General features: G+C 40.3%; 54 protein-coding genes, 1 tRNA gene and 1 other annotated feature (1 of these 56 only partly in view). Of the genes, 27 read left to right on the top strand and 28 right to left on the bottom strand.

What is annotated here, in order from left to right; translation table 11 throughout:
• Window positions 1-542: 542 nt before the first annotated feature.
• The 9 genes from ABJV04_RS17985 to ABJV04_RS17945 all read left to right on the top strand — a co-directional run bounded on the left by ABJV04_RS17985 (window position 543) and on the right by ABJV04_RS17945 (window position 9,670).
• On the top strand, window positions 543-665 hold the full coding sequence (locus tag ABJV04_RS17985) for a hypothetical protein (protein ID WP_348492986.1): 123 nt from the start codon (window positions 543-545) through the stop codon (window positions 663-665).
• A gap of 35 nt (window positions 666-700) precedes the next feature.
• Entirely contained in the window at window positions 701-1,237 is a 537-nt protein-coding gene (gene apt, locus ABJV04_RS17980) for an adenine phosphoribosyltransferase (protein ID WP_348492985.1), read from the top strand.
• Between the two features lie 6 nt (window positions 1,238-1,243).
• The gene (gene dnaX, locus ABJV04_RS17975) at window positions 1,244-3,898 is read left to right on the top strand and encodes a DNA polymerase III subunit gamma/tau (RefSeq protein ID WP_348492984.1); all 2,655 of its coding nucleotides are present in this window, start codon (window positions 1,244-1,246) and stop codon (window positions 3,896-3,898) included.
• Window positions 3,899-3,926: 28 nt separating this feature from the next.
• Window positions 3,927-4,253, top strand: coding sequence for a YbaB/EbfC family nucleoid-associated protein (locus tag ABJV04_RS17970; RefSeq protein WP_216047343.1), 327 nt, complete (start codon window positions 3,927-3,929; stop codon window positions 4,251-4,253).
• Window positions 4,254-4,263: 10 nt separating this feature from the next.
• Window positions 4,264-4,863 (top strand): recombination mediator RecR, encoded by a 600-nt coding sequence (recR, locus tag ABJV04_RS17965; protein WP_348492983.1) that lies wholly within the window; start codon window positions 4,264-4,266, stop codon window positions 4,861-4,863.
• Window positions 4,864-5,062: 199 nt separating this feature from the next.
• Window positions 5,063-6,985, top strand: coding sequence for a molecular chaperone HtpG (gene htpG, locus ABJV04_RS17960; protein WP_348492982.1), 1,923 nt, complete (start codon window positions 5,063-5,065; stop codon window positions 6,983-6,985).
• A 255-nt stretch (window positions 6,986-7,240) separates the two neighbouring features.
• On the top strand, window positions 7,241-8,395 hold the full coding sequence (locus ABJV04_RS17955) for an AI-2E family transporter (protein ID WP_348492989.1): 1,155 nt from the start codon (window positions 7,241-7,243) through the stop codon (window positions 8,393-8,395).
• A gap of 166 nt (window positions 8,396-8,561) precedes the next feature.
• Window positions 8,562-9,206: an adenylate kinase gene (adk, locus tag ABJV04_RS17950; RefSeq protein ID WP_348492981.1), complete on the top strand. Its 645-nt coding sequence runs from the start codon at window positions 8,562-8,564 to the stop codon at window positions 9,204-9,206.
• Window positions 9,207-9,283: 77 nt separating this feature from the next.
• The gene (locus tag ABJV04_RS17945; RefSeq protein ID WP_348492980.1) at window positions 9,284-9,670 is read left to right on the top strand and encodes an MAPEG family protein; all 387 of its coding nucleotides are present in this window, start codon (window positions 9,284-9,286) and stop codon (window positions 9,668-9,670) included.
• A gap of 90 nt (window positions 9,671-9,760) precedes the next feature.
• Here the strand turns inward: ABJV04_RS17945 and ABJV04_RS17940 are convergent, their stop codons facing one another.
• The 12 genes from ABJV04_RS17940 to hisG all read right to left on the bottom strand — a co-directional run bounded on the left by ABJV04_RS17940 (window position 9,761) and on the right by hisG (window position 19,981).
• Window positions 9,761-10,213: an Hsp20 family protein gene (locus tag ABJV04_RS17940; RefSeq protein WP_348492979.1), complete on the bottom strand. Its 453-nt coding sequence runs from the start codon at window positions 10,211-10,213 to the stop codon at window positions 9,761-9,763.
• Between the two features lie 179 nt (window positions 10,214-10,392).
• A complete protein-coding gene (lepB, locus tag ABJV04_RS17935) occupies window positions 10,393-11,043 on the bottom strand; it encodes a signal peptidase I (protein ID WP_348492978.1) in 651 nt (216 codons plus the stop codon).
• Window positions 11,044-11,197: 154 nt separating this feature from the next.
• Window positions 11,198-11,893 (bottom strand): aspartate/glutamate racemase family protein, encoded by a 696-nt coding sequence (locus ABJV04_RS17930; protein ID WP_348492977.1) that lies wholly within the window; start codon window positions 11,891-11,893, stop codon window positions 11,198-11,200.
• A gap of 31 nt (window positions 11,894-11,924) precedes the next feature.
• A complete protein-coding gene (locus tag ABJV04_RS17925) occupies window positions 11,925-12,638 on the bottom strand; it encodes an SIMPL domain-containing protein (RefSeq protein WP_348492976.1) in 714 nt (237 codons plus the stop codon).
• A 173-nt stretch (window positions 12,639-12,811) separates the two neighbouring features.
• Window positions 12,812-13,435, bottom strand: coding sequence for a bifunctional phosphoribosyl-AMP cyclohydrolase/phosphoribosyl-ATP diphosphatase HisIE (gene hisIE, locus ABJV04_RS17920; RefSeq protein WP_348492975.1), 624 nt, complete (start codon window positions 13,433-13,435; stop codon window positions 12,812-12,814).
• 28 nt (window positions 13,436-13,463) lie between these two features.
• Complete coding sequence (hisF, locus tag ABJV04_RS17915) at window positions 13,464-14,258, bottom strand: imidazole glycerol phosphate synthase subunit HisF (protein ID WP_348492974.1); 795 nt, start codon at window positions 14,256-14,258, stop codon at window positions 13,464-13,466.
• Window positions 14,240-14,977, bottom strand: coding sequence for a 1-(5-phosphoribosyl)-5-[(5-phosphoribosylamino)methylideneamino]imidazole-4-carboxamide isomerase (hisA, locus tag ABJV04_RS17910; protein WP_348492973.1), 738 nt, complete (start codon window positions 14,975-14,977; stop codon window positions 14,240-14,242). The genes hisF and hisA overlap by 19 nt, the downstream gene beginning before the upstream one ends.
• Window positions 14,974-15,603 carry an imidazole glycerol phosphate synthase subunit HisH gene (gene hisH, locus ABJV04_RS17905; RefSeq protein ID WP_348492972.1) on the bottom strand — a complete coding sequence of 210 codons (630 nt, stop codon included), beginning with the start codon at window positions 15,601-15,603 and terminating at the stop codon, window positions 14,974-14,976. Before hisH ends, hisA begins: the two co-directional genes overlap by 4 nt.
• Before the next feature lie 2 nt (window positions 15,604-15,605).
• Window positions 15,606-16,676: a bifunctional histidinol-phosphatase/imidazoleglycerol-phosphate dehydratase HisB gene (gene hisB, locus ABJV04_RS17900; RefSeq protein WP_348492971.1), complete on the bottom strand. Its 1,071-nt coding sequence runs from the start codon at window positions 16,674-16,676 to the stop codon at window positions 15,606-15,608.
• Window positions 16,673-17,773: a histidinol-phosphate transaminase gene (gene hisC / locus ABJV04_RS17895; RefSeq protein WP_348492970.1), complete on the bottom strand. Its 1,101-nt coding sequence runs from the start codon at window positions 17,771-17,773 to the stop codon at window positions 16,673-16,675. The genes hisB and hisC overlap by 4 nt, the downstream gene beginning before the upstream one ends.
• On the bottom strand, window positions 17,770-19,065 hold the full coding sequence (gene hisD / locus ABJV04_RS17890) for a histidinol dehydrogenase (protein ID WP_348492988.1): 1,296 nt from the start codon (window positions 19,063-19,065) through the stop codon (window positions 17,770-17,772). Before hisD ends, hisC begins: the two co-directional genes overlap by 4 nt.
• Before the next feature lie 16 nt (window positions 19,066-19,081).
• Window positions 19,082-19,981: an ATP phosphoribosyltransferase gene (hisG, locus tag ABJV04_RS17885; protein WP_348492969.1), complete on the bottom strand. Its 900-nt coding sequence runs from the start codon at window positions 19,979-19,981 to the stop codon at window positions 19,082-19,084.
• A 48-nt stretch (window positions 19,982-20,029) separates the two neighbouring features.
• Window positions 20,030-20,143, bottom strand: a sequence feature (His leader region).
• Window positions 20,144-20,459: 316 nt separating this feature from the next.
• On the opposite strand from hisG, the gene ABJV04_RS17880 reads away from it, so the two are divergent.
• Entirely contained in the window at window positions 20,460-20,783 is a 324-nt protein-coding gene (locus ABJV04_RS17880; protein WP_348492968.1) for a hypothetical protein, read from the top strand.
• Between the two features lie 43 nt (window positions 20,784-20,826).
• Here the strand turns inward: ABJV04_RS17880 and ABJV04_RS17875 are convergent, their stop codons facing one another.
• Window positions 20,827-21,141, bottom strand: a complete 315-nt coding sequence (locus tag ABJV04_RS17875) for a hypothetical protein (protein WP_348492967.1) — start codon at window positions 21,139-21,141, stop codon at window positions 20,827-20,829.
• Window positions 21,142-21,266: 125 nt separating this feature from the next.
• Here ABJV04_RS17875 and ABJV04_RS17870 point away from each other — a divergent pair, with 125 nt between their 5' ends.
• The 3 genes from ABJV04_RS17870 to ABJV04_RS17860 all read left to right on the top strand — a co-directional run bounded on the left by ABJV04_RS17870 (window position 21,267) and on the right by ABJV04_RS17860 (window position 24,514).
• Entirely contained in the window at window positions 21,267-22,181 is a 915-nt protein-coding gene (locus ABJV04_RS17870) for a LysR substrate-binding domain-containing protein (protein WP_348492966.1), read from the top strand.
• Window positions 22,182-22,324: 143 nt separating this feature from the next.
• A complete protein-coding gene (locus ABJV04_RS17865; protein WP_348492965.1) occupies window positions 22,325-23,425 on the top strand; it encodes a DUF2855 family protein in 1,101 nt (366 codons plus the stop codon).
• Window positions 23,426-23,605: 180 nt separating this feature from the next.
• Complete coding sequence (locus ABJV04_RS17860; protein WP_348492964.1) at window positions 23,606-24,514, top strand: hypothetical protein; 909 nt, start codon at window positions 23,606-23,608, stop codon at window positions 24,512-24,514.
• A 47-nt stretch (window positions 24,515-24,561) separates the two neighbouring features.
• Here ABJV04_RS17860 and ABJV04_RS17855 read toward each other — a convergent pair whose 3' ends face one another.
• The 7 genes from ABJV04_RS17855 to ABJV04_RS17825 all read right to left on the bottom strand — a co-directional run bounded on the left by ABJV04_RS17855 (window position 24,562) and on the right by ABJV04_RS17825 (window position 28,749).
• A complete protein-coding gene (locus ABJV04_RS17855; RefSeq protein WP_348492963.1) occupies window positions 24,562-25,389 on the bottom strand; it encodes a formyl transferase in 828 nt (275 codons plus the stop codon).
• A 15-nt stretch (window positions 25,390-25,404) separates the two neighbouring features.
• The gene (locus ABJV04_RS17850; protein WP_348492962.1) at window positions 25,405-25,596 is read right to left on the bottom strand and encodes a DUF2897 family protein; all 192 of its coding nucleotides are present in this window, start codon (window positions 25,594-25,596) and stop codon (window positions 25,405-25,407) included.
• Window positions 25,593-26,300, bottom strand: a complete 708-nt coding sequence (locus ABJV04_RS17845; RefSeq protein ID WP_348492961.1) for a M15 family metallopeptidase — start codon at window positions 26,298-26,300, stop codon at window positions 25,593-25,595. Before ABJV04_RS17845 ends, ABJV04_RS17850 begins: the two co-directional genes overlap by 4 nt.
• A complete protein-coding gene (gene dapE / locus ABJV04_RS17840; protein ID WP_348492960.1) occupies window positions 26,282-27,409 on the bottom strand; it encodes a succinyl-diaminopimelate desuccinylase in 1,128 nt (375 codons plus the stop codon). Before dapE ends, ABJV04_RS17845 begins: the two co-directional genes overlap by 19 nt.
• On the bottom strand, window positions 27,406-27,753 hold the full coding sequence (locus ABJV04_RS17835; RefSeq protein WP_348492959.1) for an ArsC family reductase: 348 nt from the start codon (window positions 27,751-27,753) through the stop codon (window positions 27,406-27,408). The genes dapE and ABJV04_RS17835 overlap by 4 nt, the downstream gene beginning before the upstream one ends.
• A gap of 106 nt (window positions 27,754-27,859) precedes the next feature.
• The gene (locus ABJV04_RS17830) at window positions 27,860-28,366 is read right to left on the bottom strand and encodes a PTS glucose transporter subunit IIA (protein ID WP_348492958.1); all 507 of its coding nucleotides are present in this window, start codon (window positions 28,364-28,366) and stop codon (window positions 27,860-27,862) included.
• Entirely contained in the window at window positions 28,366-28,749 is a 384-nt protein-coding gene (locus ABJV04_RS17825; protein ID WP_348492957.1) for an ACT domain-containing protein, read from the bottom strand. Before ABJV04_RS17825 ends, ABJV04_RS17830 begins: the two co-directional genes overlap by 1 nt.
• A 234-nt stretch (window positions 28,750-28,983) precedes the next feature.
• Here ABJV04_RS17825 and ABJV04_RS17820 point away from each other — a divergent pair, with 234 nt between their 5' ends.
• The 6 genes from ABJV04_RS17820 (at window position 28,984) to ABJV04_RS17795 (ending at window position 33,576) form a co-directional block, all read left to right on the top strand.
• Window positions 28,984-29,367 (top strand): VOC family protein, encoded by a 384-nt coding sequence (locus tag ABJV04_RS17820; RefSeq protein WP_348492956.1) that lies wholly within the window; start codon window positions 28,984-28,986, stop codon window positions 29,365-29,367.
• A gap of 106 nt (window positions 29,368-29,473) precedes the next feature.
• A complete protein-coding gene (locus tag ABJV04_RS17815; protein ID WP_348492955.1) occupies window positions 29,474-30,538 on the top strand; it encodes a patatin-like phospholipase family protein in 1,065 nt (354 codons plus the stop codon).
• Between the two features lie 121 nt (window positions 30,539-30,659).
• Window positions 30,660-30,736, top strand: a tRNA-Val gene (locus ABJV04_RS17810).
• Between the two features lie 553 nt (window positions 30,737-31,289).
• Complete coding sequence (locus ABJV04_RS17805) at window positions 31,290-31,694, top strand: hypothetical protein (RefSeq protein WP_348492954.1); 405 nt, start codon at window positions 31,290-31,292, stop codon at window positions 31,692-31,694.
• 22 nt (window positions 31,695-31,716) lie between these two features.
• Window positions 31,717-32,172: a hypothetical protein gene (locus ABJV04_RS17800; RefSeq protein WP_348492953.1), complete on the top strand. Its 456-nt coding sequence runs from the start codon at window positions 31,717-31,719 to the stop codon at window positions 32,170-32,172.
• A 294-nt stretch (window positions 32,173-32,466) separates the two neighbouring features.
• Window positions 32,467-33,576 carry a putative zinc-binding metallopeptidase gene (locus tag ABJV04_RS17795; protein WP_348492952.1) on the top strand — a complete coding sequence of 370 codons (1,110 nt, stop codon included), beginning with the start codon at window positions 32,467-32,469 and terminating at the stop codon, window positions 33,574-33,576.
• A gap of 134 nt (window positions 33,577-33,710) precedes the next feature.
• Here ABJV04_RS17795 and ABJV04_RS17790 read toward each other — a convergent pair whose 3' ends face one another.
• Window positions 33,711-34,445: a peptidase gene (locus ABJV04_RS17790; protein ID WP_348492951.1), complete on the bottom strand. Its 735-nt coding sequence runs from the start codon at window positions 34,443-34,445 to the stop codon at window positions 33,711-33,713.
• Window positions 34,446-34,635: 190 nt separating this feature from the next.
• Between ABJV04_RS17790 and ABJV04_RS17785 the strand changes: the two genes are divergently transcribed.
• The gene (locus ABJV04_RS17785; RefSeq protein ID WP_348492950.1) at window positions 34,636-36,090 is read left to right on the top strand and encodes a circularly permuted type 2 ATP-grasp protein; all 1,455 of its coding nucleotides are present in this window, start codon (window positions 34,636-34,638) and stop codon (window positions 36,088-36,090) included.
• 1 nt (window position 36,091) lies between these two features.
• Complete coding sequence (locus ABJV04_RS17780) at window positions 36,092-37,012, top strand: alpha-E domain-containing protein (protein WP_348492949.1); 921 nt, start codon at window positions 36,092-36,094, stop codon at window positions 37,010-37,012.
• A 58-nt stretch (window positions 37,013-37,070) separates the two neighbouring features.
• Here the strand turns inward: ABJV04_RS17780 and ABJV04_RS17775 are convergent, their stop codons facing one another.
• The 7 genes from ABJV04_RS17775 to ABJV04_RS17745 all read right to left on the bottom strand — a co-directional run bounded on the left by ABJV04_RS17775 (window position 37,071) and on the right by ABJV04_RS17745 (window position 41,507).
• Window positions 37,071-37,220: an entericidin A/B family lipoprotein gene (locus ABJV04_RS17775; RefSeq protein ID WP_348492948.1), complete on the bottom strand. Its 150-nt coding sequence runs from the start codon at window positions 37,218-37,220 to the stop codon at window positions 37,071-37,073.
• Between the two features lie 211 nt (window positions 37,221-37,431).
• Window positions 37,432-37,677 carry a hypothetical protein gene (locus ABJV04_RS17770; RefSeq protein ID WP_348492947.1) on the bottom strand — a complete coding sequence of 82 codons (246 nt, stop codon included), beginning with the start codon at window positions 37,675-37,677 and terminating at the stop codon, window positions 37,432-37,434.
• Between the two features lie 41 nt (window positions 37,678-37,718).
• A complete protein-coding gene (locus tag ABJV04_RS17765) occupies window positions 37,719-38,714 on the bottom strand; it encodes a DUF3080 family protein (RefSeq protein WP_348492946.1) in 996 nt (331 codons plus the stop codon).
• Window positions 38,715-38,814: 100 nt separating this feature from the next.
• Window positions 38,815-39,027, bottom strand: coding sequence for a CPXCG motif-containing cysteine-rich protein (locus ABJV04_RS17760; protein ID WP_348492945.1), 213 nt, complete (start codon window positions 39,025-39,027; stop codon window positions 38,815-38,817).
• Window positions 39,028-39,035: 8 nt separating this feature from the next.
• Complete coding sequence (locus tag ABJV04_RS17755; RefSeq protein WP_348492944.1) at window positions 39,036-39,779, bottom strand: pteridine reductase; 744 nt, start codon at window positions 39,777-39,779, stop codon at window positions 39,036-39,038.
• A 95-nt stretch (window positions 39,780-39,874) separates the two neighbouring features.
• Window positions 39,875-40,735, bottom strand: a complete 861-nt coding sequence (locus ABJV04_RS17750; protein ID WP_348492943.1) for a fructosamine kinase family protein — start codon at window positions 40,733-40,735, stop codon at window positions 39,875-39,877.
• A 103-nt stretch (window positions 40,736-40,838) separates the two neighbouring features.
• The gene (locus ABJV04_RS17745) at window positions 40,839-41,507 is read right to left on the bottom strand and encodes an START domain-containing protein (protein ID WP_348492942.1); all 669 of its coding nucleotides are present in this window, start codon (window positions 41,505-41,507) and stop codon (window positions 40,839-40,841) included.
• A 180-nt stretch (window positions 41,508-41,687) separates the two neighbouring features.
• Between ABJV04_RS17745 and thrS the strand changes: the two genes are divergently transcribed.
• The 6 genes from thrS to ABJV04_RS17715 form a co-directional block, all read left to right on the top strand.
• On the top strand, window positions 41,688-43,604 hold the full coding sequence (gene thrS / locus ABJV04_RS17740; RefSeq protein WP_348492941.1) for a threonine--tRNA ligase: 1,917 nt from the start codon (window positions 41,688-41,690) through the stop codon (window positions 43,602-43,604).
• Between the two features lie 4 nt (window positions 43,605-43,608).
• Window positions 43,609-44,163: a translation initiation factor IF-3 gene (gene infC / locus ABJV04_RS17735; protein WP_303473613.1), complete on the top strand. Its 555-nt coding sequence runs from the start codon at window positions 43,609-43,611 to the stop codon at window positions 44,161-44,163.
• Between the two features lie 141 nt (window positions 44,164-44,304).
• Window positions 44,305-44,502 (top strand): 50S ribosomal protein L35, encoded by a 198-nt coding sequence (gene rpmI, locus ABJV04_RS17730; RefSeq protein WP_348492940.1) that lies wholly within the window; start codon window positions 44,305-44,307, stop codon window positions 44,500-44,502.
• A gap of 18 nt (window positions 44,503-44,520) precedes the next feature.
• Entirely contained in the window at window positions 44,521-44,877 is a 357-nt protein-coding gene (gene rplT / locus ABJV04_RS17725) for a 50S ribosomal protein L20 (RefSeq protein ID WP_216047298.1), read from the top strand.
• Between the two features lie 191 nt (window positions 44,878-45,068).
• The gene (locus ABJV04_RS17720; RefSeq protein ID WP_348492939.1) at window positions 45,069-45,338 is read left to right on the top strand and encodes a FeoA family protein; all 270 of its coding nucleotides are present in this window, start codon (window positions 45,069-45,071) and stop codon (window positions 45,336-45,338) included.
• A gap of 70 nt (window positions 45,339-45,408) precedes the next feature.
• On the top strand, window positions 45,409-45,815 hold the start of the coding sequence (locus ABJV04_RS17715) for a ferrous iron transporter B (RefSeq protein ID WP_348492938.1). It continues 1,441 nt past the right edge of the window; only the first 407 of its 1,848 coding nucleotides appear in the window; it begins with the start codon at window positions 45,409-45,411; its stop codon lies beyond the right edge, outside the window.

The following is a 45,815-nucleotide window of genomic DNA, read 5'->3' as shown; positions in this document are numbered from 1 at the left end:
TAGCACATCGCCAGACTCCCATTAGAAGAAAGGCTACCTAGTTAGGTAGCCTTTTTTTATGCCTGCGATTTGTCTAACGAAGCACCTTTTTCATCACCAGACTAGATAGCCTTCCTTCTAAGCGCTGTCGCGCAACAACACTCCAAGGGAAACCATACCCATCTAATGTCATGCAATGCCTGTTGATGTAATAAAAGGCTAGGTGTCACACATCCCTGTGGCTACCTCCAGCCCGACATCCATGTCGGTCGTGCGCTCGGGCGGAACTGCGTTCCTAAAACATCCTCGCTTACCCCCATGTGAGAGCAAAAAGATCCTCTACCCTGTAGCACGGGCTTTAGCCCGTGGTTAAAGAAAAGCTTAAAATTAAACCTGTTAGCTTGTAGGTGGACTTATCCTATATTCGGTTGGTAATAGTGAGATACAGTTAAACCCTGATCAAAACTTAACAATTGTCGATCAACGCCGATTAGCCCTATTAATTTTGCCTTGTTTGCATTACTATTTAGCGCTTCTAAATTAGGATTAATTGGAGTTTATAAATGCAAGATCAGAGTTTTGAGAAAGACCCATTTAGCTGGACATATTTATTGGTAGCGCTTGTTGTTTTATTAGCACTTCCTCTTTTACCTGCTATTGCTGGTTGGCTTACTTTTTATCTATAAATCCAATAATTAAGCGAGCCACTAAGAGGAAGTTTGTGTCAGCTGAATATATAAAATCAATCGTAAAAACCGTCCCTGATTACCCAAAACCAGGAATTCTGTTTCGTGATGTAACTTCAGTATTAGAAGATCACACTGCATTTTCTAGCAGTATTGCTTTATTACTGGAAAAATTTGCACCACTACAGTTTGACAAAATTGCAGGAACTGAAGCTAGAGGCTTTTTGTTTGGGGCTCCATTAGCCATTGAAATGGGAATTGGTTTTATTCCTGTCCGTAAACCAAATAAATTACCTCGCGAAACCATATCAGAGTCTTACGAACTTGAGTATGGAATGGATATGTTGGAGATTCATTCTGATTCGATTAAGCCTGGTGAAAAAGTGTTAATGATCGATGATCTGCTTGCTACTGGCGGAACTATGATAGCTACAGCAAATTTGATTCGTAAACTTGGTGGTATAGTGGAACATGCGGGTTTTATCATTTCTCTTCCTGATTTGGGTGGCGAAGAAAAACTCAACCAGCATGGTGTTCAATGCCATTCTTTGTGTGACTTCGATGGTGAATAACAACTAATGGCTTATCAAGTTCTTGCTCGTAAATGGCGTCCTAACCGGTTTTCAGAATTAGTGGGGCAGGAACATGTTGTCACTGCAATATCCAATGCTTTAGATAATAACCGCCTTCACCACGCCTACCTTTTTACAGGTACGCGAGGAGTTGGCAAAACCACCATAGCGCGTATATTTTCAAAAAGTTTAAATTGCGAAACGGGTTTAAGTGCAAACCCTTGTGGTCAATGCCATACCTGTTTGGATATTGAAAATGGTAGCTACGTTGATTTGCTAGAAATTGATGCCGCATCAAGAACCAAAGTAGAAGATACCCGAGAGTTACTCGATAACGTACAGTATAAACCGACGCGGGGGCAGTTTAAGGTTTACTTAATAGATGAAGTGCATATGTTGTCTAAACATAGTTTCAATGCACTTTTAAAAACCCTTGAAGAACCGCCTCCACATGTGAAGTTTTTACTGGCAACAACAGACCCGCAAAAACTACCCGTGACCATATTGTCACGTTGTTTGCAGTTTAATTTGAAGGCGTTATCACGGGATCAAATTAGCCAGCAATTAAGTTATATCCTGTCAGAAGAAAAGATTGTTAGCGAACCACAAGCATTATCCCAGTTAGCTAGAGCTGCACAGGGAAGTATGCGAGATGCGTTAAGTTTAACTGACCAAGCTATCGCTCAAGGCGACGGTAAGGTAACAAATGACATCGTGACGGATATGCTGGGCCTCATGGATAAAGGCCAGATAGTTAAGCTGCTACATACGGTTTTTAATAACGAACCAGCTCAAGTTATGGCACAAGTTGAAACAATGTCTCAGCAGTCTGTTAATTATGAACAGGTGTTAGCAGAGCTAATGAGCTTGTTACACCAAGTTGCGTTAACACAGTTTGTGCCCGAAGCCTGTAAGTTAGAAACTGTATCCGCTCGAGCTATTTATCAATTAGCAAAAATGTTGCCGCCTGAGCAAGTTCAGCTAGCTTATCAGATTGCTTTGCAAGGTAAAAAAGACATCATTCATGCCGCAGATGCACGCATTGGTTTAGAGATGACCTTGTTACGGATGTTAGCATTTAATCCATCGCCAATATCATTGTCGATTGACGAAACTAACAGTTTAACTAAACAAACGAACTTGGCATCCTTACCCGTTAACAATGGCAATGTAGAAAAAAAAACTGTTGAAAACGTCGAGCTTAATGAAGACGAAATAGAGCAAGATTTGACAGCACAACAAAATGATATTATTTCTCAAGCCAGTAGTTTAGGCGCAACACAATCTGAGGTTTCACAAGGTTCTGATTATGCTCAAAATAATCAACAACAGCCACCATCTCAAAAGCTTCATAGCAAAGTTTTGGATGACAGCGCTAGTCAAAGTGGTGCAGAGCAAGAGTTAGCTGATGCTAATGTTAGTAATGAGAGTCCTATTGAGGTTGAGAGCCAACCCAGTTTTGACAACCCGGATGTTTATCATCAAGAGTATTTTGAAGATCAGAATAATCTAGCAGATTTTTATGCAGACAATAGCGCTCATAGCTTAAATGAAAATGAAGGGGGGAATTTACCCCAAGTTGAGCCTGTTACGTCATCATCAGAAAAAAACACTTCTCACCCATCTGAGTTGGCCAGTTCTTTATCTGCAACAGAAAATCTAATCGCTTTAAAAGACAAACTTTCTAAATTAGAAGTGGCTTCTGAGGAGCAATACAAAAAGGAAGAACAACCCAAAGGGGATTTTCTACCTTCGCGATTTAAGCCTAAAGCGGAACAAGTAAACGACAATACTCAAGAAGTCGAAGATAAACAAGAGACTGCTAAGCCGCAAAGCATCGATGTAATTCAGCCTAATAGCCAGGCCACAGACATAACAAACACAGAATCACAAGAAAGTGTACATGTTGTACCTAATTCAATTGAAACTGATTCATATAGCGAATTTGGCGCGCCGGAGAGTAATAGCGACGAGCAAAGTGTCGATAATACAGCCCCTTCTAGCTATGTTCCCAATCCCAATCCCAATCCCAATAACAATTTCATTGAAAATGAAATTACAGTAGATAGTGTTTCTAAAGATGCGCAACATCAAGATACACCACCTTGGTCCCAGGATAATGCTGAGGCGCAACTAAGCGGGACTAATAGTGAACAAAGTCAGCAAAACTACCAAGAATTAGAAGATGAATTCGACCCTATGGCTCACCTTAACGAGCCAATAGAAGTGAATGTGGACTTTGATGTTCCGGCATTTCTTGAAAATGGGGAAAAGGTAATACATTCGAAGCAGCTGGATACATGGAGTCAACTAATTGAGCAAATGCAAATTACCGCATTAACGAAACAATTAGCGCTACATTCGTCTTACGAAAAAAATGATAACCGTGTGACCTTGAAGTTATTAGATTCGAAGCCACATCTAGATACTGAAACCGCTAGAAGTCAGTTACAACAGGCTTTAAGTGAACTTTTTCAGGAACAGATTGAGTTGCATATTGAGCATAGTCAGCCAATAAGTACGCCATTTGCAGTGCAGCAAACCATTAATCAGGTAAGAATGCGGCATGCGATAAATGTTGCTGAAACAAACCCAGAAATAAATCGGGTAAAAAATACATTTTCTGCGCAGGTGATAGAGTCTAGTATTAAACCTCGCTAATTTAATTTACCAAACAAGAGAGAATATTATGTTTAAAGGTGGTATGGGAAATATCATGAAGCAAGCGCAGCAAATGCAAGAGCGCATGCAAAAGTCACAAGAAGAATTAGCGACAATCGAAGTTACAGGTGAATCTGGCGCCGGTTTGGTTAAGGTTACTATGACCTGTAATCACAATGTAAGACGAGTCGATATCGATCCCTCTTTAATGGAAGATGACAAAGAAATGATCGAAGATCTTGTTGCTGCAGCCATTAATGATGCTGTTCGTCGTGTGCAAGAAACCACCAAAGAAAAAATGGGTGATGTAACCGGTGGAATGCCGTTACCTCCTGGCTTTAAGATGCCGTTTTAAGAAGAAGTAGATGCAATACAGCCCACTTATTACCGAACTTATTGCCGCTTTGACTCACCTTCCAGGTGTGGGTAAAAAAAGCGCTCAACGTATGGCGTTTCACTTGTTAGAACGCAATCGTGAGGGGGCACTTGAATTGAGTAATGTGCTTCATAATGCAATGGAGCATGTGCAGCATTGTCAATCGTGTCGTACCTTTACCGAAGCAAGCTTGTGCGATATTTGTAGCAATCCAATTCGTGAAGAAGTCGGGCAATTATGTATTGTTGAATCACCACAAGATGTGATTGCGGTGGAGCAAACATCCGAATTCAAAGGGCGTTATTTTGTTTTGATGGGGCATTTGTCGCCGATCGACGGAATAGGGCCCAATGAAATTGGTTTGAATGAGCTGGAAGTGTTGCTTAAATCTGGCAAGTTTAAAGAAGTTATTCTGGCCACTAACCCCACCGTTGAAGGTGAAGCTACTGCCCATTTTATTGCACAAATGTGCAAAACCTTCGACATATCAGCCACTCGTTTAGCCCATGGTATGCCAGTGGGTGGTGAGCTTGAGTATGTGGATGGGAACACCTTAATGCATGCGTTTACTGGTAGGCGTGTTATTTAATTTTTTCCACCCCTGATATCTTTAGCAGCTTGCTATTCTTGATAGCTGCTATAGTTGCTTGAAAAGTACCCGCTTTTTTAACTGCCATAAAATTTTTACATTTTTCTTGATAATAAATAGGGTTGTTTGCTTGAAAAGAAAGTAAACGACCTTATCTCCTAAGCCTAGAAGCAAAACGGTTTATAGGAGAAATTTGTTTATGGCTGAAACAGCTCACCAAGAAACTCATGGTTTTCAAACTGAAGTAAAGCAATTACTTCAATTGATGATTCATTCACTTTATTCCAACAAAGAAATATTCCTTCGTGAATTAGTTTCAAATGCTGCTGATGCTGCAGATAAATTGAGATTTAAAGTACTTTCAGATTCATCACTTTATGAAAATGACAGTGATCTTTGCGTTAAACTCAGTGCAGATAAAGAAGCCGGTACCATTACTATTTCAGATAATGGGATTGGAATGAATAAAGAAGATGTTATTGAACATCTTGGTACCATCGCTAAATCAGGTACCAAAGAATTCTTTAATAACTTGTCTGGCGACCAGTCAAAAGATTCACAATTAATCGGTCAATTCGGTGTAGGCTTCTACTCAGCCTTTATCGTTGCTGATAACGTTATCGTGCGCAGCCGCGCCGCTGGTGAAAGTGCAGATAAAGGTGTTGAATGGCAATCTGCCGGTGAAGGTGAATTCACGGTTAAAGATATTGAAAAAGCTGACCGTGGTACTGAAATCGTTCTGCATTTACGTGAAGACGAAAAAGAATTCGCAGACGATTGGCGACTTCGTTCAATTGTCACTAAGTACTCTGAACATATCGGTATTCCCGTTAAAATGTGGAAAGAAGAAGTTGCTGAGTCAGAAGGTCCTGATGGTGAAAAAATTCCTGCTCAACCTGGAGAATGGGAAGCCGTCAACAAAGCGAGCGCTCTTTGGACGCGAGATAAGTCAGAAATAAGCGACGAAGAATATAACGAGTTTTATAAACACGTTTCTCACGATTTTACCGATCCGTTGTTACACTCCCACAATAAAGTGGAAGGTAAAACAGAATATACAAGCCTACTTTATATTCCATCAAAAGCGCCTTTTGATATGTGGAATCGTGATCAAAGCCATGGTCTGAAGCTTTACGTTCAGCGCGTCTTTATTATGGATGACGCAGAACAGTTTATGCCAGTTTACCTGCGTTTTGTAAAAGGTCTATTAGACTCCAACGATCTACCTTTGAATGTTTCCCGTGAAATTCTTCAAGATAACAAAATCACTCAGGCCATCCGCCAAGGGTGTACTAAACGAGTTCTGCAAATGTTGGAGCGTTTAGCTAAAAATGATGCTGACAAGTACCAGTTATTCTGGGAAGAATTTGGCAGTGTGCTTAAAGAAGGTCCTGCAGAAGATCATGCTAACAAAGAAAAAATTGCTGGTTTATTGCGTTTTGCATCCACTCATAATGACAGCGATGCACAAACTGTATCTTTAGAAGATTATATTGGCCGAATGAAAGAAGGTCAGGATAAAATCTACTTTATTACAGCCGATAGTTATCAAGCCGCTAAATCTAGTCCGCACTTAGAAATCTTCCGCAAAAAAGGTATTGAAGTGTTGTTAATGGGTGACCGTATTGACGAATGGTTGATGTCGCACTTAACTGAATTCAATGAAAAATCATTCCAGTCTGTTGCCCGTGGTGCATTAGATCTTGGTGATTTGGAAGATGAAGAGAGCAAAAAAGAACAAGAGCAAGCAGAGAAAGAAGTTGAAGGCGTATTAGAGCGCGTAAAAACGACTTTAGGCGATAAAGTGGTTGATGTTAAGTTTACCCATCGACTAACTGATTCACCAGCTTGTATCGTAACTGATGAGCAGGGCATGTCTACGCAAATGATTAAGTTGATGCAAGCTGCAGGTCAGCCTGTACCAGAAGCAAAATATCATTTTGAATTGAACCCTGAGCATCAGTTGGTCAAGTTACTCGCTGATTTGCAAGATGAAGGTCAGTTTGGGCAATGGGTTGAAGTGCTTTACGATCAAGCCGCATTGTCAGAACAGGGCAGTCTTAAAGATCCAGCAAGCTTCGTTCAAAACTTGAATAAACTGTTGATTGATTTGGCAAAGTAGTATTTAGGTAACGTGTAAGCAGATGTAATTGATTACACGAATCTAAAGAAGATAGCGTTTTAAAAATCCGGTGAGTCATGCTTACCGGATTTTTTGTGTTTAACGGGTTCAATAAGCTGCAATACTACATGAGCAGTCTAGGGAATTGGTGGTACAATTTTGATATCCGTACCATTTTATATGTAGTTAAAATTACTTAGTGCTTAAAAAGCGCTAAGTGTATGTATCCATAATTAAGGTTGGCCTGTGACAGATATGACCAGTAATAATCAACAAGCGTTAGATGATGGCACTAATCTAAAAACGCCCACAGCAATGAAATCGTTACAGTGGTTGTTAATTTTAGCCATTTTTTACACCTTATACTTTGCCCAGTCTTTAATGATCCCCCTAGTTTTTACAGTGCTTACGGCTTTATTACTGAGTCCTTTGGTAAACTTTTTTAAAAAGCTCCTTATTCCTCGTCCTATTTCAGCCGTGGTGTTACTGGTGATGTTGGTAGCCCCCTTTAGTTTTTTAGGTACACAACTGGCTGAACCTGCGCAAAAATGGGCACAGTTAGTGCCAAAACTCTCAGTACAGCTAAGCGAACAAATCGACAGTATGAGTGATGCATTTTCTAAACATGAAGCTTTGGCTAAAAAACAGGCTGATGAAGGTAAGGAAAAATCGGGTTTTAGTTTTTTTAACTGGTTTAAAAGTGATCCGCCAGAACAAAAAACAGAACTTGAACAAAATGTGGTTAAAGAACATATCAAACAGGGCGGCATAGAAATGTTATTGTCGGTTTTAGGAGCAACGCCAACGTTTATAGGTCAGCTATTGGCGAGCCTAATTTTGATCTTATTCCTGCTTATTTTTGGTCCATCCTTATTTTCTGTTTTTATTAATGACTTTCCGATTGTAAAGAACAAAAAGCGGACGCTGTTCCTCGTTACTAAAATTCAGCAAACCTTATCTAGGTACATTGTTACCATTAGTATTATTAATTCTGCATTAGGACTTTCTACTGCAGCTATTCTATACTTTTTAGGCGTGCAAGACGCGCTCTTATGGGGGGCATTGGTAGCTCTCCTTAATTTTGTTCCTTACGTAGGGTCTGTTTTTAGTCTAATTATATTGTGTCTGGCTGGCACCGTTCAGTTTGGTTTTGAATTAATTGCATTGATGCCAAGTGGTGTGTTTCTTATTTTAAATATTCTTGAATCACAATTCATTACGCCCGCTATTTTGGGGCGCAATATGCAAGTTAACCCCTTAGTTATAATTTTATGGTTACTCTTGTTAGGGTGGTTATGGGGAATATTAGGGGTGTTATTAGCAGTTCCTATTCTCGTGTGTATTAAATTAACCATTGCACAAATCGGTATTTTGCCTCACTGGTTAAAATTAATCGAAGCAAAAGGTTAAAATTCAACCGTTTACCCTAAATGAAGCTGCTCAGTTAAAAATCTTACATACTTATTTCTAATTTTTCTAAGACTTTAGGGGGAGTCTGCTTTGATATTCTTGTATAGCAGCAAATGAATGTGTAGAGTTGCGGTTGGATTGAATTTTAACTATGAGAGGACACGGCATGCGCATTATTCTTCTAGGCGCGCCTGGTGCAGGTAAAGGCACACAAGCCCAATTTTTAATGGGTAAGTATGGGATTCCACAGATCTCTACAGGCGATATGCTCAGAGCAGCTATAAAAGCAGGTACCGAGCTCGGTCTTGCTGCAAAGAAAGTTATGGATGAAGGTAAATTAGTTTCTGATGAACTAATTATTGGCTTAGTAAAAGAGCGTATTACCCAACCTGATTGCGAACGCGGTTTTCTATTAGACGGTTTTCCTCGCACGATTCCACAAGCTGATGCTATGAAACAGGCTGGTATTAAAGTCGATTTCTGTATTGAGTTTGATGTAGCTGATGATGTAATAGTGGAAAGAATGGCAGGACGACGTGTGCATCCTGGCTCAGGCCGTGTTTATCATGTCTCATATAATCCGCCTAAAACTGAAGGCAAAGACGACGTGACAGGTGAAGATCTGGTTATTAGACCTGATGATGAAGAGCAAACCGTACGTAAGCGTTTGACTGTTTATCATGAACAGACTAAGCCATTGGTTGATTACTATTCTGCTGAAGCTCAGTCAGGAAACTGTGAATACATCAAAATTGATGGAACTCAGGCCGTTGAAACCGTGCGCGAACAGTTGGCTGAAAAGTTAGGGTAACCCCGTACTGGAAACTGTAGCCAAATAGTTTAGACTAAAGCCCACAATATTGTGGGCTTTTTAATTTAGGATAGGATATGAGTACACCGATAACCGCTTTTTATGCTGGTCTTTTAGGGATAAGTTTCTTTTACCTTTCTGCTTTGGTGATACAACAGAGACGTAGTCTGAAAGTTAGTCTAGGTGACGGCGGCGATAGTCACTTTCTAGGCGTGATTCGCGCCCATGCTAACTTTGCAGAATATGTACCCCTGATCCTTGTTTTGTTGTTAGTTGCAGAGCTTAATCAAGGAAACCACCTTATTTTGCACGCAATAGGTTCGTTATTATTGTTAGGGCGATTGATCCATGCCTACGGCTTACGTCATCATTCTGGCGTGAGTTGGCAGCGTTTATGGGGAATGTTGATGACCTTTGCTGCGCTGATTGGCGCTTCAGTATTGAATATCCTAACCTTGTATTAATCTATTTTAAATCAAGTTTTTAGGGTAGTGATACGCATAAAAAAACGGCGTCTATAGACGCCGTTTTTAATTTGTTAATTTGAAAAATAACTATTCAGATTTATTTTCGATATAGCTATTTCCATTGCTGCCTATTTCAATTTTTCTAGGCTTTTTGGCTTCCGGAATTACGCGTTCAAGTTCAATATGCAGTAAACCATTTTGCATATCTGCAGTTAAGACTTTCACGTGGTCGCCAAGTTGGAATTTTCTTTCGAAATTTCGCTCGGAAATACCTTTGTGAAGGAACTTACGATCGCTTTGTTTTCCAGGAAGTGTACCTGAGACTTTTAAGGTATTTTCCTGAGTCTCAATGGTAATGTTTTCTTGGGAAAATCCTGCCACAGCCATAGTGATTCGATACTTGTCTTCTTCTAACAACTCGATATTGTATGGAGGGTAGGTTGTTTGTTTTTCACTTTGTGAAGCGGCATCTATCATAGATGCTAAGTGATCAAAACCAATAAAAGAACGATAAAGTGGTGATAAGTCGATGTTACGCATAGTCATATCCTCGCTATTAAGCAATATGTTAAATTTTTAAATTGTGCCCCGAGTCTTCGGCGGCGTTATTATTTGTCGACCCTTTCGGCGCCGACAATATAAATATGTGGCGGAGCAATAAATTTTCAATAGATAAAAATTAAAAAAATTGAAAATAATTTATAACCTATTGATTTATATTAATTTAAATCTATTAAATTTCTATTGGTTTTAGGTAGGTAATAATTGTTTTTATCTAAAGAGGTGATCACTTTGGTGGCTTTACCTTGTAATTCCCGTTTACTTACCAGGCCAATATAACGTGAGTCGATGCTATTATTGCGGTTGTCGCCCATCACAAAATAATAGCCTGCTGGAATTTCTATATTGGTAAAACTGTCTTTAGGATGAGGTACGTCGATAAACTGCACTAAGTGGTCTTTACCCAAAAGATCTTCTTGATAAAAATCACTTTGTTGTTTTGTATATCCTACTAATTGACCGTTAATAATGAGTTGGTTGTTGATCATTGAAATATGATCTCCTGGTATTCCAACAATGCGTTTTACCAGCCTTTCTTGAGCAGCTTTGGAATTCAACGTCACTATATCGCCACGTTCTGGTGAGCCTGTTTGTAACAAAGCAATATCCGTAAAGGGCAATTCTAAGCGATAGGCCAATTTGTTAACCAAAATGCGATCACCTACTTCTATGGTGGGTAACATGGACCCCGAAGGAACGTGATACCAATCCGCTAAACTACTTCGTGATGCAAACATGAGAAGAATAAATAATAAGAATCCCCAATTCTGTTTACACAAACCCACTAATTTTTGTTTTATTAACATCATAATTGTCCTTGCTGATTTTCCGTTGTCGCGCTATTGACTAGATTATTAGATAACCTTGGTTTGTATAGTTCAAACTTAGACTGTAAGTAATTATGTCGTAATGGTGATGGGGTAAAAATGATGAGTTAATATTGGCTAAGTAGAGGGAAGAATGTTAAATATTTAAGGCAAAGTCCACGGCAGCTAAAGCATGAATGTCGGTGGTATTGTAGAGGGGAATATCAGTATCATTCTGACTCACTAAAAGTGCGATTTCAGTGCAACCCAAAATGATGGCTTGGGCACCATTATCCACCAGGTTTTGCATGATCGTTAAATAAGCTTCTCGTGAACAAGGATTTATTTTGCCTAAACACAGTTCGTCGTAAATGACGTTATGCACCAAATCTCGCTCTGTTTGGTTAGGGATGACTACTTCGATTGCGAACTTATCTTGTAATCTTTGTTTATAAAAGTCTTGCTCCATGGTGAATCGTGTACCGAGCAATCCAACTTTTTGGATTTGGTTTTTGATTAACGCTTTTGCCGTGGCATCGGCGATATGTATTAGCGGCAGTTTTGTTGCTTGTTCAACCATATCGGCGACTTTATGCATGGTATTAGTACATATCAGCACACATTCCGCGCCAGCTCGCTCCAGTCCACGGGCGGCATCAGCTAGAATATCACCTAATTCTTGCCATTTCCCCTGGTGTTGTAACTGTTCAATTTGAGCGAAATCGACACTATGTAAGATGATTTTGGCAGAGTGAAAACCACCCAATAGCGTTTTAACTTGCTGATTAATCACTTGGTAGTAACTCACTGTCGACTCCCAACTCATACCGCCAATCAATCCAATTGTGCCCATTAATAAATCCTCACTTTAACTCACTAAAACATCAGTCGATTAAATAATATTCAATGGTGGAAACGACACGCACTTGTTTAATATAAGGTGTATTGCTGTCTCTATCTGAGATACTAAATTGGCCCTGTCTGGCCTGTTTTATTTTTCCTAACTGACTGTTACTGTCGGCTGCAAATTTTTCAGCGACTTCACGGGCTTTTTGGGTGGCATCCTCAATCATTTTCGGTTTTATCTGATTTAACCCTGAATATAAAAACTGCGTCCGGTTTTCATAACTATTGCCATTAAGCACTAAGCCTCGTTTCCCTAATTCTAATAATCGAGTTTGAGCTTGCAGTACAGCATCAATTTTTTCACTGTAGACAGTGAATGTTTGGGTTGCGGTAAAACGAATGTCATTGGCATTGTAGTTACCGTAATTTTGCGCTTTTTTATCATTAATCGTTGGGGTTGATGCGCTTATCTCATCTTCGCTAAAGTTATTCTCTAATAGAAACTGTTCTACGACTTGTTGTTGGGTTTCCAATTGTTGATATAAACCGCCTAGATCATCGCTGATCACACTGTACTGAATAGGCCAAATTGCCGTATCGGCGGGGACTTCATGCTCCGATAAACCTTTCACAGTGATAGTGCGCTCAAAGGAGCGAAAACGTTCAACGGACTGTTGTAAAAAGTAGCCTAAAATTGCGGTGCTTATGATTAATGCAGCGCCAATGACTAAACTAGATCGGGAAGATTGCATGTTGTAAGCGTCCTTTCAGTTAACCAAAATTGACAGGAATAAGATTATCATTCTAGCAAGAAGTAAATGAAATAACCTAAACTTTAGGATGCAGTTTTGCAGACAGAAATACGAGCAATAGAGGGACTAATTAAATTTGGCTTAGCCGTATACTGCTAAGCCAAATTGTTTGCTTAGTTTTTATTATGACGAGACTTTAATATATCGACCACATCACTTAGGGAAAGATCTGAAGCGTGTAATAGAACTATTAAATGGTAAAGTAAGTCGGCAGATTCATTTTTCAACTCTTCCAAGTCTTTGACCGTTGCTGCTAATGCGGTTTCAACGCCTTCTTCACCAACTTTTTGGGCAATGCGTTTAATGCCTTTGTTGTACAAACTAGCAGTGTAGCTAGATTCAGGATCTGCGCTTTTTCTGGCCGCTAAGATAGTTTCTAGTTCGGCGATAAAAGTAAAGTCTGCATCTTCACTAGATGCCCAACAAGACTCAGTTCCTAAATGGCAGGTAGGGCCGTTGGGTTTTACCAAGGCTAAGATTGAATCTTTATCACAATCAGCCGTTAGTTCTACTAGATCAAGGGTATGACCAGACGTTTCGCCTTTAGTCCACAAACGCTGCTTTGAGCGACTAAAAAAGGTTACATGACCACTGTCTAAGGTGGTTTCGATGGCCGATTTATCCATATAACCTTGCATTAATACTTTGCCACTTATCGCGTTTTGCACGATACACGGGATCAACCCCTGCATTTTATCCCAACTTAGCTGGTCTATTGTTTGTTGATTGATAATCATGAAATTCTCTGTTTTATCCGTTTCACTGTTAGGATGTGGTGTGCACAAAATCGTCTCGAATGACCACGCCTTGTGCTCGTAAAAAATCTTTTAACTCTGGAATTGGAATAATGCCTTTATGGAAAACGGAGGCAGCTAAGGCACCGTCCACATCGGCCTGTTTGAATACATCGTAAAAGTGATGTTTTTCACCCGCGCCACCAGAGGCAATTAACGGCACAATACAGGCTTCACGCACTATACTGAGTTGGGCAATATCATAACCTTGACGCACGCCGTCTTGGTTCATACAGTTGAGTACTATCTCGCCTGCGCCCCGTTGTTGTACTTCTTTAACCCAGTCAACGGTGAGTCGTCCAGTATTCTGTGTACGTTTTTCGTCTCCGGTAAACTGATACACTTCGTATTGCTGGCTGTGTTCATTGAAATAACTATCAATTCCGATAACCACACATTGTTGTCCGTAGGTATCGTGTAATCGCGTGATCAATTCTGGGTCGGCGAGAGCAGGCGAGTTGACGGATATTTTGTCAGCTCCCATTTCTAAGATACGGCCTGCATCTTCTACAGACTTAATGCCTCCAGCCACGCAAAACGGGATATCAATAACTTGCGCTATTCGGCTAACCCAGCTTTTGTCGACCACACGTTGATCACTGGATGCGGTAATATCATAAAATACTAACTCATCTGCACCTTGTTGGGCATATTGTTCGGCTAACGGGACTATGTCACCGATTATTTCGTGATTACGAAATTTAACCCCTTTGACTACTTTGCCATCGCGGACATCCAAACAGGGAATTATTCTCCTTGCCAACATTGGATTGCCTCCTCAAGGGTAAACTTACCTTCTAACAGGGCTCGTCCTAAGATTACACCATCAACATGGCTAGGTTTTAATGCTTCAATATCTGCCAAAGAGCCAATTCCCCCAGATGCTTGCCATACAACATCAGGAAAACGTTGTTTCATTTCTGTGTATAGCTGGTGGTTAGCCCCTTGTAGCGTGCCGTCGCGACTGATATCCGTACATAAAACGTGTTTTGCCCCGACACTTAAAAAGTCATCTAATAGGCCTTCAAGTGCTACGCCGGAACTTTCCTGCCATCCATGGGTGGCAATAAACTTGTTGCCGTTTTCGTCAATATTGACATCTAAGGCCAGAACTATGGCTTCAGGACCGTATTTAGTGACCCACTGTTTAACAGTTTCTGGCTGTTTTACGGCCAATGAGCCAATCACAATACGTTTCACACCGATTTCTAATAGTTGCGCTACGTCGGCTTCTGAACGAATACCACCGCCGGCTTGAAACTGCATGCGTTGGGTATCAACCATACGTTTAATCAACTCTAACTGGCGTTTATTGGTATCCTTAGCGCCGGTTAAGTCTACTATATGCAACCATTTTGCCCCCTGATCCGCGTAACTATCTACCACGTCCACAGGGTCAAGTTTGTATTGGGTTTTTTGGTCGTAATCGCCTTGATATAAACGCACAACCGCACCATCAATTAAATCTATCGCTGGAATAATCATAAGTTTAAAAAGTTCTCCAGTAGAGTTGCTCCGGCATCACCTGAACGTTCTGGGTGAAATTGCACGCCATAAAAATTGTTTCTGTGGATGGCGGCAGAAAAGGGCATTTCATATTGGCTGGCAGCCAACGTATGGGAATACACTTCTACCGCGAAGCTATGCACAAAATAGAAATAGGTGCCTTGGGGGATGCCTTTAAATATTGAATTTTGTTCAACAGCTTCAACTGTGTTCCAGCCCATGTGGGGTAAGCGTAAATCGCCCACTTGCATACGCTTCACCTGACCTGGAATTAAATTCAAACAGGGAGTATTACCCAGATCACTCTGGTGGGCTTTTTCTTGGGAGTCGGTGACCATCAATTGCATGCCCAAACAGACCCCTAAAACAGGTTGGGTAAGAGTTTGAATACAACTTGTGAGTTGTTTTTTCTCAATACTTTCCATTGCCGCATTAGCACTGCCTACGCCCGGTAAGATAAGTTTGTCGGCGGCACTGATAACCTTGGGATCATCAGACACAGTTACATTTTGCGTCAACCTTTGTAGGGCAAATTTCACTGAAGAAATATTTGCACAGCCAGTATTAATAATCACGGTTTTTTGCGTAGAACTTGCCACTGACATATTTACAATGCTCCCTTACTGCTGGGTAAGGTATCCCCTTGTTTAGTAATGGCTTGACGTAACGCTCGTCCGAACACTTTAAACAGGCTTTCTACCTGGTGATGAGCATTACCTTCGGTCGTGGATAGGTGCAGTGATAACCCCATAGCTTGGGCTATGGAATAGAAAAAGTGCGGAACCATTTCTGTGGCCATTTCACCTACCGTATCACGGCTAAATTCAGCCTCAAACTTCAGATGCGGTCGATTCGATATATCCATGATGCATTCGGCACGGCATTCATCCATAGGTAGTGCAAAGCCGAATCGACCAATACCGCGTTTATCACCTAAGGCTTTTTTAATAGCTTCACCTAACGCTAGGGCTGTGTCTTCAACACTATGGTGATCATCAATGTGCAAATCACCGTCTACAGATAAGCGCAATTCAAAACCACCGTGAGTGGATATTTGATCGAGCATATGATCAAAAAAGCCTATGCCGGTGTGGATTGTTGATTTTGCCGTGCTATCTAAATCTACAAATACGTTAATTTGTGTTTCCGAGGTGTTGCGCGAAACCGTCGCAGTTCTACTTGAGCTCAGAATACTTTTTTCAATGGCCAACCAATCATTGCTTTCACGATTATACAGCTGGGATTTTAATCCCATGTTATCTGCTAAGCCGATATCGGTTTGGCGATCGCCAATCACTAAAGAGCGACTAAAATCGACTTTACCCTGTTGTAAATACTCTTTCACTAAGCCGAGTTTAGGTTTGCGACAGCTGCATTGTTGCTCATCGAAATGGGGACAAATTAACACATCGTCAAATTTCACCCCTTGTGAGGCAAAAATATCCATCATCATATTATGGGGTGCATCGAAGTCGGCTTGAGGAAATGACTCGGTTCCTAATCCATCTTGGTTAGACACCATAACTAAATGGTAACCAGCTTGTTGCAGTTTCAAAAGCACGGGAATGACATTAGGTTCAAAGACTAATTTGTCTAGACGGTCGAGTTGCTTATCAATAGGAGGTTCTTCTACTAACGTGCCGTCTCTGTCTATAAATAAAATCGGTAAGGCGCTCATTGTGCCGAATCCTGTAGTTTAAAAAATGAAAAGATTAAATCCATTAGCTGTTGATTTTGCTCAGCCGTGCCTACGGTAATACGCAGACAATTTTGTAGATTTATTTGCTTAGATTGGTCACGGATCAAAAAGTGATTATCCACTAAATACTGCATAAGTTGCTGCTTTTGTTCACAACGGAACAAAATGAAATTGGCTTTATCATCACCCACTAATTCAACATGTGGAATAGTCATTAATTGTTGTTTGAGTTTAGCTCTTTGGGCATTTAAATCACTAACCTGATCTTGCATTCGCAGGATACCTGAAGCGCTTAACGCTTGACTCGCTATTTGCGCTACCGGTTCTGGAATCGGGTAGGGGGCAATCACTTTTAACAATGCTTGTATTACCGCTGGAGCGGCTAAAGTAAAACCACATCTTATTCCGGCTAAGGCAAAGGCTTTTGACAGCGTGCGTAAAACGACCAAATTTGGATAAGTTGCTAACTTGTTTGCCCAACTGCTTTGCCAATCAAACTCAATGTAAGCTTCATCGACAACCACTAAGGCTGAATCGGCAAAATGCTCAACTACCTGTCGTAATTGCTGTGCATCAACCTTAGTGCCGGTGGGGTTGTTCGGTGAGCAGATGAACACTAACTTCACTTTGTCTTTGTACGCACAAATACTGGGCACATCTAGACTAAAATCTTCGTTCAGAGGCGCTTTGTGTACATCAACATTAAATGTTTCAGCACTGATAGCGTACATGCCATAGGTAGGAGGGCAAATTAAAACGGCGTCTTGTGCCGGATTGCAGAATGCTCTGATAAGCAGTTCAATGCCTTCATCTGCGCCTCGACTGACTAAGGTGTTTTCTGGAGCAACACCTGAGTATGCTGCGTAAGAGTTGATCACCGAGGTTGGTTGGCAGTCGGGATAACGATTAAAGCGCTCGCTGTCGACGTCGTAAGCATTCGCAAAGGGCGATTCGTTAGCATTCAACCAAGTCTGCTGAATTTCTCCAGTCCCTGCGGCAAATAATCTACGGGCAGATTCATAAGGCTTTAAGTTTTTAACGTTGTCGCACAATAATTTATCGACTAAGTTACTCATGCATCATCTCCTTGCAAACGAATGGAGACAGCTCGTTTGTGTGCATCTAAGCCTTCAGCTTCGGCAAGATCCATAATGGCATTACCAATATTGGAAAGCCCTTGGTAGCTTAGCTCTTGAACTGTGAAACGACGCATAAAATCTGCTAGTCCTAAACTAGAATAATTTCTTGAATATCCGTAGGTGGGTAACACATGATTGGTGCCACTGGCGTAATCTCCGGCTGACTCTGGCGACCACTTACCAACAAAGATCGAACCTGCATACTTCAGCTTTGGCAATAAATCCCGAGGTTTTTCCACCTGTACTATTAAATGTTCAGGAGCATACTGATTACTCACTAATACCGATTGGTCAACATCTGTGGTCAATATATAACGACCGTGTTGCATGGCTTTTTCCGCAATATCCTTGCGGCTTAACTGCTGCAATTGTTGCTCTACTGCCAATTGCACCGCTTCTATTAGGGATTGACTGTTGCTCACTAATACGGCTTGAGAGTCTGCTCCATGTTCAGCTTGAGAAAGTAAATCTGAGGCAACAAAGCTCGGTTCAGCGGCCTCATCAGCAATCACTAAAACTTCTGAAGGGCCCGCAGGCATATCAATGGCTGCGCCATCCGCCTGAGTACTCACTTGTTGTTTCGCTTCGGTGACAAAACTATTGCCAGGTCCAAATATCTTATCTACTTTAGCGATTGAAGCAGTACCATATGCCATCGCTGCAATAGCTTGGGCGCCACCGATTAAGTAGACTTCATCGATACCACACAATTGTGCAGCATAGCGGATCTCTGCCGCAATATTGCCACTGGCATCAGGGGGAGTGCATAAAATTTTACGACTGCAACCAGCAACTTGAGCTGTAGCCCCGAGCATAAGCACCGTTGATGGTAATGGCGCGCTGCCACCTGGAATATATAAACCAACGGAATCTATGGCAGCATGTTTAAGCTCACATAACACCCCAGGTTGGGTTTCTATTTTCACATCCGAAGGATATTGTGCCTGATGAAACGCTTTAATATTTGCATAAGCCAAATCGATAGCACTGCGCACTTTGTCAGTGATTTCTTTGCTTGCATTAATTAAGCTTTGGTTATCTAACCGCAGTGTAACCAACCGAATACCGTCAAACTGTTCGGTTAATTCTTTGACTGCGTCATCACCGTGCTCTTTTACCCGTTGTAAAATATCACTCACAATTTTACGCAATTTATCATTGTCAGCTTGCGCTGGGCGACTCAAAATTTGTTGTTTTTGAGAGTCTGACAAAATTGCCCAGTCTTGAATCTGCGTGGTCATGGTTTTAGCCCATCATTTTTTCGATTGGCATAACTAATATTGAGCTACAACCCAATGATTTTAGTTTTTCCATTGTTTCCCAGAATAATGTCTCTGTGCTAACCACGTGAATGGCAACGGTTTCTTCATTATTGGCTAACGGCAAAACGGTTGGGTTTTCAGCACCAGGTAACAAGCTTTTTACTTGCTCTAAATAAGCCTTAGGGGCGTGCAACATAATGTATTTACTTTCTTTAGCCTGCATCACACCATCAACACGGGGTAGTAAACGGTTGATTAACGCTTGTTTCTCATCGCTTAACTGGCCAGCACGTTGAATTAAGACGGCTTTAGATTTGAAAATTACTGCCTCTTCACGTAATCCATTGGCTTCCAGCGTTGCCCCTGTGGAAACTAAATCACAAATGGCATCAGCAACACCTGCTCTAGGCGCAACTTCCACTGAACCGGTTAACATAACCGATTGTGCATCAATGTTATTATTTTTAAAGAATCGCTCTAAAAGAAATGGATAAGTGGTAGCCACTTTTAAACCATTAATGGATTCTAAACCTTGATAATCAAATTCGGTGGGAACGGCAATGGATAACTGGCAACCGCCGTAATCTAATCGACGTAGGGTTTTAAATTCATGGGGCTTACCTGATTGCTGACGTTCTAGCATCTTTTCTTCAAGCTCATTTTCGCCGATGAAACCCATATCGACCACGCCATCCATCACCAAACCCGGAATATCGTCATCACGGACCAACAATAGATCAATGGGTTGGTTAGTGGAATGAGCGATTAGAAGGCGATCACGTATTTGTAATTTAATGCCGATAGCCTTGAGTAATCCAATGCTTTCATCACTCAACCGTCCTTTCTTTTGAACCGCTATGCGTAGTCGTTTGCTCTCGCTCATGTTGTTGCCTCAATATAAAGTTAAATTTCAAATCGTTGCCATTACAACGAAAAACCCCCAGAAGTTTCCTTCCGGGGGTTTAGAAAAATTCTGTACCGCTGGAAGGACAATTAACCTTCCAGCACGAACCTGAAAGGTTATGCTATATGATGATGCCAGTTTAGGTCGCTTTTCATGGTAAAAATAATCATATGCTTTTCTTGCTCGTTTTGGTTTATCGCGTTGATGCGCAGAACATTATCCAAACAGCAAAGATAATGCAAGTACAAACACCTAAAAGTGATGATTTAAGATTGTATTAGTTAAAACTAAAAGGCATTAGCATCAAGGAATACCGTTATCTAGCTCAAAAATTGAACGAAAAGTGTTAAAGTAAGTCAAAATCAATACGATAGCTAATTAATGACACAATTTTACTGGCCTATTGTTATAAGGCAGTATAATTGATTAATCAGAATAAACTAAGTGAGTGAATCCCATGACCAGTGATTTGATATTTTCAGTTTTACCCCGTGAAGGTAAAGTTGCCATTGCCAAAGATGAGCTCAAAGTAAAACAAGTTGAAAAAGAGGCGAAACTTCGAGAGTTAAATGACGAAGAAAAAGCCTTAAATACCGAAGAAAGGGATGCACGGGAAAAGTATCATAAAAAGTCGTCTGAGGATGAAAAAGACAAAGAATCTAATAAAGACGCTAAACAAGAACAATCGGCAGACAAACAACAAGATGGCAAACAGCCAGTAGATCCTGAATTGCCGTCTGTGGATGAAAAAGGTAGAAAGCACCTAGACATTTACATCTAGGTGCGTTGTCTTTTCTATTACTACTTTCCATTAGCCCTTTCCATTACTCAAACGTATCTTTCAACCAAGCTTTTGCTTGATGCCTTGGTAAGCAGCTCACCAATGGCTGATTATTAAAGTCTAATTTCTTTACATCTGAATAAGAAGTCTTGTGGATTATATTCCCTTGCTCAAATTGCACCGCACAGTTAACTCTATCCTGCTTTTCAGTAAATAAAATCTTTATTGAATCTGAACGAGCAATTAGCATTTTATAAGGGTAGCCTTTATAGGAGTACTTGGTCTCCACCTGTTCGTTGGTTTTAGCGTTTAAAGTTAAACTCAATAATATCAATGTTAATGTAGTTAAGTATTTCATGGTTGTTCCTCGTTTGTTGATAGTTCAACGTTAGATTAGTGTTGAATTGCAACTTGAACAAACGATTAAAAATTAACTATACTTAAGAAAAACTTAATTGAATCTACTCTGTAGGCAGGCATGTTATGGGACAACAACTCCCTCCTCTTAAATCTTTGCACTTCTTTATGGTGGCGGCAGAGTTATCAAGTTTTAAATTAGCTGCTGAGAAACTCTTTGTCACTCAAGCTGCGGTAAGTCAGCAGATCAAGTTACTTGAAAGCTTCTTAGAGCAAAAACTGTTTGCGCGTTCAAACCGACAAACTCAGTTGACTCATGCTGGTGAATTATTACTGCCCTTTATCCAACAAGGGTTTAGCCAGTTTAAATCGGGTGTAAACGCCATATCGGGTGATGGTAATCCGAGTATATTAAGAATCTCTACCATCCATTCGTTTACCTCTTTGTGGTTAATGCCCCGATTACCGCAGTTTCAAAAATTACACCCTGAACTGATGGTGCAACTGGCACCTAGTAATGAGTTGGTGGATTTTAACCGTGGTGAGATTGATCTAGCGATTCGAATGGGCCAAGGCGAATATTCAGGATTAGCAGAAAAGAAGCTAGTTAATGATCAACTCATTTTAGTGGCTAGCCCTGATATTATTGCCCCACAGCAAAGCAATGATCCTTCCGTTGTTTTTCAGTTACCTTGGATTGAAGATACCAGTAAGGATATCGCGCCAGTTTTTAACACCCTGTGCCAAAATTATGAAATAGATATACGCACCTTAACTCCCTCAATTCGCGCAAGTAATTCTGTTTTGTTAATTGAAAATGCATTGGCGGGTCGAGGGTTTACAATAGTGAACAAAAGTTTGGTTGCAGATCATTTGCAAAATGGTTCGCTACTGGCTTTGTTAGAGTTTAGTTGTCCTAGTCCGTATTCATTGTATTTGGTCGCCCCTGCACAGAATTTTGAATGGCAAAAGGTGAAATTATTTGAAAGTTGGTTCTTACCGCTTTTACATCAATCTTTTGACAACCTAGAGGCTTGGTAAAGGAATATCATCGACAGTTGAAGTATTTTGGGCTGTTATTTTTGTCTATTCAAAAGGATGATAAATTAGCGGCTCCCTTAGCGTTAGTATAACTAACATTGAAATTAACATTAATTTAACTTTAAACGTTAAGGGAATTGTAAATGCCTGTCTTCACTCGTCAACAGATTCAAACTAATAAAACCGAACTCAGCAAGCTTGCCGTTGTTAAGGACTCTATTAACACCGATTCATTAGGCAATGATGAAGTACTGCTAAAAGTCGAATCTTTTGGCTTTTCAGCAAACAATATTACCTATGCCTTGTTTGGCGATAAAATGGGATATTGGGGCTTTTTTCCTGCGCAAGACGGTTTTGGCATTATGCCCATTTGGGGTTTTGCTACCGTTGAATATTCAAATAGCCCGGATCTGGTTGTAGGTGAAAAAGTATTTGGTTATCTGCCATTTGCCACTCACTTGGTGATTACTGCAGGAAAAATAACGGCCAATGATTTTTACGATGTTAGTCCTGTACGCAAGAGTATCTCCAGTGTGTACGATCAGTATGTTCGTTGCAGTGCTGATCCAGCCTACGATCCTAACAAAGAAGATTGGCAACTCAATTTTCGCCCGTTGTTTATGACTTCTTTTGTGTTAGATGATTTTGTCGGCGAAATTGCAAACCCAGACACGGTCAATATAGTGTTAACCAGTGCATCGAGTAAAACCGCTTATGGGGCGGCTTACCTATTGAAGCAGCACTGTAAAGAACGAGGCTTAAACTACAACGTCGTTGGCCTGACATCGGCGAGCAACAAAGCTTTTACTGAAAAGACCGCTTGTTATGATCAGGTATTAGATTATCAAGACTTTGCCACACTGGATAAAAATGCAAACACCATAGTACTGGACTTCTCTGGCAATAAACCTTTGTTATTAGATCTTCAAGAACACTTAAATACGAGTATGCAAAAGATGATTTATATTGGTGTGACTGATGTTGAATCCCAAGCAAAATCTTATGCTGGCGAACTGCATGGCGAATTCTTTTTTGCGCCCACACAAGTTAATAAACGCATGAAAGAGTGGGGTGGAAAAGGATTTATGCAGCGCTATGCTGTAGATTGGGGAGGGTTTTCCAAACATATGGAACCTTTATTGAGCACCACTAATATTGCTGGGGTTGAGGCTATTCAAAAAATATATTTAGACGGATTAGCGGGCAAGTTTGATACAAGCCAAATGTACGTACTGAAATTTTAATCGGCTTCGAGCTTTCATCCCTTATTTTTGGTTTGCCATTGGGTCCAGGGTTACAACTGGACTTATTTTCATGCAAGCAGCTATATTAGATTGATGCTAGTGTTTTTATTGCTATATGCTAAAGCAATATAAAAACAGCACGAAAAACAGCACTAAGCAAGCTTATCAATAGGGTGCCAAATGATGCCAAATAAACGAAAATCTTTAGCCAGTCTTGCAGTAAACCAGCCTAAGTTCTCAATAAGTTTGAAGGGCGTTCGGCATGTGGTTTTAATCAGTTTTTTGACGATATTTTGCTCGCTATCGAGCAACGCACAAACGGCAACGGATTGGATACTGATTGATAATTTCGAAACTGATAACAGTTTAGCTAAATGGACGAAAGCAGATACCAAAAATGACACCTCGCCAAAGGTGCACTCTCCCCAAATTACTGAGCGCCAAAAAGACGTAACCGCGCACTCTGAAAATGTTTATTTAATCAAAAAACCGGCAGCTGAGGGCATTGTTGGTAATCGCAAAGCGTTAACTTATGCGGCGCTTCCCCAAAGAGTCGAAGTGGGGGAAACCTATACATTTTATACCCGTATAAATGTGGAGTCTTTTCCCAATAATCACGCTTTTGGTATTAGCAATATGAGCCCCAGTGATATTGAGTTACATGATTACAATGCGTTTGAAGCTACCTTGCGAGTAACCGATAAAGCAGAGTCAAATGGTCACAAAAATACCGGTGCCTTGATGGTTAAGACCCAGCAAGGTTACGCTAACATTGTAAATAACCGCACCGGAAAAGATGCCAAACCGTTAGTACCGGGCCTGTGGTATGAAATATGGTATGTGGTAAATAACCGTATAAAGAGCGATGGCGGTCAAACCTACGATGTGTATTTTAAAGGCGGGAATGAATTCCCCGAACAGCAAAAAGTGTATAGCAACGCAAGCTTCCGCATGCAACGTGAGTTGCCTCTTACGCATTTTCTAATGAACTGCAATACCGGACCTAAAAAACAACCCTATGGCAATGGTGGTTTAAAGTACGATGATTTGTATATGACTAAAGGTCACAATTTACAGTCACCGCTGTAATATTGCTTGAGTCTTCGCTGATCCACTGCTTTATCAATAGGGTGAGGTTAACGGTATTTTGCCACTAACTCTGGAATTTCATCATAGTCGAAAAGCCGTTTCCCTTGTTCAGCAAATTGACTCAGTGTGACTTCGTTTGGGAAACTAAAGTACTGACCCGATGACAAATCCATATTTTGGGTTTTTACTTCTTCACCACAGTTCAATTTGTTGACGGCAGCGACAATAGTCTTGACACCTTCTGGGTATAAACTCAATACGTTGTGTAAATAAGAGCGATGATAATCCACTCTGCGCTGGGTGCTAGAGATGATTTTTCCGGCATCAATTTTATTTGAATCGATAAAATGTAAGCTTGTACCGATATTCTCATTGTTGTTTAACATTGCCCAAAATGTTGCCATTACGCCTCTATAATCCGGTAACTTACCTGAATGCAGGTTTATGACGCCCATTTTAGGTAATCTAATAATGGCTTCTTGTAAAATTTGGCCAAATCGAATGGAAATGATCAGCTCGGGGTTTTGCGCTGCAAGGGTTTGATAGCTCGAGGGACTATTAATGTTCTGAATATCACTAATCGGAATGCCTGAATCCAGTATTTGTTGAAAGCTTTTTAATGGCAATGAGGTGTTCGCTGGTGGATTGCCCATATTGGTTGTGTATTGCTGGGTTTCAATCAGTGGATAAACAATTTGGTTAAACAGTGTTTGCTCCATAAAAGCTAAGCTTTTGAGGGGCTCAGGCAGATTCTCTGACTTTCCTACTTTTGCCGATAGAAAAATAGCATACCGATGTTCAGGCAGTTGTTGAAGCAATAGGTTGATTGCCATGTTGCTCGCTAGATCACGATTGGCAAGAATAGTTATCCGCACCCGTTATTACTCCAACTATGGTTTATCGTTGTCGTCTTGTTGTGTTGCTGGTGGCTCTTTGTTATTTAATGGAGACTTAAGAATTTCATCTTCAGGTTTTGTTTTGGTTTTTTCGAAGGACATCTTAGCGCTCATTTTCAATAATAGAATATTACCTACTATCAAGCCTAGGGCTATCAACAAAGTTACAATTAACCAGAAATTCATTGTGTGATTCCATTTAAAGTATATTGGGCAAATAACTGGTCTAAATGTTTTAAAATCGTCTGTTTGCCGCCAATCTCGACACTGGCTAATTGTTCAGCTAGTTTACTCAAGTCGAGTTGTTTGATAATTGACTTTGAGATGGGGCCATAGCTTAAATGCCAAGCTTCGGGTGCAACTCCGCCATTATAGTGTTTATACGGACGGTAAAAACCAAACCTTTCAGCGTTTTCTTCTAACCAGCAATGCAGTGGGTAACAAGGTCCTGATTGTTCATACTCAGTACTTATCAATTGCAAGGGTTGTCCACAGCGTTCAACTGCTTTTTTATCATACACATCCAAGTCGGTTCCCCAGTGGTGACGACTAGCACCTGGAAGGGCAGACCAGGTCATAATGGCGTGTATTTTATCTAGTTCGTTAAAGTCGGAGGTATTGAGGGCTTGGCTATGAATATCATTGATTGGCAAACTTCCTAACCACTTTTTTTGCCAAATGGCTAATTGACGGTCAAAACTACGGAAGCTGCTCGCCAGTTGCATGTCTATGTGGTCTTTTTGGGCAGCTTGCTGCATAGTTTCAAAGGCCGTTTTGACATCGGGAATTAAACCATGATGCTCACCAATTGGCTGGATATGGGCTTGGGTTAGCCCCATCCAGCTCGGTGCAGACAATTGTGTTACAGACACTAGAGTAGCAGGCGACATAATATATCGTGATAAATATCTGTGAGCACTTCCAGATCAGCAGACTTCACTTTTTCATCTATTTTATGAATAGTGGCATTGACTGGACCCAGTTCAATCACTTGTGCGCCTGTTGGAGCGATAAAGCGCCCATCTGAGGTACCACCTGCTGTGGATAACTCAGTCTCTCTTCCGGTTACCGATTTAATAGCTTGCTGAGTGGCTTCAACTAAAGGCCCCTCATCAGTTAAGAAAGGCTGTCCATTGAATGTCCATTTAATATCGTAATCTAAACCATGACGATCAAGAATTTCATACACTCTTTCGATTAACTGTTTGTCGGTGACTTCAGTGGAGAATCGAAAGTTGAAACAAACATGGAGCTCGCCAGGTATGACGTTTCCTGCACCCGTTCCACCATTGATATTGGAAATTTGAAAGCTGGTGGGCGGGAAATATCGGTTGCCATCATCCCAGTGGGTTTTTGCCAGTTCAGCTAAAGCGGGAGAAGCTACATGAATAGGGTTCTTGGCTAAATGAGGGTAGGCTACGTGCCCTTGAATACCCTTGACGATTAAATCGCCGGTGAGTGAGCCACGTCTTCCATTTTTGACAACGTCACCCACAACATCAGTACTGGAAGGCTCGCCCACTAAGCACCAATCGATTTTTTCATTACGGGCTTCTAGGGTATCAATGACCTTAGTTGTACCATTGATAAATGGTCCTTCCTCATCGCTGGTGATAAGGAATGCTATGCCGCCATTGTGATTTGGGTGGGCAGTAACAAAACGATGGGTTGCCACTAACATGGCGGCCAAACTTCCTTTCATATCTGCAGCGCCACGGCCATGCAAATATTCGCCAACTTGTGTCGCTTCAAAGGGTGGTGTTTGCCATTTTTCAGCAGGGCCAGATGGCACTACGTCCGTATGTCCAGCAAAACAAAATAACGGTCCTTGTTTACCTTTTCTCGCCCACATATTGGTGGTGTCATGAAATACCATAGATTCAATATCAAAACCTAAGGGAGCCAGTATATCGGCCATCAACTGCTGGCAACCAGCGTCTTCTGGAGTTACCGATTTACGGTTGATGAGTTCTTTAGTAAGTGCAATTGAGTCCATCATGAATTAAATACCACTGCATAATCTGCAGGTTTGAAACCTAAAATGTATTTGTCGTTATGGATCAATACCGGACGTTTTATCATGGCTGGAGCTGCCAGCATCAATTCAATCGCTTTTTCGCTGTTTAAATCTTGCTTTTGTTCATCGGGTAATTGGCGAAAGGTGGTTCCACGTTGGTTTAGCAATTTCTGCCAACCTAATTGGGATTCTGTTTTTTCAAGCCACTCACGCTCTAGACCATCAACTCGATAATCGTGGAAACTGTATTCTATTTGGTTTTCTTCGAGCCACTTTTTGGCCTTTTTAATGGTATCGCAATTTTTGATGCCGAACATTTGAGTCATAAAATGATTCTTGTTAGTTAATAATGAAATGAAAAATAAATGATGATTATTAAAGGCTTAATAACCCCCATTGCTAAGTAACTGTTGTTTTACCAATCCTTATCCTTTAGATCAACACTGAAAAGACATGATCTTCGCAAGCAGTGACTCTGCGGGGGCTAACGACTAACCCTTTTACCTTATCACTGTTGAGAAGGGTAATGTAAAAAGCGCTGTCATCTATGGCAAGTTTTAATTTGCGTGAGTCAAAATCTAATATGGGTTGTCCCTGTTTAACTTTCTGCCCACGGTTAACTTTGCGTTTAAAACCATTACCATTTAAGTTTTGGGCTCCCCAACCGCAATGGATCTGCAATATTAAGCCATGGCGGTCTTTTAATCGCACACGATGGGCTGTTTCACTGATTTCTAAAACAATAGCATCAAATGGTGCCAATATTTGAAAACCAATGGGATTAACCATCACTCCTTCACCAAACAACCGCTGTTTGAAAATGAGGTTATTCGCTGAATCAAGGCAATGAATGCTGCCACTAATGGGGCTAAGAATATCAATCTTATGTTTATGTTGCACAGGAGCTTGGTTGTCGACTAAACGATTAAAGAGGCTCATTATAGGATCACTTTATAGCCGTTGTTCTCTAGGGCAATTGCAGCAGATTTTAAGTAATTTTGCTTTACTAAGAAATAATCCGTTTCAAAAGTAGAAACTACGAATATGCTGATTTTTGCTGCCGCTAATACACTGCCTATTTGTGCCATGATGCCTACCATCGACAGGTCTAAAGGACCTAAAACTTCTAATACTCTCCAGTTATGATCAGACTCGTCTGACTCAAGCATTACCGTTTGCGGCACCACGATGGAAAGTTCATCGTGAGTTTTTCCAATGAAATATAAAGGTGCATTCAACACTTGAGATGGGATCTGAGCGTTTACTGGAAGGCTATGGATGGTAAAAGTGTCAGGCAGCGCAGCTAATGTCTGATTGGCCATTTGCATTCCTTTTTGATTGGTGTTTTATTTTGCTTTAGCTATGCTGTAAGTCAAGTGTTGGTGTAAAAGTTTCTTTTTCAAATGTTATCCACTGTTTCTGTGGATAACCTTGTTGAGGAAACTTTATATGTCACTTAACTGTTTGATATGTAAGGTGTATATTCGGTTGTCCAGAAATCCACCAAGGGCCGATTTTGGTTAAAATTAACGCGTTTTATTTAAAGGGGTAAGAATATGTCAACAGCACCAATAGGTTCGGTGGTTTGGACCGATCTCACTGTCAAAAATGCAGATAATGTAAAAGACTTTTATGCACAGGTCGTAGGCTGGCAAGCCAACCCTGTTAGCATGGGAGATTACGACGATTTTACCATGCAGTTGCCTAGTAACAATCAGGATGTTGTGGGAATTTGTCATGCAAAAGGCGACAATGCCAATTTACCCGCTCAGTGGCTGCTTTATTTTAAAGTCGCTAATTTAGATGACTCTATTTCCCAAACCCAGGCTGGTGGTGGAAAATTGTTGTCTGCAATAAAACACTATGGCTCACAGAGTCGTTATATCATTATTCAAGACCCTGCTGGTGCGGTGTGTGCGTTATTTGAAGAAACGCCCTAGCTGTTTCCTTTGTAGATAACTATTAAAAACAAAAATACTTTTGATGCTTGCAAATAAGCCACTGATTGGTACATTAATTGGCACTTATTCAATGGGTTAAAATTTTGTGCAAGTACTTGATTTATATGCAGGACCAACTGCTCTAAAAGAAATTCAGCAGCATGGTTTAAAACAACAGATGTTTGATTACATGCTAGGTGCTTCTGGGGGACCAAAGTGGTTTGTGTTGGCGGGTTTAGATAGGTATGTGTTCTCGACATTTTTTGCCCAACGTCAAACACCTCTGCAGATTATTGGTTCGTCAGCAGGTGCTTTTAGGTTTGCTTGTTTTGCGCAACAAGAGCCTTTAGCTGCTATTAATCGTTTGGCAGATCACTACTCACGTACAGAGTACAGCGATAAGCCCACCGCCAGAGAAATCACTCTTTCAGGTCTAGAGTTATTAGATTACGTGTTAGGGGACAATGGTGTAGATGAGATTCTTAACAACCCCATTATTAAAGCTCATTTTATTGTTGCTCGATGTAAAGGGCTGACCCAATTTGAAGCCAAACCTTTGCAGTTAACCGGTCTTCTGGCAAGTGCTGGAGCGAATGCTGTTCAACGTCGGTTTTTACAACGGTTTTACGAGCGATATGTTTTTACCTCTCCTACCAGTGAATTGCAGATAGTGGATCCGAATAAAATGCCAACCCGCTATGTACCTTTGTCAAAACGCAACCTTACTCAGGCCTTAATGGCCTCTGGTTCCATCCCCTTGGTGATTGAGGGGGTACAGAATATCAATGGTGCTCCTAAGGGAATGTATCGAGATGGTGGCATCATCGACTATCATTTTGATTTAAACTTTGGCCCCCACGATGGATTAATATTCTATCCACATTTTTATCCTAAGCCGATTCCTGGTTGGTTCGATAAATCACTGAAGCGTCGATTACCCCATAAAAGTAGCTATGATAAAGTGGTTATGGCTGTTCCATCTGACGAATTTGTTGCTTCTTTACCCTATCAAAAAATTCCAGATAGAAAAGACTTTGAAACTATGAGTTCCCATGAGCGTATTCGTTATTGGCAAACAGTAATTGAACAAAGTGATAGGTTAGGGGAGGCATTTGCCAACCTCACTCAAGATAAAGACGTGGCAAATAAAGTGAAACCTTATAACTTTTAGGCGTTATGTCGAAAAATTACGCATTTGTTTCAACAAAGCTGAAAAACTCCTTGAAGATAGGGATAAGCATCGTTATTATACGCGCCGCTTGAGACATTCGTGTTAAGCGTCTTTATACAGTGCGTCCGTAGCTCAGTTGGTTAGAGCACTACCTTGACATGGTAGGGGTCGGTAGTTCGAGTCTACTCGGACGCACCAATTTCAAAATATCGATAGAAATTCACAGTAAATTACGTTTAAAAGCACTAACAAAATCACCAGAGCACTACCGCTTTCTATGGCCCGGTCCGAAGGTCGGAGATTCCAGTCTACTCGGACGCACCAAATTCAAAATATCGATAGAAATTCACAGTAAATTACGTTTAAAAGTACTAACAAAATCACCAGAGCACTACCGCTTTCTATGGTCCGGTCCGAAGGTCGGAGATTCGAGTCTACTCGGACGCACCACTTTATATCGAAGATCTTTTAGTGTTCTATCAACCCTCGCAAATATTTAACAGCAAAGCTTTACTTCGATTTTAAATTTGTCAGCCATTGTCTTATGGGCACGCTATAAATCTTGTTTAAGTGTTATACCTCATGCAGATATAGACCTTTATCCAAATAACAAAACAATAGAAAGTAACCCAGTTTCAATAGGTTAATTTGATGGGGTAAAATTTTTCAGTTTAATTCACATTTTGTGTTGACGTTAGAGAACTTATTACTTAATCTAAATGATAATGATTATCAATAAGGTTTTGGTCATATGTATTGTTTTGCATTTACGAGTTTAGAGATGGAAGTGAAAAACCCTTCTAAAGATGCCGAGTTTGAATTAATAAATCGGTATGTGCACGCTGGATTGGAAAGGGCTAAAGGAATGTACGATAGCCAAGACACTAAGGCTGCACATTTACGTATTGTAGATACTTTATTGAATGTAGTTTGTGACAGTCTGCTAACCATAGCATGGCGTAAGTATTGTTTTCGCATGATTCAACGTCTTAAACCTTTGTTGTTTGAGATATTAGAAAAGCGCCAATATCAGCGAAAAATTGCGGATATTACAACCCTTTATAATTACTTTATTGAGCATACTCACAACACTGGCATAAGCATACTCAAAGCCAGTGGCCCCCAAATCTTTTCTTTTAATCCATCACGCAAATAATCAAAATCGAGAGGATCTTAGCATGTCATATTTTCAATTTGTTTGTCCAAGCCACCAAGTTTGGGTTGAGGATCACCCTAAAGAAGCATTTCAAAAAGTAAATGAGTTAACAGATTATGCTGAACTTCTGTTTCAAAAGGGTCAGTATCAAAATGTTATTCCCTTTTTAGGTACGGCTTTAGAGACCACTGAAATTATTTTTGATAGTCGCTTAGAGTCTCCACAGTTGACAACGAAAATGACAGCTATCGCTATTATGTTAGCCAATTCATATTCGGCTTTAGGAGAAACCGATAAAGCTTGTATATTTATCCGAAAAATTCGCCAAAAGCTCAATAGAGCAATTAATTGTGCGGAAGGTTACTCGGCAAAAGTGGCATTTTTTAGGCATTGCGAGACGGCTTTATTAGAAGCAGATTCAAATTTAGATGAAAATCACAGTTATTTTGGCAATATGCCAACGTCTCAATTGCATTAATTTAATAACCTTTAGGATTCAATGTGTTGAATGATAAAAAAGCGTCGTTCTCTAATTTGACCGGCAATTTTGCCAAAATATATATAATCCATCTAGGTTATTTAAGGTCATGCTTTTCTTAACTATTATCTGAATATTTAACGACAATGATAATTTTACTATTTGCTCTCTTGCAACCATGATCCTTGCTTGGGATTGCTATTATCACAAATGCGGGTTCTAATACGCGGCTAAAGATATTTTACTGAAGTTGAATTTTCACTTTAGTTTGAAGTTATATCCAGGACGCTTTTTTTGAAAACATTTACATGCCAATGTGGTAATACTTTACATTTTGCGAACGTTCAATGCGTATCGTGTGGCTTACTGTTGGGTTTTATTCCGCAAGAAAACAGGTTGAGCGCGTTTACCACAAATCAATATGGCAATTTACAAGCTTCCAGCAATGGCAAGTTATATAAACAATGTAAAAACTATTCCGATCACAATGTTTGTAATTGGATGGTTCCCCTTGAAGAAGATCACGAATATTGTCTCTCTTGTCGACTTAATGAAGCCACTCCCGATTTAGATGATGCGGAAAACCAAGCGTTATGGGCCAAAATGGAACAGGCAAAAAGGCGTCTATTGTACACGTTGTTAAAACTTAATTTACCCTTAGTTCGCCGTGGAGAAGACCCCAATAATGGTTTGGGTTTTGCATTTTTACGTGACAAAACCCAAGATTCCTTCGGCAATGAGTTAACTGTTAAAAGCTTTGTGACCACAGGTCATGCTAATGGTTTGATTACCATTAATCTTAATGAAGCCGATGACAGTGCTCGGGTGGATATGCGGGAAAAAATGAATGAACGCTATCGTACTTTGTTGGGGCATTTTCGACATGAGTCAGGCCATTACTATTGGGATAGATTGATTTCAGGGACAGACAAAATAGACGAGTTCCGTCGGTTATTTGGTGATGAGCGACTGGATTATGTGCAGTCCATGGAAACGTATTACGCAAATGGACCTAGCGAAAATTGGCAAAGTGTATGGATAAGTGCTTATGCTAGTATGCATCCATGGGAAGATTGGGCTGAAACATGGGCTCATTATTTACATATGTTAGATACCCTAGAAACGGCAAATGATTACGACTTTTCCATTTCTGGAAATAAAATTGCCAGTCCTATTCCTAATACCGATAGTGTTATCGATCAGATTTATACATCCACCTCATTTACTCATTTATTTAATGATTGGTGTCAGTTAACCAAGGTGTTAAATGCTTTAAATCGCAGTATGGGATTAGATGATGCGTATCCTTTTGTCATTTCTATATCAGCGTTGGACAAACTACGATTCATCCATGAGGTGGTTTTAGAAACGGACATGTTCAAATTAACCGAAGGGGCTGCTTAATCCTCGCCGCAGTAACCGAATACGTTACTGCACCTAGTTAATACCGTGATTTGTATCATCCTGCATAGGCGTTTCCAGAATTGACGCAAATTCCAGATAACGCCTGTCAAAAACAACTATCTCCCTTGAGTTAGCTACTTCTCCCAATCGAATCGGGGAAGATTTTCGAACGCTTTTTTCAGCCCTTCATTCCACTGCTTCTGTACTGATCTATACATATTACTATTGGTAGTTAATACGTTGTGGTAAGGCTCTTCAATCTGGTCATTACGGTGAATTGCTAGCTCAATTGGTGGTCCAACTGAAATATTACTGCGAATTGTTGAGTCTAATGAAACAATTGCGCATCTGGCGGCGTCTTCTAATGATGTGCTAGGAGTGATAAAACGATCTAAAATAGGTTTGCCATATTTGTTTTCACCTATTTGCAAATAAGGTGTTTCATCAGACGCCGAAATATAATTACCTTGGGGGTAGATTAAAAATATCTTACTTTTCTTGCCTTTAATTTGGCCACCCAATAAAAAGCTAGATTCATTGCTGGTTTTTGATTTTTCCATGGCATCGGCATGGCGTTTTTGCTCTTGTTGACTCAAATCGCCAATATATTGTGCTACTTCATGAAGGTAGTTTCCTTTGCTGATATCAAAATCAGCATTGGGATCGGATAGGTCGCGTTTTATTGCATTAATGACAGCTTGAGAGGTCGCTAGGCTACCAGAGGTAGTTATTACTATTGTGCGGTTATCGGGAAATACGAAGGTGGTCATCTTACTGTAAGTGGCAACATAATCTACTCCGGCGTTCGTGCGAGAGTCGGAGGCAAAAACTAAACCCTTATTTAAGGCAATGGCTAAACAGTAGGTCAATTGGCTTCTCTTTGGAGTTGGAAAGGTTAAAAATGTATCGTTATGCACAAAATATGTGCATATGACGCTGCTTATTTATTTTGAACGCTGGTGAATTTAAAAACAATAAAATTTTAAATTTAGCATCTATCAAAACGTATCTACTTCAGTATACTGATAAAAAACAACAATAAATCAGTTTGGAGGATCTATGGCGATTAGGTGGGGAAACTATGCAATAGGTCAATTCTATGATGAGCTGATACAAGGGCGTTCTAAACCCAGAGGACATGCAAAAGATCTATGTGACTATCTTAAAGGCTTGTCTGATAACGAGATAAAAGAATATAAAGCAGCATCTGACTCTGCTATCCAAGTTATGGGGATTACCTTCAGAGTGTATAATGATGAAGAGGGATCTATCGACCGAGCTTGGCCATTCGATATTATACCTCGGCTAATTGAACTCAAAGAGTGGCAACAAATCGAATTGGGGCTCAAACAGCGGGTAAAAGCACTGAATATGTTCATCGATGATCTTTATAATGATCAGAACATCATTAAAGATGGGATTTTTCCAGCCGATTTACTAAAAAAATCTAAAAACTTCTTAAAAGATTGTATTGGTGTAAAACCACCCCAGGGCATATGGGCGCACATTTGTGGTTCTGATTTAGTCAGGGATCACAATGGCACTTTTTATGTGCTAGAAGATAATCTGCGGGTACCTTCTGGTGTTTCATACATGTTAGAAAATCGACAGGTAATGAAGCGGGTTTTCCCCGAAATGTTTGAAAAGTATAATATTCTTCCCATCGATAATTATCCTTCAGATTTATATGACATGTTGGCAAGTTTATCGCCAAGGGATGTTAAAGAGCCTGAAATTGTAGTACTCACCCCTGGAATATATAATTCAGCGTATTTTGAGCATGCTTATTTAGCGCAGCAAATGGGCGCTGAGTTGGTAACAGGTGATGATTTAGTCGTTAAAGACGATGATTGTGTGTACATGCGAACCATTAATGGACTCAACCGAGTCGATGTCATTTACCGTCGCACCGACGACTGGTTTATTGACCCTGAAGTGTTTAACCCCGATTCTAAATTAGGGGTTCCTGGACTAATGCGTGCATGGAAAAATGGCAACGTTGGCTTGGCTAATGCGCCTGGTTCTGGGGTTGCTGATGACAAAGTTGTTTACAGCTACGTACCTGAAATTATTAAATATTATTTAAATGAGGAAGCTCTTCTTCCCAATGTTCCAACGTACCGATGTATTAATCCAGAAGAACGTGAGTATGTGTTAGACAACATTGAAAAAATGGTTGTGAAGCCAGCAAATGAATCTGGTGGCTATGGCATGTTAATTGGCCCACATGCTTCAAAAAGAGAACATCAAAAATTCCGACAGTTAATCAAAAAAGATCCACGCAACTATGTTGCACAACCCATGTTGTTGCTATCAACTGCACCTACTTTAATCGATAACAAAGCTGAAGGACGACACTTAGATCTAAGACCTTTTATTTTAAGTGGGCAAGATATCAAGGTAACCATGGGGGGATTAACTCGAGTCGCTATGACGAAAGGCTCTACAGTCGTTAATTCATCCCAAGGTGGTGGTAGCAAAGATACATGGATTGTTGATATGGAGGGCGATTAATATGTTGTCACGTGTAGCCAGTAATTTGTGTTGGATGGGGCGTTATTTAGAACGAGCAGAAAACACAGCAAGATTAATTAACGTCAATTTTAATCTACTTTTAGATCTTCCCAAAAGTATCGTTTTAGGCTGGGAGCCACTGGTCGATATTGTGTCAAATCGCGATGAGTTTTACGCTAAATATCAAGAAGCAAATGAGCGTAGCGTATTGAATTTTATGGTGGGGGATACTAAAAATTTGGGTTCTATTGTCAGCTCTCTAAGTGCTGCTAGAGAAAACGCCAGAACCATCCGTGAAATTATACCTAGAGAGGCCTGGGAACAGATTAATGAGTTGTATTTATTTGCCCATGCCAATCGTCAAAAGGCTATAGCTCGACGCTCTCGTTACGAGTATTTGACAGAAATAATCGAATCTAATCAGAAAATTACCGGCATTCTTGTGAGCACAATGACTCGTGATGAAGCTTATCAGTTCTTGCGTATAGGTCGCAATTTAGAGCGGGCTGATATGACCACGCGGATTATCGATGTTCGCTCGGCATCGCTGGTGCAAGACATGGAAACGGAGCAATCTGCTTTAGAAAACTTACAGTGGATGAGTGTATTAAAGTCACTCACTGCTTATCAAATGTACCGTCGGGAAGTGCGTTTCAAAATTCGACGACCGGATGTTTTGAAGTTTTTAATGTTAGAAAACCGCTTTCCCAGAGCATTGATACACACTCTCAAACAAGTTGAGAATTGCTTGCGGGAGTTACCCAATTACGAGCAATGTGTTGAAATGACATCAATGGTTGAAAAGCAATTAATGGAAGCTAACCCGCAATTACTTATTCAAGATAAACTGCACGAATTTATTGATGAAATGCAACTTGGTTTAATTAACGTTTATAACAAGATTGATGAAACTTATTTCTAAGCTTGGATAAATCTAGAAATTTAGGCTCAACATTGCTGAAATGTTGAGCCTTTATTTGTTAGTTTTCAGCGTCATTCGCCGCGTCTTGTATCGCATCTCCTGCGCTTTCGATATCTTCACCTGCACCCTCGATAGTGGCACAACCGCAAAGCATTAAAAAAGTAAGTGTTAAGGTAACAAGAATTTTAAGTTTTGACTGTAAGCTCATAATATTGCCTCACTGTGATTTAATAATTAAAGGTTCACCTGTCTTTTCTTAAAGCGAGTATAGTGCCAATTGTTAACTGTATGAAATTTATGGTATTTTATTAATTTGGTCGAAATTAACAATATGCTCTTTGCTATTTTTTCACTAAGTCTGGAATAATTTACACGGTAAGTTGATGCAGCTAAATTAAAGCAAAATGGCCACGGCCAATTTAGCTGCGTTGTTGTCGATAACGGTGATAGATCTTTCCCCATCGCCATGATAGTCCTAAGTCACTTAGTTTTGAATGGATTTCACTGGGTTGATCGGCACTGTGAATAGGTAGGTCCGAGGATAAATAGCGCACTTGCCAAATGCCGATATTTGCATCCCGCTGGAACTGAATTTTACCAATCAATTGATTTTGCTTATAAACAAAACAGGTACGTTGGGAGTATCGAATATTATTAGTTAACATGACTGTTATTATATACAGTTGTTTGGGCTGAGCTAGACTTTTTAATTGCTAGGTTGGCACTGGCTGAATAGGTTTTGCCAAAGTAATTGATGGCGACGAAGAGCATCAATATACAAATCGTAATCTGACTTTCGTTGCCTTAAAAATACTTTAAACTCATTGGCAAGTACTGGATTTTCCAGCAAATCTTGAAAGTAGGGGGCTAAAGTATTGTCTGCACTTGTTAGCCGGTTTGTTGTCGGTAGGATCTTTTTAATGAAGTTTCGTTGGTATACTAATTTAAGTTCTTCAATTTGTAGAGAAGATGAGGATACACTGCAAGACAGCTCACTGAACGCTAGACTCAAGCTATCATTCAATTCATTTAACCAAATACGCAACTGAATCTGTGTTTGCCAAATTTGGGCTGCCAATGGCTGTTTACGCATGGTATTTAAAGCTGTTTCTAAATCGTCAATATCTGTCTGTTTAGGTAAATACAAGGTCACTAATAAGCTCAAAGAAGCTTCGTATGCTTGCAGTTGGTTTTGCTTTACTTGGGTAAATAGCTCTGTATTACTGCTTAAAGACCGTCTAATTTCGGAACTGCTAAGGATCATTTGCGCCCACACTATAGGAAGGGTTTCCTGTTTATGTGTTATCCATTGACGTAACTGTTGTTGCTGCTCTTTGTCACTAGTTTGTTGAAGACATTCTTGTAGCCCTTGAATTAACTTAACTTCGTATGCAAACCGTTGTGATGGCAATTGGACCTTGCCTAAGGCGGTATTGCGCTGTGCAATAAGAAGAGATACAGGACAATGCTTTAATGCATAAAAATCCCGTAATTTGATGTTCGTTTCCGGAAGGTTAACTTTCAATTTTTCAGCAGCAGGGTAACCCAATGAAGGGCGATCATCGTCAAATTGCAACGTAATATTAAGCTCATCGCTAATCTGCTTTTGGTACGCATGAAAATTTGCTTGAATTGAGGATTGACCGCAGGCCGATAACAACGTTAAACAACCAAAAAACAGCAGCCACTGTGTTGATGACAAATAAACCACCTTTTCACTGATTAATACAATACTTCGCCCAACGAATGTAAGGCACTTTTTGATTAAAAATCTGAACTTAACTTAAGGGTAACACTAACGCCTAATATAATTGCTCATCATCGGAGTTGATCTTAATTTGAAGTTTACGGTTAAGATCATCAATATGGAGTTTAACGTGAAACTCGTGACAGCAATTGGGACATTCTTCAAAAAAGTCTTGATCACCATTACTGCAATCTATTCTTATGTGTAAATGATGACCACATTCTGGACAAGCAATGGTTTGTTCAGTTTCAAATACTTCAGTACTCATTAATTCTCCTATGCGACACTAGGGTTCGCTATGCTGCGACCTCCATCGACCGCCACTATCTGGCCGGTAATGTAAGAAGCCGAGATTAAAAAAGCGATTGCTTCAGATATGTCTTTTTCGTTGCCTAACCGACCTAAAGGGATCTGAGACAAAATCGCATTTTTTTCATTTTCAGGTAAAGCCGTGTCTGGCCATAAAATTGCGCCAGGAGCAACACCATTTACACGAACATTAGGGGCCAGTTCTTGTGCAAGTGATTGGGTTAATGTTACTAAAGCGGCTTTAGCCATGCAGTATATAGTATGGCCTGACAATGGGCGTTGTGCATGAATATCCACCATATTGATGACAACACCTTGATTTTGTATAAGTTGTTTTTGCAATTTTTGAATTAAAAACAGCGGGGCTTGAGCGTTACTACCCATTAATGCTTGCCAGTCTGTTGAGTTAAACGTAGTTAGAGGGGTGGGGTAGAAAGCGGATGCATTATTAATCAATACGTCTATGCGTCCAAATGACGCTATTGCGGACTCGGCTACTTGGTCTAACTGTTGTAAGTCACATAGATCACCTTGAACCCATTTGACTGAATCGATACGTTTTTCATTTAAACGCGTTGAGAGTGCTTTTACTTGGTCTACCGAGTTGTGACAATGCAATACAATTCGATAGCCTAAATTGTGTAGATAGTTTGCAGTGTATGCGCCAAGACGCTTGGCACTACCAGTGATAAATACGACTTTGTTTTCCATTATGCTTCGTTGTTTCATTTAGTATAATTGAGAAGACTATCTGGGATAGATTGTGGGTACAAGTAGGGTTTTCATTCTGAACTATCGTCTGGGGTTTACCCTTGCATGTTTTTTAGTAAAGACGTTGCCGTTTGCAAATAATTGCCACCAAATAATAATGCGTGATTTAGAATATGGTAAAGCTGATAAACAGGCTTTCTGAAATCGTACTGCTTACTAAGAGGCCAAGTTTCATTGTAACCTTGATAAAACGCCGCAGGAAATTTGTTAAACAATTCGGTCATTGCTATGTCTGTCTCTCTGTCTCCATAATAAAAAGCAGGGTCGAATATCACCGGCGTATCATGTTGAAATCCAGTGTTACCTATCCACAAATCACCATGTAACATGGATGCCTTGGGGTTATGGCCTTGTAATAGCTTCTCAACACTCACAACTACGTTGTCAATTGCGGCAATAACATGGCCTTTTTCTGCGAGTAGCTGCAACAAATAGCCTATACGTTGTTCTGCAAAAAACTGGGGCCACTTTTTTGCCCACCGGTTCGGTTGAGGCGTTAAACCAATGAAGTTATCCTCTTGCCACCCATACATATTTTGGGTTTGATTCTGATGCATATTGGCTAACTTTGAACCAAAATCGAACCATGTTTGTTCGCTGCCTTCTCCTAATCGAAGGTACTCTAAAACCAGATAACTTTTATTTTCACAAATACCAGAACAGATTACCTTTGGGACTTTGAACTCATTGGCGTTTGCAAGATGAGTTAAACCTTCAGCTTCGGCACTAAAATTCGCTATTTTATCTTCATCATTGAGTTTGACGAAAAACCGTTTTTTTCCATCGGTAATGCGAAAAGCACTATGTGAATCTCCTTCAGATATTTCACGAATATCATCACATATAAATTCTTGGTTTAATTGTTGACTGATTTGGTCGCTAACAAAATGCCACATAATTTCGACTTAATTTAGCTGTAAATTCTGAGTATGGAACACGCGACAATAATTGATGGTCTTTTTCATTATTAAAATACGTCTTTTATAACTTTTTGTAATTTTAAGAGCTGGGATCACCCAATATCTCACCTAGATTACTAAAGGTCTTAAACATTGAGGAAACCATCATCTTGTTGGCTAGCCAAATAGGGAGGTTGCCAGAAGGGTTACCAAAGCCAATATATTCAATTAGCATATTATTTTTTGTTGTGGCTTTTACCAGCCATTGCCCCTGCACATTTTGGATACGTACAAGGTTGTGATTGTTAGACGAATATGCAGGGTAATCTTGGATTGTTATTTTAATATTTTGCTGTTGAGTGTCCATTTCAGTTATGGACTTGGTGATCATTTCTCGCTCTTTAACAGGCCAAGGGGCTTTGAATATGGTCCTGACGATTTTCTCCTGTGCAGACGGAGAGGCGAGGAGTTCGACTTTTTCGCAGTTATCAATCCAATTAGCGGCGGTATCAATATCATCTAAAAGAGCCACAAAATCCATGGGAGCACCTTTAACAGTAATTGATGCTTTAAGCCAAACATAACCACTGGGATCACTTGTGGTGTGAACTTTAATATGGCCTTTTTGTTTTACTTGAAGCCAATTTTGACTGACTGGATTGGCAAATACCTGACAGTTCACCACTAAGTAAACACAGCATATGACGTATTTTAAACATCTATTATATGTTTGTTCTGATTGCATCGTGGCTAATATTTTAGGTATCATATGCTCTTCTCCCTGATCGTAGCAGGGCTGATTTAATTAACTTATTCATTTTTCGGTTTAAGTTGTTTGAACACCCTCCATAGGGTGTTTTTTATTACTTATACACTTAAAACTGAAAAATAACTTTATAATTCACACGTGGCGCTTGGTAGGTGTCACCACTGTGTAAAGGATTATTCAATGCTAACAATTACTCTTCCTGATGGCAGTCAACGCCAGTTCGAAAATTCCGTTTCCGTATTAGATGTAGCCAATGATATTGGACCAGGGTTAGCGAAAGCTACCATCGCCGGTAAAATAAACGGCCAGTTGGTCGATGCTGTCGACATGATCACCGAAGACGCTAGTTTACAAATTATTACCGCCAGAGATGAAGAAGGTCTAGAAATTATTCGTCACTCATGCGCGCATTTAATTGGTCATGCAATCAAACAGCTTTATCCCGATGTGAAAATGGCCATAGGCCCAACCATCGATAATGGTTTTTACTATGACATCGATATGGAACATTCACTCAATGAAGATGACTTGGTAAAACTTGAAAAGCACATGTTGAAATTGGCTAAAACCAGTTATGACGTGGTGAAGAAGAAAGTTAGTTGGCAAGAAGCTCGCGATACCTTTGAAGCGCGAGGCGAGAGCTACAAAATAGAAATTTTGGATGAGAACATCAGTAAAGATGACCATCCAGCATTATACCATCATGAAGAATACGTAGACATGTGCCGTGGTCCTCACGTGCCTAACATGCGTTTCTGTCAACATTTCAAAATTATGAAAGTGGCAGGGGCTTACTGGCGTGGTAACAGTGACAACAAAATGTTGCAGCGTATTTACGGCACAGCTTGGGCAGATAAAAAACAACTTAAAGCTTACCTTAATCGTTTGGAAGAAGCTGAAAAGCGTGATCATCGTAAAATTGGTAAAGCCCTTGATTTATTCCATTGGCAAGAAGAAGCGCCAGGTATGGTGTTTTGGCACAATGATGGCTGGAGCATATATACCGAGTTAGAGCAGTATATCCGTGGTAAGCAACGTGAATATGGCTTTGGCGAAGTGAAAGGGCCTCTGATGATGGACCGTGTACTTTGGGAAAAGTCCGGCCATTGGGATAAATATGCGGAAAACATGTTTACCACTGAATCTGAAAAACGTGAATATGCAATCAAACCCATGAACTGTCCTGGCCACGTACAGATTTTTAACCAAGGTTTGAAATCTTACCGTGACTTACCGCTGCGCATGGCGGAATTTGGTTGTTGTCACCGTAACGAACCATCAGGAGCTTTGCATGGTTTGATGCGAGTACGTGGATTCACTCAAGATGATGCGCATATTTTCTGTACCGAAGATCAGATACAGGCCGAAGTGGCAAGTTGTATCGAAATGATTTATGAAGTGTACAAAGTATTTGGCTTCGAAAAAATTGTGGTTAAATTATCGACTCGTCCTGAAAAACGTGTCGGTTCTGATGAAGTGTGGGACAAAGCTGAACAAAAACTTGCTGATGCACTGACTTCAAAAGACATTGATTTCCAATATTTGCCTGGAGAAGGGGCGTTTTATGGCCCTAAAATAGAATTTACTCTACACGATTGTTTAGACCGTGCTTGGCAGTGTGGTACTGTGCAACTTGATTTCTCTATGCCAGAGCGTTTAGGTGCCACTTATGTTGCCGAAGACGGAGAACGTAAAGTACCGGTAATGATTCACCGTGCAACATTAGGGTCATTAGAACGCTTTATCGGAATTTTGACTGAAGAGTACGCTGGCTTTTATCCTACTTGGTTAGCACCAACTCAAGTTGTGGTAATGAATATTACCGACAAACAGGGTGAATATGCGGCAAATGTAGCGAAAAAATTACAAGAAATTGGAATTAGATCGAAGTCGGACTTGAGAAATGAGAAGATCGGCTTTAAAATCCGCGAGCACACTCTAAGACGTGTCCCGTTTTTGTTAGTCGTAGGCGACAAAGAAATGGAGGCAAACGAAGTAGCGGTGCGCTCTCGCAAGGGTGACGACCTCGGTAAATTCTCAATTGAAGGGTTTATGGAGTTGATTAATCAACAGGTCGCATCTAAGCAATTAGATTAATTTCGTGGAGGAACGACATATTAAAGGCGCTAATAATAAGGCTCAAGGCGATAAAGCCAACATCAATGAAGAAATCACAGCGACAGAAGTTCGCTTAATTGGTAAAGAAGGTGAGCAGTTAGGGATAGTATCTCTTGGAGAAGCTCAAACACTTGCCGACCAAGCTAGTTTGGATCTGGTTGAGATTAGTCCAAACGCTGAGCCGCCTGTATGTAAGGTAATGGATTACGGAAAGTTCCTTTTCGAGAAGAGTAAGGCTCAGAAAGAGCAGAAGAAAAAACAAAAGCAAATTCAGGTCAAGGAGATTAAATTTCGCCCTGGCACTGATGAAGGCGACTACCAGGTAAAACTGCGCAACCTGCGTCGCTTTCTAGAAGGTGGTGATAAGGCCAAGGTAACGATTCGTTTTCGCGGACGTGAAATGGCCCACCAAGAGATCGGCATTGAACAACTAAAACGTGTTCGCACGGATTTAGAAGACATTGCTAACTGCGAATCTTTCCCTCATAGGGTAGAGGGTCGTCAGATGATCATGGTGCTCGCCCCAATTAAGAAGTAGTAAAGGTTTACAAGTAACTGAGGACCGTAAAATCGGATCTGCACCTTAAGTTCACCTTGCTACTATGTTGAAACATCGACCCCAGAGTAGTCATGCAAAGCATGTCCTCAAGTGTGGTCTTAACAATGCGGAGTTTTAGCAATGCCTAAAATGAAATCCAATAGTGGAGCAGCCAAGCGTTTTAAAAAAACCGCTTCAGGTCGTTTCAAAAGCAAGCAGTCTCACTTGCGTCACATTTTGACCAAGAAGAGCTCTAAGCGTAAACGTCACTTGCGTGGCAAGAAATTAGCCCATACAGCTGACACTGCGTTGATTCAACGCATGTTACCTTACGTTTAAAGCACAGGAGACTAAAAAATGGCAAGAGTAAAACGTGGTGTAGTTGCCCGTGCCCGTCATAAGAAGGTACTAAAGCAAGCCAAAGGTTATTACGGAGCTCGTAGTCGAGTTTATCGCGTTGCTGTACAAGCAGTAACAAAAGCTGGTCAATATGCATACCGTGACCGTCGTCAGCGTAAGCGTCAATTCCGTCAATTATGGATTGCACGTATTAATGCTGCGGCTCGTCAAAATGGCATGTCTTACAGCCGTTTCATTAACGGTTTGAAGAAAGCGTCTGTCGAAATCGATCGTAAGATCCTTGCTGACATCGCTGTGCATGATAAAGGCGCGTTTACTGCATTGGTTGATGCAGCAAAAGGCGCATTGGCTTAATTTTTTAACAATTAAGTTTAAGTTCTTTCGGGAAAAGGCGAACCAGGATGGTTCGCCTTTTTTCGTTTTAGTGGACTAATTATGTAGCCCAAACAAAGGGTGAAATAAATAGGTAACTAGCTTATCTGCTAAAAATATATGAAAGAGGCTATTCAGAACTTGCCTTTTACTATCACTTTATAAGATAATAAATGAAAATAGTTCTCATTTGTGGTCAGTTAATTATGTTGCAAAATACGGTGTGGGAACTTCCTACAAAAACATCCGCTAAAATCGTTGGATTACAAAATGGTCTTTCGGTTGCGATGAGTAATCGACTTAAGGAAATGGGCTTTTGTGATGGAGAGACAATCTCCTGCCTAAAACAATGTCCCTTTAATGGTCCAAAGGTAGTGGAATTGGGTGGAGCGATCTTGTCAATTGACAAAGAAATAGCGCAAAATATTAAAATAAAAATGTAACTCAATTTCGTCAAACTAATTTAACCATTATTTCCTACATAACTAAATTTTCACTAAACAGGTACCCGTAGTGTCTTCAACTGTTTCAGATAATAATAGTGCTCAACAAAAAGTTGTTCTAATTGGACGACCCAATAGCGGTAAAAGTTTGCTGTTTAACCAGTTAACTGGTCTACAGCAAAAAGTAGCTAACTTCCCTGGTGTTACAGTGGAACTGAAGTCCGGAAAAATGAAAGATCTGACGATTGTTGATTTTCCTGGCACCTATTCACTGCACAGTTTTTCCCAAGATGAGCAAGTGGCAATTGATGCTATTTACACGGCCTTAGAAAGTGATGATACAAGCCTGATTGTCTGTGTACTAGACGCATCACGTTTAGAGCGTAGTTTGGTGTTTGGATTGCAAATTCAAGCGTTAGCGAAAAAGCATAACAAAGGTTTTGTGTTTGTTATCAATATGATTGATGACGCTTTACG

The sequence above is a fragment of the Aliiglaciecola sp. genome (assembly GCF_039982535.1).
GTDB lineage: Bacteria > Pseudomonadota > Gammaproteobacteria > Enterobacterales > Alteromonadaceae > Aliiglaciecola.
This window is presented reverse-complemented; position numbering and strand designations above follow the sequence as displayed.

Excerpts from the sequence above, each read along its gene's own strand:
- ABJV04_RS17925 (WP_348492976.1), bottom strand. The coding sequence starts at position 12,638 with ATGCAATCTTCCCGATCTAGTTTAGTCATTGGCGCTGCATTAATCATA.
- rpmI (WP_348492940.1), top strand. The coding sequence starts at position 44,305 with ATGCCTAAAATGAAATCCAATAGTGGAGCAGCCAAGCGTTTTAAAAAA.
- ABJV04_RS17940 (WP_348492979.1), bottom strand. The coding sequence starts at position 10,213 with ATGCGTAACATCGACTTATCACCACTTTATCGTTCTTTTATTGGTTTT.
- hisF (WP_348492974.1), bottom strand. The coding sequence starts at position 14,258 with ATGTTGGCAAGGAGAATAATTCCCTGTTTGGATGTCCGCGATGGCAAA.
- ABJV04_RS17985 (WP_348492986.1), top strand. The coding sequence starts at position 543 with ATGCAAGATCAGAGTTTTGAGAAAGACCCATTTAGCTGGACATATTTA.
- rplT (WP_216047298.1), top strand. The coding sequence starts at position 44,521 with ATGGCAAGAGTAAAACGTGGTGTAGTTGCCCGTGCCCGTCATAAGAAG.
- ABJV04_RS17930 (WP_348492977.1), bottom strand. The coding sequence starts at position 11,893 with ATGGGCACAATTGGATTGATTGGCGGTATGAGTTGGGAGTCGACAGTG.
- ABJV04_RS17865 (WP_348492965.1), top strand. The coding sequence starts at position 22,325 with ATGCCTGTCTTCACTCGTCAACAGATTCAAACTAATAAAACCGAACTC.
- ABJV04_RS17775 (WP_348492948.1), bottom strand. The coding sequence starts at position 37,220 with ATGAGCTTACAGTCAAAACTTAAAATTCTTGTTACCTTAACACTTACT.
- recR (WP_348492983.1), top strand. The coding sequence starts at position 4,264 with ATGCAATACAGCCCACTTATTACCGAACTTATTGCCGCTTTGACTCAC.
- ABJV04_RS17785 (WP_348492950.1), top strand. The coding sequence starts at position 34,636 with ATGGCGATTAGGTGGGGAAACTATGCAATAGGTCAATTCTATGATGAG.
- ABJV04_RS17830 (WP_348492958.1), bottom strand. The coding sequence starts at position 28,366 with ATGAGCCTCTTTAATCGTTTAGTCGACAACCAAGCTCCTGTGCAACAT.
- lepB (WP_348492978.1), bottom strand. The coding sequence starts at position 11,043 with ATGATGTTAATAAAACAAAAATTAGTGGGTTTGTGTAAACAGAATTGG.
- hisG (WP_348492969.1), bottom strand. The coding sequence starts at position 19,981 with ATGAGCGAGAGCAAACGACTACGCATAGCGGTTCAAAAGAAAGGACGG.
- ABJV04_RS17845 (WP_348492961.1), bottom strand. The coding sequence starts at position 26,300 with ATGTCGCCTGCTACTCTAGTGTCTGTAACACAATTGTCTGCACCGAGC.
- htpG (WP_348492982.1), top strand. The coding sequence starts at position 5,063 with ATGGCTGAAACAGCTCACCAAGAAACTCATGGTTTTCAAACTGAAGTA.
- ABJV04_RS17805 (WP_348492954.1), top strand. The coding sequence starts at position 31,290 with ATGTATTGTTTTGCATTTACGAGTTTAGAGATGGAAGTGAAAAACCCT.
- ABJV04_RS17780 (WP_348492949.1), top strand. The coding sequence starts at position 36,092 with ATGTTGTCACGTGTAGCCAGTAATTTGTGTTGGATGGGGCGTTATTTA.
- ABJV04_RS17820 (WP_348492956.1), top strand. The coding sequence starts at position 28,984 with ATGTCAACAGCACCAATAGGTTCGGTGGTTTGGACCGATCTCACTGTC.
- ABJV04_RS17755 (WP_348492944.1), bottom strand. The coding sequence starts at position 39,779 with ATGGAAAACAAAGTCGTATTTATCACTGGTAGTGCCAAGCGTCTTGGC.
- ABJV04_RS17825 (WP_348492957.1), bottom strand. The coding sequence starts at position 28,749 with ATGGCCAATCAGACATTAGCTGCGCTGCCTGACACTTTTACCATCCAT.
- ABJV04_RS17760 (WP_348492945.1), bottom strand. The coding sequence starts at position 39,027 with ATGAGTACTGAAGTATTTGAAACTGAACAAACCATTGCTTGTCCAGAA.
- ABJV04_RS17720 (WP_348492939.1), top strand. The coding sequence starts at position 45,069 with ATGAAAATAGTTCTCATTTGTGGTCAGTTAATTATGTTGCAAAATACG.
- adk (WP_348492981.1), top strand. The coding sequence starts at position 8,562 with ATGCGCATTATTCTTCTAGGCGCGCCTGGTGCAGGTAAAGGCACACAA.
- ABJV04_RS17800 (WP_348492953.1), top strand. The coding sequence starts at position 31,717 with ATGTCATATTTTCAATTTGTTTGTCCAAGCCACCAAGTTTGGGTTGAG.
- ABJV04_RS17870 (WP_348492966.1), top strand. The coding sequence starts at position 21,267 with ATGGGACAACAACTCCCTCCTCTTAAATCTTTGCACTTCTTTATGGTG.
- ABJV04_RS17770 (WP_348492947.1), bottom strand. The coding sequence starts at position 37,677 with ATGTTAACTAATAATATTCGATACTCCCAACGTACCTGTTTTGTTTAT.
- ABJV04_RS17750 (WP_348492943.1), bottom strand. The coding sequence starts at position 40,735 with ATGTGGCATTTTGTTAGCGACCAAATCAGTCAACAATTAAACCAAGAA.
- thrS (WP_348492941.1), top strand. The coding sequence starts at position 41,688 with ATGCTAACAATTACTCTTCCTGATGGCAGTCAACGCCAGTTCGAAAAT.
- dnaX (WP_348492984.1), top strand. The coding sequence starts at position 1,244 with ATGGCTTATCAAGTTCTTGCTCGTAAATGGCGTCCTAACCGGTTTTCA.
- dapE (WP_348492960.1), bottom strand. The coding sequence starts at position 27,409 with ATGATGGACTCAATTGCACTTACTAAAGAACTCATCAACCGTAAATCG.
- hisH (WP_348492972.1), bottom strand. The coding sequence starts at position 15,603 with ATGTCAGTGGCAAGTTCTACGCAAAAAACCGTGATTATTAATACTGGC.
- ABJV04_RS17880 (WP_348492968.1), top strand. The coding sequence starts at position 20,460 with ATGACCAGTGATTTGATATTTTCAGTTTTACCCCGTGAAGGTAAAGTT.
- ABJV04_RS17970 (WP_216047343.1), top strand. The coding sequence starts at position 3,927 with ATGTTTAAAGGTGGTATGGGAAATATCATGAAGCAAGCGCAGCAAATG.
- ABJV04_RS17745 (WP_348492942.1), bottom strand. The coding sequence starts at position 41,507 with ATGATACCTAAAATATTAGCCACGATGCAATCAGAACAAACATATAAT.
- ABJV04_RS17955 (WP_348492989.1), top strand. The coding sequence starts at position 7,241 with ATGACCAGTAATAATCAACAAGCGTTAGATGATGGCACTAATCTAAAA.
- ABJV04_RS17860 (WP_348492964.1), top strand. The coding sequence starts at position 23,606 with ATGATGCCAAATAAACGAAAATCTTTAGCCAGTCTTGCAGTAAACCAG.
- ABJV04_RS17875 (WP_348492967.1), bottom strand. The coding sequence starts at position 21,141 with ATGAAATACTTAACTACATTAACATTGATATTATTGAGTTTAACTTTA.
- ABJV04_RS17945 (WP_348492980.1), top strand. The coding sequence starts at position 9,284 with ATGAGTACACCGATAACCGCTTTTTATGCTGGTCTTTTAGGGATAAGT.
- ABJV04_RS17850 (WP_348492962.1), bottom strand. The coding sequence starts at position 25,596 with ATGAATTTCTGGTTAATTGTAACTTTGTTGATAGCCCTAGGCTTGATA.
- ABJV04_RS17835 (WP_348492959.1), bottom strand. The coding sequence starts at position 27,753 with ATGACTCAAATGTTCGGCATCAAAAATTGCGATACCATTAAAAAGGCC.
- hisC (WP_348492970.1), bottom strand. The coding sequence starts at position 17,773 with ATGAGTAACTTAGTCGATAAATTATTGTGCGACAACGTTAAAAACTTA.
- hisIE (WP_348492975.1), bottom strand. The coding sequence starts at position 13,435 with ATGATTATCAATCAACAAACAATAGACCAGCTAAGTTGGGATAAAATG.
- hisB (WP_348492971.1), bottom strand. The coding sequence starts at position 16,676 with ATGAGCGCCTTACCGATTTTATTTATAGACAGAGACGGCACGTTAGTA.
- hisA (WP_348492973.1), bottom strand. The coding sequence starts at position 14,977 with ATGATTATTCCAGCGATAGATTTAATTGATGGTGCGGTTGTGCGTTTA.